At 70.0% G+C, this 57,671-nt stretch carries 45 protein-coding genes, 1 pseudogene and 1 riboswitch (2 of these 47 cut by a window edge); of the genes and pseudogenes, 28 read left to right on the top strand and 18 right to left on the bottom strand.

Features of this window, described 5'->3' with window-relative positions; genetic code table 11:
* Both X946_RS05785 and X946_RS05780 read left to right on the top strand, forming a co-directional pair.
* Window positions 1-784: the 3' portion of a LysR family transcriptional regulator gene (locus X946_RS05785; RefSeq protein WP_038744822.1), read on the top strand. It extends 65 nt beyond the left edge of the window; 784 of the gene's 849 nt are visible here — the last part of the coding sequence; its start codon lies beyond the left edge, outside the window; its stop codon occupies window positions 782-784.
* A gap of 319 nt (window positions 785-1,103) precedes the next feature.
* Window positions 1,104-1,361 carry a DUF4148 domain-containing protein gene (locus X946_RS05780; RefSeq protein WP_038744821.1) on the top strand — a complete coding sequence of 86 codons (258 nt, stop codon included), beginning with the start codon at window positions 1,104-1,106 and terminating at the stop codon, window positions 1,359-1,361.
* Between the two features lie 88 nt (window positions 1,362-1,449).
* On the opposite strand, the gene X946_RS05775 is transcribed toward X946_RS05780, so the two are convergent.
* Both X946_RS05775 and X946_RS05765 read right to left on the bottom strand, forming a co-directional pair.
* Window positions 1,450-2,367 (bottom strand): 3-hydroxyacyl-CoA dehydrogenase NAD-binding domain-containing protein, encoded by a 918-nt coding sequence (locus X946_RS05775; RefSeq protein ID WP_038744820.1) that lies wholly within the window; start codon window positions 2,365-2,367, stop codon window positions 1,450-1,452.
* A 289-nt stretch (window positions 2,368-2,656) separates the two neighbouring features.
* Complete coding sequence (locus tag X946_RS05765; RefSeq protein ID WP_038744818.1) at window positions 2,657-4,522, bottom strand: phosphoenolpyruvate carboxykinase (GTP); 1,866 nt, start codon at window positions 4,520-4,522, stop codon at window positions 2,657-2,659.
* 1,565 nt (window positions 4,523-6,087) lie between these two features.
* Here X946_RS05765 and X946_RS05750 point away from each other — a divergent pair.
* The 4 genes from X946_RS05750 to X946_RS05735 all read left to right on the top strand — a co-directional run bounded on the left by X946_RS05750 (window position 6,088) and on the right by X946_RS05735 (window position 8,999).
* Window positions 6,088-6,525 carry an Hsp20/alpha crystallin family protein gene (locus tag X946_RS05750; protein ID WP_038744815.1) on the top strand — a complete coding sequence of 146 codons (438 nt, stop codon included), beginning with the start codon at window positions 6,088-6,090 and terminating at the stop codon, window positions 6,523-6,525.
* Window positions 6,526-6,556: 31 nt separating this feature from the next.
* Window positions 6,557-6,958, top strand: coding sequence for an Hsp20/alpha crystallin family protein (locus X946_RS05745; RefSeq protein WP_038744814.1), 402 nt, complete (start codon window positions 6,557-6,559; stop codon window positions 6,956-6,958).
* A 311-nt stretch (window positions 6,959-7,269) separates the two neighbouring features.
* A complete protein-coding gene (locus X946_RS33285) occupies window positions 7,270-7,467 on the top strand; it encodes a hypothetical protein (protein ID WP_145986785.1) in 198 nt (65 codons plus the stop codon).
* A gap of 74 nt (window positions 7,468-7,541) precedes the next feature.
* Window positions 7,542-8,999, top strand: coding sequence for an aminotransferase-like domain-containing protein (locus X946_RS05735; RefSeq protein ID WP_038744846.1), 1,458 nt, complete (start codon window positions 7,542-7,544; stop codon window positions 8,997-8,999).
* Between the two features lie 64 nt (window positions 9,000-9,063).
* Here X946_RS05735 and X946_RS05730 read toward each other — a convergent pair whose 3' ends face one another.
* Complete coding sequence (locus X946_RS05730; protein ID WP_038744845.1) at window positions 9,064-9,252, bottom strand: DUF2970 domain-containing protein; 189 nt, start codon at window positions 9,250-9,252, stop codon at window positions 9,064-9,066.
* A 639-nt stretch (window positions 9,253-9,891) separates the two neighbouring features.
* Here X946_RS05730 and X946_RS05725 point away from each other — a divergent pair.
* On the top strand, window positions 9,892-11,295 hold the full coding sequence (locus X946_RS05725) for a DUF2242 domain-containing protein (protein ID WP_038744844.1): 1,404 nt from the start codon (window positions 9,892-9,894) through the stop codon (window positions 11,293-11,295).
* A gap of 295 nt (window positions 11,296-11,590) precedes the next feature.
* On the opposite strand, the gene X946_RS05720 is transcribed toward X946_RS05725, so the two are convergent.
* Entirely contained in the window at window positions 11,591-12,364 is a 774-nt protein-coding gene (locus X946_RS05720; RefSeq protein WP_038744812.1) for an SDR family oxidoreductase, read from the bottom strand.
* A 249-nt stretch (window positions 12,365-12,613) separates the two neighbouring features.
* Here X946_RS05720 and X946_RS05715 point away from each other — a divergent pair, with 249 nt between their 5' ends.
* From X946_RS05715 to X946_RS05695, 4 genes are all read left to right on the top strand, one after another.
* Complete coding sequence (locus X946_RS05715; protein WP_038744811.1) at window positions 12,614-13,513, top strand: LysR family transcriptional regulator; 900 nt, start codon at window positions 12,614-12,616, stop codon at window positions 13,511-13,513.
* Between the two features lie 190 nt (window positions 13,514-13,703).
* Entirely contained in the window at window positions 13,704-14,408 is a 705-nt protein-coding gene (locus X946_RS05710) for a DUF2239 family protein (RefSeq protein ID WP_038744810.1), read from the top strand.
* 17 nt (window positions 14,409-14,425) lie between these two features.
* Window positions 14,426-15,757, top strand: a complete 1,332-nt coding sequence (locus tag X946_RS05705; protein ID WP_038744843.1) for a carotenoid oxygenase family protein — start codon at window positions 14,426-14,428, stop codon at window positions 15,755-15,757.
* A 702-nt stretch (window positions 15,758-16,459) separates the two neighbouring features.
* Window positions 16,460-17,098, top strand: a complete 639-nt coding sequence (locus X946_RS05695) for an FMN-binding negative transcriptional regulator (RefSeq protein WP_038744809.1) — start codon at window positions 16,460-16,462, stop codon at window positions 17,096-17,098.
* 222 nt (window positions 17,099-17,320) lie between these two features.
* Here the strand turns inward: X946_RS05695 and X946_RS05690 are convergent, their stop codons facing one another.
* On the bottom strand, window positions 17,321-18,115 hold the full coding sequence (locus tag X946_RS05690; RefSeq protein WP_038744808.1) for a DUF2182 domain-containing protein: 795 nt from the start codon (window positions 18,113-18,115) through the stop codon (window positions 17,321-17,323).
* A gap of 48 nt (window positions 18,116-18,163) precedes the next feature.
* A complete protein-coding gene (locus X946_RS05685; RefSeq protein ID WP_038744841.1) occupies window positions 18,164-18,766 on the bottom strand; it encodes a DUF1326 domain-containing protein in 603 nt (200 codons plus the stop codon).
* 673 nt (window positions 18,767-19,439) lie between these two features.
* On the opposite strand from X946_RS05685, the gene X946_RS05680 reads away from it, so the two are divergent.
* From X946_RS05680 to X946_RS05650, 7 genes are all read left to right on the top strand, one after another.
* Window positions 19,440-20,840, top strand: coding sequence for a GGDEF domain-containing protein (locus tag X946_RS05680; RefSeq protein ID WP_038744840.1), 1,401 nt, complete (start codon window positions 19,440-19,442; stop codon window positions 20,838-20,840).
* 701 nt (window positions 20,841-21,541) lie between these two features.
* Window positions 21,542-22,669 (top strand): hypothetical protein, encoded by a 1,128-nt coding sequence (locus tag X946_RS34960; RefSeq protein ID WP_038744807.1) that lies wholly within the window; start codon window positions 21,542-21,544, stop codon window positions 22,667-22,669.
* Window positions 22,666-23,244: a hypothetical protein gene (locus tag X946_RS34955; RefSeq protein ID WP_161788640.1), complete on the top strand. Its 579-nt coding sequence runs from the start codon at window positions 22,666-22,668 to the stop codon at window positions 23,242-23,244. The genes X946_RS34960 and X946_RS34955 overlap by 4 nt, the downstream gene beginning before the upstream one ends.
* 66 nt (window positions 23,245-23,310) lie before the next feature.
* Window positions 23,311-23,706, top strand: a complete 396-nt coding sequence (locus X946_RS05665) for a hypothetical protein (protein WP_235363993.1) — start codon at window positions 23,311-23,313, stop codon at window positions 23,704-23,706.
* Window positions 23,707-24,824: 1,118 nt separating this feature from the next.
* Complete coding sequence (locus X946_RS05660; protein WP_038744805.1) at window positions 24,825-25,853, top strand: LacI family DNA-binding transcriptional regulator; 1,029 nt, start codon at window positions 24,825-24,827, stop codon at window positions 25,851-25,853.
* A 221-nt stretch (window positions 25,854-26,074) separates the two neighbouring features.
* Window positions 26,075-27,136, top strand: a complete 1,062-nt coding sequence (locus X946_RS05655) for an ABC transporter substrate-binding protein (RefSeq protein WP_038744804.1) — start codon at window positions 26,075-26,077, stop codon at window positions 27,134-27,136.
* Window positions 27,137-27,188: 52 nt separating this feature from the next.
* Window positions 27,189-28,013, top strand: a complete 825-nt coding sequence (locus X946_RS05650) for an ABC transporter permease (RefSeq protein WP_038744803.1) — start codon at window positions 27,189-27,191, stop codon at window positions 28,011-28,013.
* Window positions 28,014-28,193: 180 nt separating this feature from the next.
* Here X946_RS05650 and X946_RS34950 read toward each other — a convergent pair whose 3' ends face one another.
* Window positions 28,194-28,397 (bottom strand): hypothetical protein, encoded by a 204-nt coding sequence (locus tag X946_RS34950; RefSeq protein ID WP_038744802.1) that lies wholly within the window; start codon window positions 28,395-28,397, stop codon window positions 28,194-28,196.
* Window positions 28,398-29,063: 666 nt separating this feature from the next.
* On the opposite strand from X946_RS34950, the pseudogene X946_RS05635 reads away from it, so the two are divergent.
* The 3 genes and pseudogenes from X946_RS05635 (at window position 29,064) to X946_RS05625 (ending at window position 32,037) form a co-directional block, all read left to right on the top strand.
* Window positions 29,064-30,013, top strand: a pseudogene (locus X946_RS05635) (ABC transporter permease).
* A gap of 111 nt (window positions 30,014-30,124) precedes the next feature.
* A complete protein-coding gene (locus X946_RS05630; protein WP_038744799.1) occupies window positions 30,125-31,153 on the top strand; it encodes an ABC transporter ATP-binding protein in 1,029 nt (342 codons plus the stop codon).
* A gap of 59 nt (window positions 31,154-31,212) precedes the next feature.
* Window positions 31,213-32,037 (top strand): phosphodiesterase, encoded by an 825-nt coding sequence (locus X946_RS05625; protein ID WP_038744798.1) that lies wholly within the window; start codon window positions 31,213-31,215, stop codon window positions 32,035-32,037.
* 607 nt (window positions 32,038-32,644) lie between these two features.
* Here the strand turns inward: X946_RS05625 and X946_RS05620 are convergent.
* Window positions 32,645-33,055: a hypothetical protein gene (locus tag X946_RS05620; protein ID WP_038744838.1), complete on the bottom strand. Its 411-nt coding sequence runs from the start codon at window positions 33,053-33,055 to the stop codon at window positions 32,645-32,647.
* 140 nt (window positions 33,056-33,195) lie between these two features.
* Window positions 33,196-33,954, bottom strand: a complete 759-nt coding sequence (locus tag X946_RS05615) for a COG4705 family protein (RefSeq protein WP_038744797.1) — start codon at window positions 33,952-33,954, stop codon at window positions 33,196-33,198.
* A gap of 325 nt (window positions 33,955-34,279) precedes the next feature.
* On the opposite strand from X946_RS05615, the gene X946_RS05610 reads away from it, so the two are divergent.
* Complete coding sequence (locus X946_RS05610; protein ID WP_038744796.1) at window positions 34,280-35,476, top strand: MFS transporter; 1,197 nt, start codon at window positions 34,280-34,282, stop codon at window positions 35,474-35,476.
* Between the two features lie 194 nt (window positions 35,477-35,670).
* Here the strand turns inward: X946_RS05610 and X946_RS05605 are convergent, their stop codons facing one another.
* The 5 genes from X946_RS05605 to X946_RS05580 form a co-directional block, all read right to left on the bottom strand.
* Window positions 35,671-36,606 (bottom strand): EamA family transporter, encoded by a 936-nt coding sequence (locus X946_RS05605; protein ID WP_038744795.1) that lies wholly within the window; start codon window positions 36,604-36,606, stop codon window positions 35,671-35,673.
* A gap of 400 nt (window positions 36,607-37,006) precedes the next feature.
* A complete protein-coding gene (locus X946_RS05595; protein ID WP_038744793.1) occupies window positions 37,007-37,798 on the bottom strand; it encodes a molybdopterin-dependent oxidoreductase in 792 nt (263 codons plus the stop codon).
* Window positions 37,799-37,813: 15 nt separating this feature from the next.
* Window positions 37,814-38,770 carry a cytochrome b/b6 domain-containing protein gene (locus X946_RS05590; RefSeq protein WP_038744792.1) on the bottom strand — a complete coding sequence of 319 codons (957 nt, stop codon included), beginning with the start codon at window positions 38,768-38,770 and terminating at the stop codon, window positions 37,814-37,816.
* Between the two features lie 43 nt (window positions 38,771-38,813).
* Window positions 38,814-39,653: a DUF1223 domain-containing protein gene (locus X946_RS05585; protein ID WP_038744837.1), complete on the bottom strand. Its 840-nt coding sequence runs from the start codon at window positions 39,651-39,653 to the stop codon at window positions 38,814-38,816.
* Window positions 39,654-39,833: 180 nt separating this feature from the next.
* On the bottom strand, window positions 39,834-40,106 hold the full coding sequence (locus X946_RS05580) for a pentapeptide MXKDX repeat protein (RefSeq protein WP_038744791.1): 273 nt from the start codon (window positions 40,104-40,106) through the stop codon (window positions 39,834-39,836).
* A gap of 319 nt (window positions 40,107-40,425) precedes the next feature.
* Window positions 40,426-40,543, top strand: a riboswitch (TPP riboswitch).
* 122 nt (window positions 40,544-40,665) lie between these two features.
* Here X946_RS05580 and thiC point away from each other — a divergent pair.
* From thiC to X946_RS05555, 5 genes are all read left to right on the top strand, one after another.
* Window positions 40,666-42,597 (top strand): phosphomethylpyrimidine synthase ThiC, encoded by a 1,932-nt coding sequence (gene thiC / locus X946_RS05575; protein ID WP_038744790.1) that lies wholly within the window; start codon window positions 40,666-40,668, stop codon window positions 42,595-42,597.
* Between the two features lie 216 nt (window positions 42,598-42,813).
* Window positions 42,814-43,026, top strand: a complete 213-nt coding sequence (locus X946_RS05570) for a glycine zipper 2TM domain-containing protein (RefSeq protein WP_038744789.1) — start codon at window positions 42,814-42,816, stop codon at window positions 43,024-43,026.
* A gap of 354 nt (window positions 43,027-43,380) precedes the next feature.
* Entirely contained in the window at window positions 43,381-43,599 is a 219-nt protein-coding gene (locus X946_RS05565) for a hypothetical protein (protein ID WP_038744788.1), read from the top strand.
* A 192-nt stretch (window positions 43,600-43,791) separates the two neighbouring features.
* A complete protein-coding gene (locus tag X946_RS05560) occupies window positions 43,792-44,724 on the top strand; it encodes a DMT family transporter (RefSeq protein WP_038744787.1) in 933 nt (310 codons plus the stop codon).
* Between the two features lie 1,052 nt (window positions 44,725-45,776).
* Window positions 45,777-47,087: a sensor domain-containing phosphodiesterase gene (locus tag X946_RS05555; protein WP_038744786.1), complete on the top strand. Its 1,311-nt coding sequence runs from the start codon at window positions 45,777-45,779 to the stop codon at window positions 47,085-47,087.
* Window positions 47,088-47,317: 230 nt separating this feature from the next.
* On the opposite strand, the gene arfB is transcribed toward X946_RS05555, so the two are convergent.
* From arfB to recC, 4 genes are read right to left on the bottom strand one after another with little or no spacing between them, the layout of a single operon-like run.
* Window positions 47,318-47,722 (bottom strand): alternative ribosome rescue aminoacyl-tRNA hydrolase ArfB, encoded by a 405-nt coding sequence (gene arfB / locus X946_RS05550; RefSeq protein ID WP_038744785.1) that lies wholly within the window; start codon window positions 47,720-47,722, stop codon window positions 47,318-47,320.
* A complete protein-coding gene (locus X946_RS05545; protein WP_038744784.1) occupies window positions 47,719-50,370 on the bottom strand; it encodes an AAA family ATPase in 2,652 nt (883 codons plus the stop codon). The genes arfB and X946_RS05545 overlap by 4 nt, the downstream gene beginning before the upstream one ends.
* Window positions 50,367-54,185 carry an exodeoxyribonuclease V subunit beta gene (gene recB / locus X946_RS05540; protein WP_038744783.1) on the bottom strand — a complete coding sequence of 1,273 codons (3,819 nt, stop codon included), beginning with the start codon at window positions 54,183-54,185 and terminating at the stop codon, window positions 50,367-50,369. Before recB ends, X946_RS05545 begins: the two co-directional genes overlap by 4 nt.
* Window positions 54,182-57,532 (bottom strand): exodeoxyribonuclease V subunit gamma, encoded by a 3,351-nt coding sequence (gene recC / locus X946_RS05535; protein WP_038744782.1) that lies wholly within the window; start codon window positions 57,530-57,532, stop codon window positions 54,182-54,184. The genes recB and recC overlap by 4 nt, the downstream gene beginning before the upstream one ends.
* Window positions 57,533-57,554: 22 nt before the next feature.
* Here recC and X946_RS33235 point away from each other — a divergent pair, with 22 nt between their 5' ends.
* Window positions 57,555-57,671, top strand: the start of a protein-coding gene (locus X946_RS33235) for a hypothetical protein (RefSeq protein WP_152611633.1). The gene runs 219 nt beyond the window's last position; 117 of the gene's 336 nt are visible here — the first part of the coding sequence; its start codon is at window positions 57,555-57,557; its stop codon lies beyond the right edge, outside the window.

Below are 57,671 nucleotides of genomic sequence, written 5' to 3'. Positions count from 1 at the left end.
CGCCGCGTCCGAGCGCGTGAACCTGTCGCAATCGACGGTCAGCCAGCACATCCGCCGCCTCGAAGAGCTGCTCGACCGGCCGCTCTTCGAGCGCGACACCCGCAACGTGCGGCTCGCGCCCAACGGCGAGGCCCTGTTCCGCTACGCGGTGCGCATCCTCGAGCTGATGGACGAGGCCGTCGCGTCGGTGTGCGGGCCGCCGCTGTCGGGCAAGGTGCGGCTCGGCTTGTCGGAAGATTTCGCGCTGACGCACCTGACGGCCGCGCTCGCGAGCTTCCTGCAGCGCAACCCGGACGTGGAGCTCGAGATCGCGACGGGCCTGTCCGGCGAGCTGTTCGACGCGCTCGACGCCGGCCGGCACGATCTGGTGTTCGCGAAGCGGATCGCGGGCAGCCGGCGCGGGCGCGTGATCCGCACCGAGCCGCTCTACTGGTGCACGGGCCCCGATTCGCCGCTCACGGGGCGCGAGCCCGTGCTGCCGCTCGCGCTGCATCCGGAGCCGAGCGTGTCGCGCAAGCGCGTGCTCGAGACGCTCGACGCGATCGGCCAGCCGTACCGGATCGCCGTCGCGAGCAGCAGCATCGCGGTGCTGCGCGCGGCGGCGAGCGCGGGGCTCGGCATCAGCGCGTTCGCCGGCTACGTGATTCCGCACGGGCTCGCGAAGCTCGAAGCCGATCTGCCCGCGCTCGGCGATCTCGAATACGTGATCGACCGGCCCGCGAACGCATCGCGCCCGGCGCTCGCGCTCGAGGCGACGCTCGTCGCGGCGGCGCACGAGTTCTGACGGAGGAAAGCGGTCAGCGGCGGCGGCATCGCTGGCCGCGAACGGATCGCGCGGCGCGATTCCGGCGCGCGACGGCTTCGCCGATTCGGACATGCGCGTCGCGCCGCAAGCCTCGCGCACCGCCTCCGCGGCCTGAGCGGCCTGCGCCGCCTACACGGCCTCCATGGTCTCCGCAGCCTGAGCGGCCTCGCCCGCCGCCTGACAAAATCGCCATGATGCGGTCATCGTCCGCTCAGGCGCGCCCGTCCAGAATGCGACTCGACGGAACGCGAAGTCATGGCGCTTCGCTTTCCATCCCGTCACCTTTCTGGAGCTTTCGATGAATACGCTACGCTTTCTCGTCGCGGCCGCCGCCGTCGCGGCGTCCGTGCTGACCGCGACGTCGGCGCTCGCATCGACGTCCGACGCGGCCCAAGGCAAGACCCGCGCGCAGGTGCGCGCCGAGCTGATCCAGGCGTACCGCGACGGCGTGATCCCGACGCCGGACGGCGACTATCCGCCGAGCCAGGCGACGATCGACGCGAACCGCGCCCGCCTCGCGGCGGCCGATCCCGCATGGGCGCGGGAACAGCAGTGATCGCGCGGCGAACCGCTCGCGCCCGCGCATGACGCGACGCGCGCCCCGTCGCCGCCGAAGCACGCGCCGCGCGAACCGCTCGCGGCGATCAGGGCAAGAAGCTGCCGCGCCGCGCGTCGATCAGGTCGACAAGCAGGCGGTCGCGCTCCGCGCCGAGTTCCCGCATCGAGCGCGCGCCCTGAATCTCGCGCAGCGCGTCGATCAGCTTGCGATCGACGTCGGGCGAAAACGACGGCGCGCCGAGATCGTCCCACCAGCTCGCCATCGGGCCCGACAGATGCTCGAGGAAATGCGCGATGCCGCCCTCGCCGCCGCCGAGATGATAGACGAGGCCCTGCCCCATCAACGCCCAGCGCAGGCCGGGCCCCCACGACACGGCCTTGTCCGCGTCCTCGACGCTCACCACGCCTTCGCCGACCAGGTGATACACCTCGCGAAAGAGCGCGGCCGCGAGCCGGTTCGCGACGTGGCCCGCCATCTCCTTGTTGAGCACGATCGTCACCTTGCCGAGACCGTCGTAGAAGCGCTTGGCCTGCGCGATCGCGTCCGCCGACGTCGCGGCGCCGCCGACCAGCTCGACGAGCGGAATCAGATGCGGCGGGTTGAACGGATGCGCGACGAGACAGCGCTCGGGATGCGCGCCGCACGCGCTCTGAATGTCCGACATCCTGAGCCCCGACGAGCTCGACGCGACAAGCACGCGCGCGGGCAGCAACGCGTCGATCCGTCGATACAGGTCGCGCTTGAAATCGAGACGCTCGGGGCCGTTTTCCTGCACGAAATCCGCGCCGTCGAGCGCGGCGTCGAGCGTCGGCTCGAACGCGAGATGCGATGCGAGCGACGCGGCGCGCTCGCCGAGAAAATTCGCGAGCGCGGCATCGAGCCGCGCGCGCGCGTCGGGCGCCGGATCGGTCACGGCGACGTCGAAGCCCTTCGATAGATAAAACGCGGTCCAGCTCGCGCCGATCACGCCGGCGCCGACGACGGCGATCCGTTGAATCTTCATGGGCGGTGTCTCCTGGGTGTTCGAATGCGCGCACGATTGTCGCATCGAACCAAGGTGGCCGCGCGCGGCGCCCGCTCGAATCGCTTGCCGCCGGCTGCGCGCGCGCCGCCGCGTGCGCGCGGTCGGCGAAACAAAAAACCGCACGAACGCTGCTGCGTCATGCGGTTCTTCGCTTTCGCGCGATCGATCGGCGGCGCGCGCGTCGCGCGTGATGCGCCGCGCGTCACCTATCACGCATCACGCATCACGCATCACGCGTCGCGGCTCGCGCCGCGCCCGGCTTCGCCGCTCAGTCGCCGAGCCTCGACTCGATCCTCGCCTTCGTATCGGCGAGCGCGCCCGGCAGCCGCGCGCTCAGCTTGTCGAACAGCTCCGCGTGCAGCGCGAGCTCGTCGCGCCATTCGGCCGGATTCATCGACGTCACCTGCGCGTACTGCGCGGGCGAGAACGCGAGCCCCTCCCAATGCAGATCCTCGTAGCGCGGCGTGAGCCCGAACGCATGCTCGACGCCCGCGCCCTTGCCGTCGATCCGGTCGAGCATCCACTTCAGCACGCGCATGTTCTCGCCGAAGCCCGGCCACACGAAGCGGCCGTCCGCATCCTTGCGGAACCAGTTCACGCAGTAGATCTTCGGCAACGCCGCGCCCGACGCCGCGAGCGTCTCGCCGAGCGACAGCCAGTGCGCGAAGTAGTCGCTCATGTTGTAGCCGCAGAACGGCAGCATCGCGAACGGGTCGCGCCGCACGACGCCCTGTTGCCCCGCCGCCGCCGCGGTCGTCTCCGAGCCCATCGTCGCCGCCATGTAGACGCCCTCGACCCAGTCGCGCGCCTCGGTGACGAGCGGCACCGTCGTCGAACGGCGGCCGCCGAAGATGAACGCGTCGATCGGCACGCCGGCCGGGTTCTGCCAGTCGTCGTCGATCGACGGGCACTGCGACGCGGGCGCCGTGAAGCGCGAGTTCGGATGCGCGGCCTTGCGCCCCGTCTCGCGGCCGATCTCCGGCGTCCATGCGTTGCCCTGCCAGTCGGTGAGCCGCGCGGGCGGCGTGTCGGTGAGCCCCTCCCACCAGACATCGCCGTCCTCCGTCAGCGCGACGTTCGTGAAGATCACGTTCTCCGTGAGCGTCGCGAGCGCATTCGGATTCGTCTTCGCGCCCGTGCCCGGCGCGACGCCGAAATAGCCCGCCTCCGGATTGATCGCGTAGAGGCGCCCGTCGCGGGCGGGCTTGAGCCATGCGATGTCGTCGCCGATCGTCGTCACGCGCCAGCCGTCGAAGCCTTTCGGCGGGATCAGCATCGCGAAGTTCGTCTTGCCGCACGCGGACGGGAACGCCGCGGCGATGTGGTACTTCCGGCCCTCGGGCGAGGTCACGCCGAGAATCAGCATGTGCTCGGCGAGCCAGCCTTCGTCGCGGCCCATCGTCGACGCGATGCGCAGCGCGAAGCACTTCTTGCCGAGGAGCGCGTTGCCGCCGTAGCCGGAGCCGAAGCTCCAGATCTCGCGCGACTCGGGGAAATGCACGATGTACTTGGTCGGATTGCACGGCCATGCGACATCGCTCTCGCCCGCGGCGAGCGGCCGCCCGACGCTGTGCACGCACGGCACGTATTCGCCGTCTTCGCCGAGCGCGCCGAGCACGTCGCGGCCCATGCGCGTCATGATCCGCATGTTGACGACGACGTACGGGCTGTCCGACAGCTCGACGCCGATGTGCGCGATCGGCGAGCCGAGCGGCCCCATCGAGAACGGCACGACGTACAGCGTGCGGCCGCGCATCGCGCCTCGAAAGAGGCCGCCGAGCGTCTCGCGCATGTCGGCGGGCGCGACCCAGTGATTGGTCGGGCCGGCGTCGTCGCGATGCTCGCTGCAGATGAACGTGCGATCCTCGACGCGCGCGACGTCGGACGGATCGGACAGCGCGAGAAACGAGTTCGGCCGCTTCGCCGGATTGAGGCGCACCATCGTGCCTTGCTCGACCATCGCGTCGCAGAGGCGGTCGTATTCCGCTTGCGATCCGTCGCACCAGACGACGCGATCCGGCTCGGTCAGCTCCGCGATACGCGCGACCCAGTCGATCAGGCCGCGGTGCTTTACGTAGTCGGGAACGTCGATCGGAATGGTGCGCGTCGCCGCGACCACGTTGCTTCGGGTCATGAGAATGTCTCCGTGTTGTAGAACCAGAATTCCGTGCGCGCGCCGCGCGACGACGCGCGCGGCGGCTGGCGTAGCGGCGCTACGCGATGGCTGGTGGCGACGCATGCGCATGCGCGCAGCGTGGGCGTCGCACTCCACGTTCCGACTCCGAGAATCGAGGAGCGTTCGTTTTTTTTGGGGGTGGGAACGATTGTATCGCCAAGCTTGCTCATGCACCTGCCGTACGATCAAGGTGAAGGCCAGCATACCATCGCGATGCGCGTGCCGGCGCTGCACCGCAGCAAGCCGCGGGCGCCCGGCGCGACGCGCGATCCGCTCGCGACGAACGCGCGCCGGCCCGCTCGCCGAGCGCAATTGGAGCAATCCAGCATAAGCCCGATGCGCGCCGACGCGGGTTATTACCGACGCGAATGCGCGCTCCGGCCTCCGCGGCGCAAGCGCGGCGACGCGTGTCGGCCGCGCGCGCATGGCCTGTGTGCGCATGGCCTGTGTGCGATGAATGACATTCGCGAGAATTCCCGATACGGCGCGGCGCGCGAACGTTCGCCTTCGTTGCGCGCGCAAGCGACACGTTTCGGCGCGTCGCACGTTGCCGTCGTTCGGCAAGCGTCCGGCCATGTTCGTGCGCTCTGGACGGTGCGCGTCCGGCGCGCCGATCGCGATTCGAATCCGCACGGCGGGAACGCGGCGAACGCGACGCGCGCCCCGTTCCGTCGCCGACATGCTTTTCTTCTACTCGGACGTGCGTCACGCGCGCGCCGCGGACGGACGGAGCCGATGCCGGTTCGATGTTCGATGGAACTGAAACGCGCGCGATGCAGGCGCGTCGGCAACGAATTCGCCTTGGCGGTCGCGAAGCGACGGGACGCGATGGGACGAGACGGCGCGAGGCGGGACGCAACACGACGCGACATGGCACGACATGGCACGACATGGCACGGCACGGCACGCATCCATGATGCGCATGCACGACAGCGAACTCGTTTGCTTCGTAACGCCCGCCGCTGCGTCGCCGACACCGGCGCGCGACGAAGCGCCCGGACACGTGTGCGTGCAACCACGAGTGCGGCGCCCCGCCGCCCCGCCGCCTCGCCACGTCGTCACCTCGCCACGTCGTCACGTCGTCACGTCGTCACGTCGTCACGTCGTCACGTCGTCACGTCGTCACGTCGCCACGTAACCCTCGTCGCTCGGCCGCACCACCGCCGTCGCCATCAACATCAACATCGACCTTCGCGAGCACCGCAATCCGCAACCTCCGCGCCGACTACGCGACACGGCCTCGATGCCGCAAATGCGCGCGAAACCGGTCCCGATCGCGGGCATCAGGCGCAGTCCGCCGCACGTCGTCGAACGCGAGCCGCTACGCCGCACGTCGCCCCGCGCATCGATCGTCGCACCGATCGCCGCGCGCCTCTTGAAATCGCGCTCGCCGCGCCTATCTTCGAGACGCTGACGCAGCCGCACCCGCGCGCTGCCTGTTTCGACCGATATGTCACGGCCACGCGAACGGACCGGCACGCATGCCCTCGCGTTCGCAGGCCGCGTTCCAGGAGGACACGACCATGAGCGATCTCTATTTCGGCGCCGATCTTTTCAACGAGTTCGATCGTCTGCATCGACAGATGGCGAATCTGTTCGGCGGCTCCCCGTCCAGCCTTCGCGCGAGCCGGCTCGGCGCATTCCCGCCGCTCAACGTCGGCACGACCGACGATTCGATCGAGATCGTCGCGTTCGCGCCCGGCATGCGCGCGGCCGACTTCGACGTGTCGATCGACAAGGGGCTGCTCACGATCAGCGGCGAGCGCAAACCCGTCCAGCAAGCAGACGCCGACGCGCGCGCCTATGCGCAGGAACGCTTTCGCGGCGCATTCCGGCGCGTCGTCGAGCTGCCGCAAAACGCCGATCCCGACAAGGTCCGGGCCCGTTACGAAAACGGCTGCCTGCTGATCAGCGTCGGCAAGCGCGAAGCGTCGAAGCCGCGCGCGATCACCGTTCAATGAGCCCCGCCCGCCTCGAATCAAGGAGCCGATCGTGAATACCAGCCATTCAGTTGCAGAACGTCAATCCGCCGCGCCGTCTCGCCGTGACGCGGGCGAAACATCGCGCGCGATCACGGTCGCGCCGGCCGTCGACGTGTACGAAGACAAGCACGGCGTGACGCTGTGGGCCGACCTGCCCGGCGTTGCGAAAGAGGGGCTCGAAGTGAAGATCCACGACGGCCATCTGTCGATCGACGCGCACGCGGCACTGCCGATGCCGGCGGGCTCGCGCACGCAGCACGTCGAAGTGCGCGAGCCGCATTTCGCACGCACGTTCCGGCTGAGCCCGGACTTCGACACGGCGAGGATCGAAGCGAATCTTCAGGATGGCGTATTGAAGCTGACGATTCCGCGGCGCGACGCAGCGCAGCCTCGGCGCGTCGAAGTGAAGTGAAGTGAAGTAACGTCGCGCCGGCGCGCGCGGCCGCACGAGCATGAATGCGGCCGCGTGCGTGCCGCGCGAGCCACGCGCGGCACGCACGATTCTCCGGCGCGTCGAAACCCGGGCGGCCCAGCGAGAAATCCGCTCGATCCGCCGCTCATCGCGCGATGCCGCCGAATGCAAGCGCAGGCGCGGGCCGTCGCGCATAGGCTCAAACGCGCCGCTCAAACGCGGCCGGTCGCGGCCGCTGCACGGAGCGGATCACGGATCGATCGATGTTCCCGGTGTCGCGCGCTCGCGATGCTAGCCGGAAGATGTCCTTCTTGAACATCCATCTCGTCGCGCTCGACCGCGACGCCGTTCGCGAAGCCACTGCCTCGCCGACTGATGAAGCCCGGGTGCCGTACGAACGTGCGCGCCATGCATCTCGATTCGAGACGGCGCGCTGCAACGCGCGCGCCGCGCCGCTCCTCCTTCGCCACGCGGCGACTTTTCTTTTGTCGGCCGGCATAAGACAATGAGCGGCCGCGCCGGCGGCGCCGGCCGCGCCAATCGGCCGCCGCCGGCGCGCCGCCGCTCAACCCGCCATTCATCGATGAAACGTTACGAAACGCTCGCCCGCACGATGGCCGGCGACATCCGGTCCGGCAACATCGCGGCCGGCACGCGCATGCCGTCGCTGCGCCAGTTGATCGCCCAGCATCGCGTCAGTCAGTCGACCGTGTTTCGTGCGTATTACCTGCTCGAGCAGTGGGGCTTGATCCGCGCGCGCGAACGCTCGGGCTACTACGTCGCGCACGGCGCGCAGGCGAGCGCCCGCGCGAACGACGGCCAGCCGGCGCCGGGCGGCCGGATCGCGCGCGCCGCCGCGCCCGCCGAATCGCGCAAGGTCGACATCAGCGATCTCGTGTTCTCCGTGCTCGAAGCCTCGACGCATCCCGGCATCGTGCCGCTCGGCTCCGCGTTTGCGTCTGCGCATCTGTTTCCGCTGCCGCGTCTCGCGAAGTCGCTCGCGCAGGCGACGCGGCTCGTGAGCCCGCGGAGCACCGTCGTCGACCTGCCGCCCGGCAGCGAGCAACTGCGCCGCCAGATCGCGCTGCGCTACCTCGGCATCGGCGTGCCGCAGCCGATCGACGAGATCGTCGTGACCGACGGCGCGCTCGAAGCGCTCAATCTGTGCCTGATGGCCGTCACGCGCCCCGGCGACGTGGTCGCCGTCGAGGCGCCCGGCTTCTATGCGGCGCTGCAGGCGATCGAGCGGCTCGATCTGCGCGCGGTCGAGATTCCCGTCGATCCGCGCACGGGCCTCGACCTCGACGCGCTCGCCGCGGCGCTCGACCGCCATGACGTGCGCGCGTGCTGGTTCATGACGAACTTCCAGAATCCGACGGGCGTCACGCTGTCGGTCGACAAGAAGAAGGCGCTCGTCGAGATGCTCGCCGCGCGCGAAGTGCCGCTCATCGAAGACGACGTCTACGGCGAGCTGCACCACGGGCCGGACTATCCGCTGCCCGCGCGCGCATTCGACAAGCACGGGCTCGTCATGCACTGCAGCTCGTTCTCGAAGACGCTCGCGCCCGGCTACCGGATCGGCTGGGCGTCGGCCGGGCGCTTCGCCGAGAAAGTGCGGCGGCTCAAGCTGATGACGACGCTGTCCGCGAGCACTCCCGCGCAGGTCGGCATCGCCGACTATCTCGAGCACGGCGGCTACGATCGGCACCTGCGCAAGCTGCGCGGCGCGCTGCGCGGCCAGATGGGCCGGATGAACGAGGCGCTGATGCGCCACCTGCCGCCCGACGTGCACTGGACGCTGCCCGACGGCGGCTATTTCCTGTGGCTGGCGTTTCCCGATGCGATCGACGCGATGGCGCTGCATCGCGAGGCGATCGGGCGCGGCGTCAGCGTCGCGCCCGGCCCGCTCTTTTCCGCCGCGCATGCATTCGAGCGCTGCGTGCGGATCAATTTCGGCCATCCGTGGAGCGCGAGCGTCGACGATGCGATCCGCATCGTCGGCGAGCTCGTCGCGCGGCCGTCCGTGCGCAAGCGGCGCTGACCGCTCGCGAGCCGGCGCCGAGCGCCCACGCGGCGTCCGAGCGCGGCGCGAGCCAGCGCCGCGCTCAGCGCATCACGGTGGTCGCGACCTTCGCCATCGCGAACAGGAAGCCGCCGAAGCACGCGGCGAGCAGGATCGCCATCACCGGCACCCACGGCAGCTTCACCGACGCGAGATCGGCCTGATGCTCGGCCCCCTTGCGCACGCCGAAGAAACTCCACAGCACCATCCTTAGCATTCTCGTCAAACCCATCGCCATTCTCCGACATGGCGGCGCACGAGTCGCGCCGCGTTCCATGCGCATCACGGTAACCGCGCGCGGCGAACGATAAAAGCAGCAGTTCGCGACTGATTTTGCGCAGCAGCTTCGTGGTGGCATGAAGCGTCGCGGCATCCGTCGCGTCCGGCGGACGCGCTGCAGGCAAGCGTCCGAGGTTTCCGGAACGTCGGCCCCGCCCCCGAAACCACCGCATCCGGCGCGGCGCGCGTGGCGAAACGGCGGCCCGCCGTGCGCCGAACGACCCGGGAAATTCGCTGGCATGCGGGCGTCGAGCCGCGCCGGCAATTGCGGGGAATCCGCGCGGCCGATGCACGCCGGGCCCGATGATTCGACGTCGCATCTTGCGTGCCGCGGCCCGACCGTTCGCTTCGAAAGGCGTCCGAAAGTACGGCGCGCGTTGCGCCAGATCGCGCGTTCATGCTGCCGCGCACCAAGAAAACTTATAATAGCCGGCTCGCCAAGCCACATCGCGTCAGCCTGATCGGCGCGCGGAAGGCCGCTCGGATCGCCGCCGCGGCTCGCACGCGCGGCCGCGCCGATCGGCAGCGCCCCGTCCGCGCGTGCGCGCGGGCCGCGGCGCGCCGCACGTGGCCGGCCACTTCGAATTACGCCATGCACAACCGATTCCGACCGTTCCTCGTTCCGTCCGCCGTTGCGATCGCGACCGTGCTGTCCGCCTGCTCGTCCGCGCCGAAGCCGCTGTATCAGCAAGAACAATTCGACGCGACCGCGAGCCCTTACGCGCGCACATTCCACGAAAAATCGGCCGCGACGTGCGAAGCCGCGCGCCGCGCGCTGTTGAGCCAGGGCTACATGGCAAGCGCGACGCGCGCGGATGCGATCGAAGGCAGCAAGAACTTCCAGCCGAGCAACGATTCGCACGTCGTCATCGAATTCCACGTCGTCTGCGCGGACGCGGACGCAGACGGCACGTCGAGCATCGCGTACGTGAACGCCGTGCAGGATCGCTACTCGCTGAAGAAGAGCAATACGTCGGCGAGCGTCGGCCTGAGCGTGTTCGGCTCGCTGTCGCTGCCGATCGGCTCGAGCGACGACGCGATGGTCAAGATCGCGAGCGAAACCATTCCGGCCGGCGTGTTCTACGAGCGCTTCTTCAATCTCGTCGACCATTTCCTGAAGATCGACCCGACGCGGCGCGACAAGGCCGCCGTCAAGGCGGCCGAGAAGGAGCGCGTCGCGCCGCTGCCGGAGCCGGAGGAAACGGCCGAAGGCGCGCCGATGAAGATGAAGACCCCCGCCGTGCCGACGCCGCCCGCGCAGCCCGTGCATCCGGCCGAGGCCGACGGCGCTTCGGCGGCTTCGGCGGCTTCGGCGGCTTCGGCGGCTTCGGCGGCTTCGGCGGCGGCATCCGCATCGGCGACACCCGCCGCCGCATCCGCGCCGGCGCAGAAACCCGCGCCGGCGTCCGCTGCGTCAGCGTCTTCGTCTTCGTCGTCTTTGTCTTCGGCATCCGCTTCGGCACCTGCGGCGGCCGCATCTACGCCAACGGCATCGCCCGCGCCGGCATCGGCCCCCGCACCGGCTTCCTCGCCGTCGTCCTCGCCTTCGCCTTCGCCTTCACCTTCGCCGTCGTCCGCGCCAGCGCCGGCATCCGCGCCGGCCTCGACGCCTGAGACGAGCCACCCGTCGTCGATCGCGCCGCCGACGGCGCCGGTCGCGTCCGCGCATCAACCGGCGTATCAACCCGCGCGGCAGCCGGCGACATCGGCATCGCTCGATGCGCCGCTGCCCGTCGCGCCGCCGCCGCTGATGCCGCTGATGCCGCTGATGCCGCTATCGACGCCGTCGCCCGGCGCGCAGCCCCCGGCGAATGCCGCGCAGGCGGCCTCTCCGACAGCCACGCTCGCTCCCACGCCGACAGCGACGGCGGCAACGGCCGCAGCGGCGACAGCAGCGACGACCACTACAGCGTCGGCATCGGCGCCCGCGACGGCGAACGCCGCGACAACCGAAGCCGCAACGCAATCCAACGCAAACGGCGTCGACGCGCGCTGATCGCGCTACCCGTCGGGCCCGCACGCCGCACGCCGCATGTCGCTCACCGCACCTGACGCATCGGCCCCGAGGCGCGTCGCCATCGACCGCCGGCAACCCGGCTCGCAGCCTGCGCCGCGGCGTCGCTCTTGTCGCCCTTGTCGCTCTTGTCGCTCTTGTCGCTCTTGTCGATCTTGTCGCCCTTGTCGCCCTTGTCGCCCTTGTCGCCCTTGTCGCCCTTGTCGCCCTTGTCGCCCTTGTCGCCCTCGTCGCAGGCATGCGGCTTCGGCGCTCCCTTCGCAGCTTACTTCGCCGCTTACTTCACCGCATACCCGCCGTTGATCAGAATCGTCTGCCCCGTGATCCACCACCCGTCGCTGACGAGATGGCGAATGAACGGCACGACGTCCTCGATGTCGGTCAGGCCCGTCCTCGAGAACGGCGACAGCGCCGCGGCCGTCTTGTGATACGCAACCGCATCCGCGCCTTCGGCCGGATAGAAGAACGGCGTGTCCATCGGGCCGGGGCCGACCGCCGTCACCGAGATGCCGCGCGCGCCGAATTCCTTCGCCGCCGCGCGCGTGAAGTGCTCGACGGGCGCCTTCATCCCCGCATAGGCCGCGTAGAACGGCGTGAACGCGCCGAGCAGCGACGTCACGAGCGTCACGATCTTGCCGTTGTCGTTCACGTGCCTGCCCGCTTCCTTCAGGAAGAAGAACGCCGACTTCGCATTGACGGCCGCCATCTCGTCGTATTCGGCCTCGGTGATCTCGACGAGCGGCTTCTTCAGCACCTTGCCGACCGTGTTGATCGCGATGTCCGGACGGCCGAGCGCGGCCACCGCATCGGCGAACAGCTTCTCGACGGCGCCCGCCGTCGTCAGGTCGGCCTGCAGCGCGACCGCCTGCGCGCCCGCCGCCTTCACCGCGGCGACGGTCGCTTCCGCGTCGGCTTTCGTGCGCGCGCTGTTGTAGTGGATCGCGACCGCCTTCGCGCCTTGCGCGGCGAGATCGCGCGCGATCAGCCCGCCGAGATTCTTCGCGCCGCCCGCGATGATGGCGGTTTTGCCCTTGATGCCGTGGTCTGCCATGGTGGCTCTCCGTTTCTTCGCGCGAGGCCGTCCGATACGGCCTCGCATGCCTTCGGATGATATAGTCCAGAAAATCCACATAAAGCCGACACTTCTGACATCACCTGTCAGAAATTCCGACGAATAGTCGGCTCGCGCACATTGATCCCGCGACGATGACCCCGCCCGAATCCACGCCCGTGTCCACACCGGCCGCCGCCTCCGACAAGGAGCACGGGCCGCCCGCCGCGCTTCGCCGCGCCCACGCCGATGGACCGCATTGATCTTTTTCGCGTGTTCGCACGCGTCGTCGAATGCGCGAACTTCACGCGCGCGGCCGATACGCTCGGCATGCCGCGCTCGTCGGTATCGGCGGCGATCCAGGAGCTCGAAGGCCGCGTCGGCGCGCGGCTGCTGAACCGGACGACCCGCAAGGTGACGCCGACGCAGGACGGCGCCGCGCTCTACGAGCGCTGCCTTCGCCTCATCGCCGACGTCGAGGAGACCGAGAATCTGTTCCGCCATTCGATCGTCGGGCCGAGCGGCACGCTGCGCGTCGACATGCCGGGCCGGATCGGGCGCCTGATCGTCGCGCCCGCGCTGCCCGAGTTTCTCGACCGGTATCCGCAGATCAGCGTCGATCTCGGCGTCACCGATCGCGCGGTGAACCTGATCGAGGAGCGCGTCGACTGCGCGCTGCGCGTCGGCGCGCTGAGCGACTCGGGGCTCGTCGCGCGCGCGATCGGCGACTTGCCGCTCATCAACGTCGCGAGCCCCGCGTATCTAGCGCGCCACGGCGAGCCGCGCACGCCCGCCGATCTCGAACGCCATCAGCCGATCAATTACGCGTCGCCCGCGAACGGGCGCATCGCGCCGTGGGAATGGGTCGACGGCGACACCGTCAGGCGGCTCGCGCTGCGGGGACGCGTGACCGTCAACAGCGCGGAGGCCTACATCGCGTGCTGCCTGTCGGGCCTCGGCCTCATCCAGATCCCCGCGTACGACGTCGACGCGCATCTGCGCGCGGGCGAGCTCGTCGAAGTGCTGCCCGATCATCGCGCGGCGCCGATGCCGATGACGCTGCTCTACCCGCATCGGCAACATCTGTCGCGGCGCGTCCAGGTGTTCGCGGACTGGCTGGAGGCGCTGCTGAAGGCGAAGATCCTGTAGGCGAAAGCGCGCGCGCCTTCGATCGGTGCGGCGAACGGCAAGCGGCAAGCGACGCGCTCGACGTCGCTCGGCCGGCTCGGCTCGGCTCGGCTCGGCTCGGCTCGGCCACAAATATTACCCGGATATTATTGACGATCAATTTATATCCGGGTATAAATATCGCATTGCTCGGACAAATGAGACCCATGCGATGACGACTTCCCCCCTTTCTTCCCATATCGCCTTCGACGGCTACCGGCGTCTCGCGGCGGGCCCGTTGTCGACGGTCGCGCTCGCGATCAAGCGGGCCGTCGAGAACGACGCGGTGGCCGGCGCGATCCTGATCTTCGACAACGCGGCCGGACGCTCGATCGACATCGACACGCGCGGCTCGGACGACGAAGTCGCGGCGCGCTACGCGCAGGCCGAGGCATCGGCCGCCCCGGCCGACGCGACACGCGCCGGCACGGCCCGCGACGCCGCCTCAGGCGCCCACGCCGACGGCATGGCCGACGACGCGGCCGATCCCGGCGGCCTCGCGAACGAGCCGCGCGGCCGCGGCCGTCCGAAGCTCGGCGTCGTCGCGCGCGAAGTCACGCTGCTGCCGCGCCATTGGGAATGGCTCGCGACGCAGCCGGGCGGCGCATCCGTCGCGCTGCGCCGCCTCGTCGACGACGCCCGGCGCACGCACGCGCACAAGGACCGCAGCCGCCGCGCGCACGAGCGCGCGTATCACTTCATGTCGGCGATCGCGGGCGACATGCCCGGTTTCGAGGAGGCGACGCGCGCGCTCTTCGCGAACGACGGCGCGCGCCTGCGCGAGCTGATCGCCGCGTGGCCCGCCGACGTGCGCGATCACGCGATCGCGCTCGCGTCGTCGAACGACGACGCGCCGCCACCGCCCGCCGCATGCTGATTCCGCTTCCGGCCCACATGCAGACCCTGGACTTGAATGCGGGCGCACTGGCGCCCGTCGCCGACGAGATCGACGCCTTCGACCTTCGCGTGACGGGCGCGATTCCGCGCGCGCTGAACGGCGCGCTCGTGCGCAACGGCCCCAACCCGCTGCGCGGCCGCTTCGAAGGCAGCGGCGTGCTGTCGTGGTGGCCGGAAGACGCGATGCTGCACGCGGTGGCGTTCCGCGACGGCCGCGCGACGCGCTACCGGAACCGCTGGGCGCGCACGCGGCGCTGGGCACACGCGGTCGCGCCGGAGCGTGCGCCGTCGCTCGTCGACACGAATCCGAACGTCAACGTGCTCGTTCACGCGGGCGAGATCCTCGCGCTCGCCGAAGGCGGCGCGCCGCTCGCGATCACGGCCGGGCTGGAGAGCATCGGCGCGTCGCGCCGTCATTCCGCGCTCGCGCACGGCATGAACGCGCACCCGAAGATCGATCCGCGCACGGGCGAGCTGATCGCGTTTCGCGCCGACTGGAACAGGCCGTGGCTGCGCTACGGCGTCGCAAACGCGGCGGGCGAGCAAACCGTCGACGTCGAAATCGAATTGCCCGCGCCGTCGATGATGCACGACATCGCGATCACCGCGACGCACAGCATCGTCTTCGATCTGAACGTCGCGTACGACTTCTCGATGCTGTCGCGCGGCCACCGGATGCCGCTGCGCTGGCACGACGAGCGCGGCGCGCGCATCGGCGTCGTGCCGCGCCACGGCGGCGACGTGCGCTGGTTCGACGTGACGCCGTGCTTCATCCAGCACGTCGTCAACGCGTACGACCTCGACCGCTCGGCGATCGTGCTCGACGTCGTCCGCTATCCGTGGTTCCTGCGCGTCGCGCGCGGCGGGCGCGCATTCGACGACAATCCGCGCGGCGTGCTGTGGCGCTACGTGATCGACCTCGACACCGGGATCGTCGCCGAGCAGCCGCTCGACGACGCCGGCATCGAGCTGCCGCGGATCAACGAAAGCCGCACCGGCCGCCGCCATCGGTACCTGTATGCGGCGGAGCAGCCGAGCCACGTAGCGCTGCGCGGCGTCGCGCGCTACGACGTCGACGGCGGCTCGATCCAGCGCTACCGCGTGCCGCCGGGCGACCAGAACAGCGAGCCCGTGTTCGTCCCGCGTCCGGGCGCGACCGACGAGGACGACGGCTGGGTGCTCGTCTGCGTGTACCGCCATGCAACGGATACGAGCGACGTCGTGATCCTCGACGGCCGGGCCGTCGACGGCGAACCGGTCGCGACCGTGCATCTGCCGCGGCGCATTCCGGCCGGCTTTCACGGCGCGTGGGTGGCGAGCGACGGCTGAGCAACCGCCCGACCGGTCGAGCGGCGGCGATGCGGCCGCCGCGCGGGCCGTCGCGCGAACGGGGCGCGGGCGGATGCGCGTCGTTCGCACGCGGCTCGATGCCCCATGACGACGGGCGCAGCGCACGCAGCCGGGTGCCGACGCGCGGCCGGGCGGCTCCAGCCTCCCCCTGCGCGACCTGTTGCCCGTATGCGTCGACGACGCCCCGCACGCAAACCGCAGCGAGGACGCGAGCGGCTGCGGCTGCGGCAGCGGCAACGGCAACGGCAACGGCAGCGGCAGCGGCAGCGGCAGCGGTAGCGGTAGCGGTAGCGGTAGCGGTAGCGGCAGTAGCAGTAGCAGTAGCAGTAGCAGTAGCAGTAGCAGTAGCAGTAGCAGTAGCAGTAGCAGTAGCAGTAGCGGCTGCGGCTACGGCTGCCGCTACGCATCGCCCGGCTTCATTCCGCCCCTGCGGATCGCATCCCGCAGCGCCCGCGCCAATTGCCGGCTCGGCTTGCCGGCTCGGCTTGCCGGCGAGCCGGTCGAGCGCGCCGATCGACGGAGCCTCGATGATCCTCGCGACCCTCGAGATTCTCGCCGCCATTCCGGCCCACCCGAAATTCTTCGAACTGGCTCTACAGAATCAATCCGTTTGGCGCGACAATCGCCGCGTCCCCCCAACTTCGACGCGCTGCGCAAACGCAGCCGGACCCTGGAGCCGCCATGTACGTCCCCGACCACTTCGAAGAGCGCCGCACGGAAGTCATGCACGCGCTGATCGCCCAGCACCCGTTCGGCACGTTGATCACGCACGGAACGGGCGGACTCGACGCGAACCATCTTCCGTTCGAGCTCGCGCCCGGCGAAGGAACGCTCGGCACGCTGCGCGCGCACGTCGCGCGCGCGAATCCGCTGTGGCGGGACGTGTCGAGCGGCGACGAGGTTCTCGTCGTGTTCCGGGCGGGCGACGCGTACATCTCGCCGAGCTGGTATCCGAGCAAACACGCATTCCACCGGCAGGTTCCGACGTGGAACTACGTCGTCGTCCACGCGCACGGACGGATCGCCATTCGCGACGACGAACCGTTCGTACGCGGCGTGGTCGCGCGCCTCACGCGCACGCACGAGGCGGCGCAGCCCGAGCCGTGGAAGATGGGCGACGCGCCGAAGGACTACATCGACACGATGCTGCGCTCGATCGTCGGCTTGCAGATCGACATCACGCGGCTCGTCGGCAAATGGAAGCTCGGGCAGAACAAGGAGGTCCGCGACATCCGCGGCGCGGGCGAAGCGCTGAAGGCGCGCGGCAACGATGCGATCGGCGACATGATGCTCGCGCGGGCGGAGGATAAGCCGGAGTAGCGAAATCGGCGTCGGCGCGCGCGGCGCACGGTTCATTCGGTATCCGGAACGTCGCCGCAGCGAGCGGCGCCGCGCTCGCCCTCCGCGCGTCGAGGGCCGGCCGCGCGCCTGCCATTTTCCCGCGCCTCCATTCCGCACTCGCGGAGAATCGCGGCGCATCTCACGCAGCGTTCCTCCGGAATCGACGGCCGCGGCGTTTCGAGCGGCGGCCGCCCCCGCCGCTCAAAGCGGCAGCCACCCCGCCGCCCCGATCCACGCCGCCCACCCGAGCAACGCAACGCCGAGCGGCGCGCTCAAACGCCGGCCGTGCGGCAGGTTCTTCTCGATCGACATCGCCGTGCCGATCGCCAGCATCCAGCCGATGCTGCCCGCGCCCACCGCAAACATCAGACACATCAGCATCCAGCAGCACCCGACGCAGAAAACGCCGTGCCGCACGCCGAGCACGAAGCTCTCGCGCCGCGGATTGCCGCCCCGCCACTGCTCGCTCACGAACATCAGCGGCGAGCGGCACTTGTCGAGACAGCGATACTTGAGCGGACTGAGCTGATACGCGCCCGCGAGCGCGAGCACGGTCGCGCCGACGAGCCATCCATGCCATGCGAGCCACGGCGTGCGTCGCGCGAGCGCGTGCAGGCCGGCGTCGCCTGCATGGACGGCCAGCCCGAACGCGCTCCACGCGGCGAGGTAGCCGAGCACCACGAGCAGCATCAGGCGGTTGCGGTCCGGCCGCGCGGCCGTCAGACGCTCGAACGTGCGCAGCAGCGGCAGCGCGGTCGGCAACATCATCGCGACGATCATCAGCAGCCATGCGGCGACATGCAGCAGCGCGGGCACGACCACGTTCCCCGCCGGAATCAGCCGGCACAACCCGGCGAGATTCGTCTCGGACCAGTCGACGTGATGAAGAAAACGCGCGTACGGGCTGTCATCCCACACCCACAACGTGATCCACGCCGCGGCGATCGACGCGATCGCGAGCGGCACGAACACGCGACGCGACGAGATCGCGCTCATCGCAATGCGCGCCCGGATAGCGCAGGCCGGCGCTCGTGCGCCCGCGTGTCACGAATGGAACGTGAAGAAGCCCTGAATTGCGTTCTGCCCGCTCAGATCGAGTTCGATGCCGAGCTTCTGCGCGTGCATGCGGAACGTGCCCGCCTTGCCGACGAACGCGGGCGATCCGGGAATCGTCGAAAAAATGCTTTCGACGAGCTTCGTCGGCTCGCCGGTGGGCCCGAGGTAGGGCTCGAGCTCCGCGTACGTGGTGTCGCCCACCTTCAGCGTGCCCCTGCCGTCGCGCACGTCGAAATCGATCGCCGCCCGCTCGATCGCGACGACGTCGCCGAAGAGCTTCGAGAAATCGGCGAGCGGCCCGCCGCGTTCGCCGCGATAGACGCTCGCGAGCGCATCGAATTGCGCGTCGGTCGCGCGCGCGTCGATGAAGATGATCACCCGCCAATTGCCCTGCAGAATGTTGCCCGGAACGAACGCGGCGAACGCGACCGTCAGCCCGGACACGTCCACGTCGTCGACCTTGCCCTCGTCGTAGTGGTAGGCGACCGTCGCCCGACACGTGCCGTTGTCGGGGTCCTCTCCGATCCAGCACGGGCAAAGCACCTTGCAATCGCATACCTCCAGTATGCGTCCCTCCAGGCTGTAGCTCATGATGACCTCCACCGCGACGAACACACCGGATTCGAGCCGGTCCAACACTTAACTATATTCACGTTGATTCGATGCGGCGGTCCGCTCGCGACATATGAAAACCCTAGGCAGACGGAATGCCGATGCGCGTCACGCCGGACGCCGAACGCCGAACGCCAAACGCACTTCGTCGAACGCTTCGTCGATGCGATGCGATGCAATGCGATGTGACGCGACCATCGCGACCAATGCCCGCGACGCGCCCCGGATGCGCAATGTCGAGCCCGCTTCGATGCGCGCCGCGCCGGACGCACACGCCCGTTGCCGGCAACGGAACGCCCCATTCGGGCAATGCGGCGCGACGCGCAACCATGCGACGTCCGCACCGATTTCGCGCGGCGGGCATCCCCGTGAACTTCGCGGCCCGCCGCATGCGAATGTTTCATCACCAATTTCGCGGCTCGCGTCTGCGCCACAAAACTGAACAATCCGCCGCTTCGGCTACCCGTGCGAGTGCATGAAACCGGTCCGGCCGTATTGTCAAACGAAAGCCGCCGCCTATACTCTCGTCAGACAAACGAACGACGCATGACGAAACGAGGCAGCGCGAGACCCGACGCGACGGCGATTCGCCGGGCGACGCTCCGTGCTGATTGCCCACTTCGGGATACAGAACAGCATTGCGGAGGCCACCGTGAGCACCGTCTTCACCGCCCATGAATCGTCGCGCGTAATCGGCACGATCGCCCGGATCTACGCCGCGTGCCTGCTGATCGGCTTCGCGCTCGTCCCCGGGGTGCTGATCGTCTATGTGTGGCGCTTCATCGATCCGCATCTCATCTTCGAAAACCATCAGTTTCACGAACTGGCGATCGCCGCCGCGACGCTCGAGGGCCTGTTCGTCACCTATGTGACGTGGCGCTGCTATCTGTCGTCGGGCGAGCCGCTGCTGCGCTGGCTCACGCTCGGCTTCCTCGGCTTCGCGGTGATCTACTCGCTGCACGGCGCGTTCACCGGCATGGCGCATCGGAACATCTGGCTGTTCCTGCTGTACGGGCCCGCGTCGCGCCTCGTGATGTCGATCCTGCTGTTCGTCGGGCAGTTGTCGTACTTCAAGGATACCGAGGCGCCCGAGCAGCGCACCCAGCTATCGGTGTGGCTGCCGTGGGTTGCCGGCTACGTCGCCGTCTGCGTCGTCGTCGCGACGATCGCCTATTCGCCGATCGCGGGCAATCTGTGGACGCGCGTGTCGATGGAAGGCGGCGCGATGATCGTGTCGCTCGTCAATGTGGCGCTCCTGCTCGTGCGGCGCATCCGCACGCCGCTGATGCTCATCTACGGCGTCTCGGTGACGTCGTTCGCGCTGTCGTCGATCGCGTTCATTCTCGGCAAGCCGTGGAACCACATGTGGTGGCTCGCGCACGTCATCTTCGCGACCGGCTTCTTCACGCTGAGCTTCGGCGTCGTCCAGGCGCTCACGACGACCCGCTCGTTCGCGACCGTCTACAGCCAGCAGGACCTGATGGCGCGGCTCGCCGAATCGATGGCGCGCACCGAGGGCGCGCTGCAGGAGCTCAAGCGGACCAATCAGAAACTCGAGCATCTCGCGACCACCGATCCGCTCACAGGCGCGTCGAACCGGCGCAAGTTCATCGAGCAGATGCACGTGGAAATCGCGCGCGCGAAGCGCGACGGCACCGCGTTTTCGCTGCTCGCGCTCGATCTCGACAACTTCAAGAAGATCAACGACAACTACGGCCATCAGGTCGGCGACGTCGTGCTGCGCAATTTTGTCCGCCAATGCCTCGCCGCGATCCGCCCTTACGATCACATCGCGCGCGTCGGCGGCGAGGAGTTCATGGTGCTGCTGCCGCGGATGCTCGCCGACACGGCGAGCGGCATCGCAGAGCGCGTGCGCACGACGATCGCAAACACGCCGTTCGGCATCGACGGCAAGCACACGCCCGTGACCGTGAGCATCGGCGTGTCGCAATACGGGCGCGACGGCGACACCGTCGACGAGATCCTCAGCGCCGCCGACAAGCTGCTCTATCGCGCGAAAAACGAAGGCCGCAATCGCGTCGTCGCTTCGTAGGCGGCGGGACGAAAAGGCCGAGCCGCGCAACGCGATCGCTTCGGCGCGGCGGTGGATGGCGGGCGGTGGATGGTGGATGGTGGATGGTGGATGGTGGATGGTGGATGGTGGGCGGTCGGCGGTGGGCGGTGGGCGGTGGGCGGTGGGCGGTGGGCGGTGGGCGGTGGGCGGTCGGCGGTGGGCGGTCGGCGGTCGGCGGTCGGCGGTCGGCGGTGGATGGTCGGCGATGAGCGACGGCCAGCGGGCGATGGATGGCAAGCGACGGACTCTTCGAGACCACGAATCGCCTGCGGATCGTCGCCGCAACGCGATCCGGTCGAAAGGGCTCATGCCGAAGAGGACGATCGGACATCCGCCCCCAGCCGAAAAACGCTCGCCGCCACGCACGCGACAAGCGATCCGACGCGGCGATCCCCCATCACGCGACACGACGCGGCCCCGCGCCGGCCGGCGTTCGGCCCGCCGCCGGATTCGCGATCGGCGGCTTCGCGGGCATGACCAAGACGAACGGGCGGCCGCATTCGGTTGACGGCGGCATCGAGCCGACGAAGCAAGTCCGAATAGGTTCGCCGGTCCGCGCGGCGCGACGCGCCATTCAGTTCCTGCGCACGGTGCCGATAACCTTGTCGGGCCGCCTGACCGACGACGCGCGGGCGCTTCGCCGCATTCGCCGGCCATCACGACAACAACCGATTCCAACGATGAACCATTCCGACCGACCGACGCAGCGCACCGGACTCTGCGTTTTCATCCGCCGTCATCTGCGAATGCCGCTGCCGAAACTGGAGACGGGCCGATTCGGCTGGGCCAAGCGCTGGTTCGTCGACTGGCTCGTCCCCACGGGTGCATCCGCTTACGCGGCCTATCATCTGACAGGCGCGTTCGTGCGGCATTACCGAGCGCTGCTGCCGGAGCAAGTCGGGCATGGCGTCGCGCTCGACGTGATGTCCGAACTGATGTCGCTCGCCAATTCGAGGCCCTTCGCCTATACCGGCGCGGCGCTCATCGCGACGCTCGTGGCGCTCGTGCTCCATCGCATCCTGAAACGGCCGGCGCGCGGCGTTTGGCTCAACCGCCGCGACCGCCCCGTCGTCTACGCACTGCCCTTCGCGCTCGGCCTGCTCGTCGGCAAATTCCTCGCCTTCGCGGTTCCGGCGCTCGCTGTCGCGATCGCGGCCTATGCGTCCGAAGGCGCGATCGGGGCGGTCGCGCTCTTCGCGGTGCCGATCGCCGCCCTGTCCGCCGCCTACTACTTCCTGCTGTACGACGAGGTGCGCCCGCCCTCGATCGTCACGCTTTCGTTTCATCGCTCCCGGCCGTGCGGCGCGAAATCGAACGGCAACGGCGGCGCGCCGAAGGTCGGCATCGACGCCTGGCGCGAAGCGCATGTCGAATTGCAGGACGACGTGCACGCGATCGCGGACGCGGCGGGCGGCATGTGCGGCCAAAGCATTTTCGTGTCGCACGACATCGACGCCATCGTGATCGCTATCGCATTGAGCGTCGACGAGCGCGATTTGCACACGAATCGAGTACAGGCGCTCGCCGCGCAAATCGACCGCGTGCTGCGCAAATGGCGCGAAAAAGGCTATGCGAGCGGCTCGTTGCACGATGCAAAGGCGACGCCCGCGCCGCTCGAGGCGAAGGTGTCCGACGACGCGTTCTGGCTGCCCGAACCCGGACGCGTCACGCGCCTCGGCTCGTTGCGGCTCGAGCCGCGGAGCGGGCGCGCGGTGCGCGTCGTCGACGATGCTATCGGCGACCTGCGAGCGGGCGAATCGCGCGGGCGCGCCCGGCCACGCCGGGAACGCACGTTCGAGTTCGTTTGACGGACGCCCCGGCGGAATCGTTTGCCGCAGCAAGTGCGCCGCCGTTCGTCTCGATTCGGCGGCGGCGGCGATCGGGGCCCGCCTCCGCGAACGGTCGCCGCTTCACACGACGGGCGATGCGTCCGTCGCCCCGCCCATCGGGCTTCAGCGCCGCCTCCGGCTTCCGGCCACGGCATCGCTCACCGACGCAACGCATCGTCGGCTCGCAGCGTCCGCAGGATCTGGCGCGCCGAACGACGCGTGGCCAAGGCTCGTCTCGCCGTGCGTGTGCTCGCGCCGGCGTGGCGTCCACGAGCGACGCCGCCGCCGAGGCGGCGGTGTCGATTTGCGCGATCGCCGAGCGGATCATCGACATCGAGCTGCGGCCGCACGCACGACGCGCCGCCCGTCCGCATCGCATCTCGCATCTCGCATCTCGCGTGTCTCGTGTCTCGTGTCTCGTGTCTCGCGCATTGAGCATCGAGCTTCAAACTTCGATCTTCGATGCATCGAACATCGTGACGCTCCACGCGGTTTACGCATTTTTTGCGTCGCACCACGAACTCTATACACCGAATCTTCGCGCCGCTTTCTAGAATGCCCTTCATGTTCCAGACGAGATCTCCGCGACTCGAGCCGCACCGCGGCGCGGGGGCCAACGCATGAAGCCGCTCAGATTCCATTCCGATTCGATCGCCCTGCCTGCCTTCCACGCATCGCGCGCGACCGTTCATGATCGATCCGCGCCGATTCGCCCGCGCACCGCGCAGGCGGACTATCGCGTCCTGATGTCGATACGCGTCGGCACCGACAATCTGACCACCGTGCGGCGCGAGCTGCATCGGGTGCTCGGCTCCGCGCTCGACATCTACACGGCGGTCATCGACAACAAAACCGGACAGGCGTGCCTCGAGCTGGAACTGGCGAGCACGCGCGTGCAGGACGCAATGTCGTCGATCATGCGCATCCTGCCCGAAGCCGAGTTCGGCAAGATCCGCCGCTCGGCGCGCGACCCCGCATCCCGCGCGCCCACGGCGCGCATGCGGACGTCGGATTGATCGTCGGCTGCCGGTCCCGCATCGCGACGGGACACCGCATTTTCACGGCAGCGGCGATTCGATACGTGGATTCGACATCGCGCGGCGGCAAGCCGATGCCGATGCCTTCGATCCGATGCGAGCCTTTCGGCCCGCCGGACAGCACCGCCGATTCAGCCGGCTCCGCGGCGACGACGAGAAGCCCCGGGTTGCGCGCCCGCAGCCCATCGGCCACGCCGTGAAGCGAGTGCCCCGTGGAGCGCATCGCCGAGCAGGTCGGCTACGCGGACAGCGTCACGTTGCGCACGCCGCTGCGCTGGCGCTTGGGCAAAGGCGTGCGCGAGCCGCGCGGCGCGTAAGGGAAATGAGGCATCGGGACCTGGGCTGCGCCGCCGCATCCGGTCTCCGGCCGCGAGTCTCGCGCAGAATGGGTTCGATTCGGCCATCGTGCGGCCGCTTGCGCTCGCGGGAACGAAGACGTCCGGCAAACGCTTCTGCGGTTTCGAGGCGCGGCGGGCGAACTCGGTGCCGCCCAAAGGCGGGATGGTGCCGGGGACCGGACTCGAACCGGCAAGCCAATCAAGGCGGCGGATTTTCGTCACACTGCTTCTTTCGAAGCCGGCGCCGCGCGGCGCCGTTCGTGCGCTGGACTATGCCTTCGCCGTCGCGCGCGAGCGTTGCTGCCGCTCGTGCGCCTTAGGCGCCCCCCGTCTAGTCTCTACACCTTCCCCGCCGCCGCTTTCGCGACCGCTTCGGGCTTGGCTCGGCGTTGCCTCGGCGCATCGCGCGCCAGGGGTTTCGCCGAATTTGAAGGGTTCTGCACCGGCCGTTTCCGGCCGGGCACTCAATCGTTTAAGTCCGCTATGTTTACCAATTTCATCACCCCGGCAAGGGCGGACCGCATTCTACCACCGCTGCGCCCTCCCCAATACGCTTTCGCCCCTCGATAGCCTGGCCCGCGGCGGCCCGTCGGCGCACCGCTCATCGCCGCGGTTCGCCTCGAATCCGCCGCCGCCAACGCGTCAACGCCGGCGATCGATCGCTCGACGAACGGCCCTGCCCCTGCGTCATCAGTTCTTCATCGACGCCGCCGATAATCCCGACGACGAAAACGTTTACACGCATCCGCCACACGCTTCATGACGCCGACCATCAAAGACGTCGCCGCGCTCGCCGGCGTGTCGATCGCGACCGTGTCGCGCGCGATCAACGCGCCGCACACGGTCAATCCCGCGACGCTCGAACGCATCCGCGCCGCGATCGGCACGCTGCGCTTTCGCCCGAACCCGCTCGGCCGGCAATTGCGCAGCGACCGCACGCAACTGATCGGCGTCGTGCTGCCGACGCTGTCGAACCCCGTCTTCGCCGAATGCCTGCAAGGCGTCGACGAGCTCGCGACGCGCGCCGGCTTCAAGCTGATCGTGATGTCGACCGAATACGACGCCGCGCGCGAGCGCCACGCGATCGAGACGCTGCGCGCGCAGCGCGTCGAAGGCCTGATGCTGACCGTCGCCGACGCCGACGCGCATCCGCTCCTCGACGAGCTCGACCGCGACGGCCCGCTCTACGTGCTGATGCATAACGACACGCCGCATCGCCCGTCGGTCGCGGTCGACAATCGCCGCGCCGCGTACGACGGCGTGCGGATGCTGATCGAGCGAGGCCATCGGCGCGTGCTGATGCTCGCGGGCTCGCTCGACGCGTCGGACCGCGCGCGGCTGCGCGTGCGCGGCTACGCGCAGGCGCTCGACGAGCACGGGCTCGAGCCGCTGCCCGCGCTCGAAATCGACTTCAACGCGCCGACGCTGCCGCACGCGATGCTCGCGCATCTGAGCGCGCGCGCGACGCGGCCGACCGCGCTTTTTTGCAGCAACGACTGGCTCGCGATGGTCGTGATGCGCGGCCTGCGCGATGCGCGCCTCGCCGTGCCCGACGACATGTCGGTGCTCGGCTTCGACGGCCTCGCGGTCGGCGCGCTGCTCGCGCCGCCGCTCGCGAGCGTCGCGACGCCGAATCGCGAGATCGGCCGCGCCGCGTGGCGGCGTCTTGCCGAGCGCATCGCCGGCGAGCGTCACGCGCAGCCGTGGCTCACGCTGCCGCACACGGTGCGCGAAGGCGCGACCGTCGCGCCGCCGCGCGATGCGCGCATGCCGCGGCGAGCCGTATGAATGCGCGCCGAACGCGCGCCGCGTTCGCGCCCGATTCGCGTCGGATTCGTTCCAGATTTGTTCTGGATTCGTGCCGAGTTCGTGCCCGATTCGCGTCGGGTTCGTTCCCCTCTCGCTTCGGATTCATGCCGGATTCGCGCCGCGTTCGCCTCGCCCCCGCCGTCGATGCGCATCGAGCCCGCCCTGACTTCATTCGTTTCGCCCGCCCAAGGAGACCTGCCGTGACCGTCCGCCGCTCTTTCTTCCCGCGCTCGCCGCTCGCCGCCGTGCGTCGCGCGTGCGCCGCCGCGCTCATCCCGCTCGCGTCGCTCGCGCTGTCGCTCGGCGCGCGCGTCGCGCACGCGCAAGACACCGCGATCTGCTACAACTGCCCGCCCGAATGGGCCGACTGGGCTTCGCAGATCGCCGCGATCAAGCAGAAGACCGGCATCCGCGTGCCGTTCGACAACAAGAACTCGGGCCAGGCGATCGCGCAGCTCATCGCCGAGCAAAAGAGCCCCGTCGCGGACGTCGTCTATCTCGGCGTGTCGTCGGCGTTCCAGGCGAAGGACAAGGGCGTGACCGCGCCGTACCGGCCCGCGCACTGGAACGATATCCCCGCCAACCTGAAGGACCCGCAGGGCTACTGGTTCGCGATCCATTCGGGCACGCTCGGCTTCTTCGTCAACAAGGACGCGCTCGACGGCAAGCCGGTGCCGCGCTCGTGGGCCGATCTGCTGAAGCCCGAGTACAAGGGCATGGTCGGCTATCTCGATCCGTCGAGCGCGTTCGTCGGCTACGCGGGCGCGGTCGCGGTGAACGAGGCGCTCGGCGGCGGCTTCGAGAACTTCCAGCCCGCGCTCGACTGGTTCCGCAAGCTGAAGGCGAACCAGCCGATCGTGCCGAAGCAGACCGCGTACGCGCGCGTGCTGTCGGGCGAAATCCCGATCCTGCTCGACTACGACTTCGACGCGTATCGCGCGAAATACAAGGACCACGCGAACGTCGAATTCGTGATTCCGAAGGAAGGCACGATCGCGGTGCCGTACGTGATGAGCCTCGTGAAAGGCGCGCCGCACGACGCGAACGGCAAGAAGGTGCTCGACTTCGTGCTGTCCGACGAAGGCCAGAAGCTGTGGGCGAACGCATATCTGCGCCCGGTGCGCGCGCCGGCGCTCACGGCCGACGTCGCCGCGAAATTCCTGCCCGCGAGCGAATACGCGCGCGCGAAGAGCGTCGATTTCGGCAAGCTCGCGGCCGGCCAGCAGGCGTTCGGCAAGCAGTATCTGCAAGTGATGCAATGAACGTGCGGCGCGCCGCGCCGCTCTCCCCCTGTCCGCACGAGTCGATATCACGATGTCCGATCTCACGTTCCCGTCGCGTTGGCGCATCGCGCTCGTCGCGCCCGCGCTCGCCGTGTTCGTCGCGTTCTGGCTGCTGCCGATGGTCTCGCTCGTGCGGGTGTCGGCGGACGGCGCGTTCGTCGACGCCTATGTCGCGCTGCTGTCGAACGCGCGCTACATGAAGTCTCTCGCGTCGACGGTCGCGCTGTCCGCCGCCGTCACGCTCGCGACGCTCGCGCTGTCGACGATCTCGGGCCTGCTGCTCGCGCGGCGCGAATTCGCGGGCAAGCGCACGCTGATCGCGCTGCTCACGTTTCCGCTCGCATTTCCGGGCGTCGTCGTCGGCTTCATGGTGATCATGCTCGCCGGACGGCAGGGCTTGATCGGCATGCTGTCGCAACGGTTCATCGGCGATCGCTGGGTGTTCGCGTATTCGGTCGCGGGCCTGTTCGTCGGCTATCTGTACTTCTCGATTCCGCGCGTGATCGTCACCGTGATCGCCGCGGCGTCGAAGCTCGACCCGTCGCTCGAGGAAGCCGCGCGCTCGCTCGGCGCGTCGCCGTGGCACGTGCTGCGCGACATCGTGCTGCCCGCGCTCGCGCCGGGCCTGGTCGCCGCGGGCGCGATCTGCTTCGCGACCGCGATGGGCGCGTTCGGCACCGCGTTCACGCTCGCGACCGATCTCGACGTGCTGCCGATGACGATCTACACCGAGTTCACGCTGAACGCGAACATCGCGACGGCGGCCGGATTGTCGATCTTGCTCGGAATCGTCACGTGGGCGGTGCTTGCGCTCGCGCGCAACCTGACGGGGCAGGCGACGGCGGCTTCCGCGTGAAGCGGGCGCGACGGCGAACGAATCGTCGCTGCAATGGAAAGGAAAGGGAGGGAAAGAAGATCCGACGCCGGACCGCTCGAATCGGGACGCCGGGAAAGCGCGTCCTTGCCGGCCGCGTCGGATCGACGCGCCGCGGCCGCGAGCCCGGATGCGGGCGTCGGCCGCGCGTCGCGCCGGCGCTTACGCCTTCGCCGACGACAATTGCCCCTTCGGGTTGGTCAACCAGTTGTTCGCATTGACGACGAGCGTATTGGCATTGGTGAGCAGCGTGCTCAACGCGCTGCTGTTGATCGTGAACGTGCCGCCCAGCAGATTGAACGTGCCGTTGATCAGGTTATCGCCGCCGTGAATGCGCCGGCATTGCTCCATCGATATCGTTTGCATCGATTACTCCCTCCTCGTAGACAACAAAAAAGAGCGGGGTCGCCACTCTCGTTCCTGGTCATCAACAATCGCCCCGCAACGTGCCGCATGACACGCCGGCCGAAGCATGCCGTCGTACGACGCGCCTGGTGCTCGGCCCGTTTGCCCGGAGTCCTCAACACCATTCGGCGATTCAATATAGCGTAACGGCATGCGCGGCGACATCGGGGGAACCGGCAATTAGACGGATTGCTCGGCGTCGTTCCCGGCGATGCGCGCGGGCGTTGCGGCGGTCGCGCGCGCCTGCGCTTCCCTGTCGCGCTTCGCATGCGCTTCGAAACGGCTCGCGCACGTTTCGCTCGCACTTCGCTCTCGTTTCGCTCGCGTGATTCGACGCGGCGGCGGCACGGCGAAGGCCCAGCCTCGAATCGCCGCGCTCGCCACATTCGACGAATGCGGCACGGGTCGCGCCCCCGCTCTTCGTTCAAACGTTTAAAACTGTCGCGCCGCGATGCGCGTTCAATCGATCGTGCAAGCGGGCATCGTGTGCGCTTGGTCTGCGCTTGGTCTGCTCTCGGCATGCGCTTGGCGTGCGCACAGCGCGCCCATCGTCTGTCCGGCTCGCCGCCCCGCGCGCGCGCCGACGGCTCCCGTCGCGCCGTCATCAGTTCTTCATCGACGCCCTCGATAATCCCCTCGACGAAAACGTTTACATCGCTTCCGCACGCATCATGACGCCGACCTTCAAGGACGCCGCCGCGCTCGCCCGCCCCGCCGCCGCCGTGACCGATTCCGACGAGCCGCCGACGGCCCGCCGCCCGCGCCGCGCCGCGTTCGACTGGCTCGCCGCCGCGCAATGGGCGGTCACGCTCGCGCTCTGCGCGTTCCTCATCGTGCCCGTCGCGATGTCGGTGCTGGCCGGGCTCACGGTCAACTATTTCCGCGGGCCGTCGAGCGGGCTCACGCTGCGCTGGCTCGGCGAAGTGTGGACGCAATATCACGGCTCCGTGTTTCTGTCGCTCGAGGTCGCGGCCGCGACGCTCGCGATCACGCTCGTCGCGGGCGTGCCGGCGGGCTATGCGCTCGCGCGCAGCCGCAGCCGCGTGTCGCGCGTGATCGAAGAGGCGCTCGTGCTGCCCGTCGCGTTGCCGGGCCTCGCGTCCGCGCTCGCGCTCCTCTCGGTCTACGGCGGCTTCGCCGCGTTCCGCACGAGCGTGTGGTTCATCGTCGTCGGCCACGTCGTGTTCACGCTGCCGTTCATGGTCCGCGCGGTCGCGGCCGTCGCCGCGCGCGCCGGCCTGCGCACGCTCGAGGAAGGCGCGGCGAGCCTCGGCGCATCGTTCGTCACGCGCTTCGCGACGATCGTGTTGCCGAACCTGCGCTCCGGCATCGTCGCGGGCGCGCTCGCGGTGCTCACGCTGTCGATCGGCGAATTCAACCTCACGTGGATGCTGCATACGCCCGACACGAAAACGCTGCCCGTCGGCCTCGCCGACACGTACGCGTCGCTGCGCCTCGAGATCGGCAGCGCGTACACGATCCTGTTCCTGCTGATGACGCTGCCGCTGCTCGTCGCGATGCAGCGCCTCGGCGTCGATCCGTCCGGCGCGCGCCGCGATGCGCGCAAGCGCCGCTGATTTGATGCCGTCATCGCGCGGCGCGTTCGCCGCTCAATGTGCCGCTCAATGTGCCGCTCAATTCGTGCTTCATTTCACCGCCTCTTTCTCCGCCTTCTCGCCGCCCCGCCGATGAAACTCGAATCCGTACCGATCACCCTGACCCGTTGCGCGAAGACCTTCCACGGCGCGCGCGTGCTGGAGCCGCTCGACCTCGCGATCGGCGCGGGCGAGACGCTCGTGCTGCTCGGCCCGTCCGGCTGCGGCAAGACGACCACGCTGCGCCTCATCGCGGGGCTCGACGTGCCCGACGCGGGCGGTGCGATCGCGTTCGGCGCCGACGACGTGACCGCGCTGCCGATCGAAAAGCGCGGCGTCGGCATGGTGTTCCAGAACTACGCGCTGTTCCCCAACCTGTCGGTGCGCGGCAACGTCGGCTACGGGCTGCGGATTCGCCGCACCGATCCGCGCGCGCTGCGCGAGCGCGTCGACGAGCTGCTCGCGATGATGCGGCTCACCGCGCACGCGGACAAGCCGATCGACGCGCTGTCGGGCGGCCAGCGGCAGCGCGTCGCGCTCGCGCGCGCACTCGCGGTGCGCCCGCGCGTGCTGCTGCTCGACGAGCCGCTCACCGCGCTCGACGCGCAGCTGCGCGACGCGCTGCGCCGCGAGATGAACGCGCTGCTGCGCGAGCTCGGCGTGACGACGGTCTACGTGACGCACGACCAGGCCGAGGCGATGGAGCTCGGCGACCGGATCGTCGTGATGAGCGCGGGGAAGATCGAGCAGATCGGCGCGCCGCGCGACGTCTACTATCGGCCGGCGACCCGCGCGGTCGCGCGCTTCATCGGCACGCTCAACCGCATCGAAGGCGTGTGGCGCGACGGCGCGCTCGTGACGACGGGCGGCAAGCTCGCCGCCGCGTCGCCGGCAAACGAGCTATTCTTTCGACCGGAGGACGCGCGCCTCGTCGATCCGTCCGGCGCCACGCTGCGCGGAGCGGTCGCGCACTGCGCGTTCCTCGGCGAGCGCACGCGCGTGACGGTCGAGCAGGCGGCGCCCGATGCGCTCGTCATCGACATGCCGGGCCGCGTCGACCTCGCGCGCGGCACCGCGGTCGGCGTCGCGATCGCGGCCGAGGGCCTCATCGCGCTCGCGTGACGGACGCCCCGCGCTCGATTCGAAACATTCAAGCGACGACGAACACAACGAGGAAGACGATGCTGCTTGCCCACATCAGCGATCTGCACATCAAGCGGCCCGGCATGCTCGCGTATCGGCGCGTCGACACGGCCGCGCATCTCGCGCGCTGCGTCGCGCGGCTGAACGCGCTCGAGCCGCGCCCGGACGCGGTGCTCGTCACGGGCGACCTGACCGATTTCGGCGACGACGACGAATACGCGCATCTGAAATCGCTGCTCGCGCCGCTCGCGATTCCGTACTACCTGCTCGTCGGCAATCACGACGACCGCGCGGCGCTGCGACGCGCGTTCCCCGATCGCGCGGAGCTGCAATCGGGCGAGTTCGTCCAGTACGCGCTCGATCTCGGTCCGCTGCGCGTGATCGCGCTCGATTCGCAGATTCCGGGCGCGAGCGGCGGCACGCTGTGCGACGCGCGGCTCGCGTGGCTCGCCGGCCAGCTCGACGCCGCGCGCGAACGCCCGGTGATCGTCGCGCTCCATCATCCGCCGTTCGCGTGCGGCATCGGCCACATGGACGCGATGCGGCTCGAGCCGGCCGCGTCGGGCCGGCTCGATGCGCTGCTGCGGCGCTTTCCGAACGTCGAGCGCGTGCTGTGCGGGCACGTGCACCGGACGATGTTCGCGCGCTTCGGCGGCACGATCGCGTCGGCGGTGCCCGCCCCCGCGCATCAGGTCACGTTCGACCTGCGCGACGACGGGCCGTCGTCGTTCTCGATGGAGCCGCCCGCGTTCGCCGTGCATCGCTATGCGCCGGACGCGGGGCTCGCGTCGCATCACGTGTATGTCGATGCGAGCGACGGGCCGCATCCGTTCTTCGAGACGACGGGGGCGTTGATCGATTGAGCGACCGGGTGGGGGGTGATCCGTTCGGCGGTTTGGCGGTTTGGCGGTTTGGCGGTTGGCGGTTGGCGGTTGGCGGTTGAACGATTCAGCGATTCAGCGATCGACTGGTCGGATCACCGATTGATCGCCTGAGCGATGCCATTACGCGCAGCAAGCGCGTCGCCGCGCATGTGCGCGCTTCTGCCGGGCCGCGCAGAACGGTGCCGCGACATCGGGCCGCATAGGCCGCCGTACATCCCGTCCAGCAACCCACATCGCACACATCGCACTTCGCATAGCGTGCGGCATACGGTTTGCGACATGCTCATACGGAATGCGAAATGCGATGTGCGATGTGCGATGTGCGATGTGCGATGTGCGGTCTGCGGTCTGCGGCGTGCGGCGTGCGGCGTGCGGCGTGCGGCGGCATCATGATCACCCACGCGACAAACACCGGGAGCACGCACGCTCACGTGTAGGCTGACGTGTACGCCGTCGTCCACGCGGCGAACATCCGGGCAATACCGTCTACCGCTCATCGCTCAGCGCTCTTCACCCACCGCCCTTCACTCCAGCCGGCCGGCATCGCGCCCCCGCACGAGCCGGCCGTTTCATGCCGAAGCCGCTATCAGCGCGCCCCGCTCGTCCGGTCGATGACGGCGAGCAATTCGGCGAGCGCCTGCTTGCACGCGCCGGCCTGCGGCCGGTCGGCGCGCAGCGCGGCGAGCGCGCGATCGATCGCCTTGTCGACCGCGTGCCAATCCGCCGCCGCGCGCGGCTTGAGCGACGGCTCCGCGTCGTCCCACGACGTTTCCAGATCCTTGATGCGCGCCTTCGCGCCGGCGAGATCGCCCTTGTCGACGAGCTTCGCGGTGTCGACGGCGATCGCGCGGAACGGCGACAGATCGCCGAGCTTCGAGACGGTCGCGGCTTCGGCCGCGCTCGGCGCGACGCCTGCGGGCGACACGGCGCCGATGCCGAATGCGGCGGCCGCCAGCGCGGGCGCGACGGCGAATGCGATGAGCTTGCGCTTGATCATGTTCAATCTCCTGGTGGTGAATGTGAACGAAACGGATGAATGCGACGCCGGCCTCGGTTGCGAAAGCGACATCGACATCGACATCGACATCGACATCGACAACGACAACGACTGCGACGGCGACGACGACAGCAACAACATCACCGTCCGCGCGCCGGCGCCCCGAGCCGATCCGCGCGCGCCGCGGCGACGCTCAGCCCCGCGACGAGCACGACGATCACCGCGAGAAACACGGCGCTCGTCTTGATCGTGCCGAGCCCGAGGCCGCCGTACGCTTGCGCCTGCGACAGGAAATCGCCGAGCGACGCGCCGAGCGGGCGCGTGAGGATGTACGCGAGCCAGAACGCGAGCACGCGGTTCATCCCGCCGAGGGCGGCCGCCGCGACGAGCGCGATCGCGCCGCCGAACGCGACGATCCCGAGCCGGAATCCGAGGCCGAGCGCCTCGGTCGCGAGATCGCCCGCCGCCGTGCCGAGCGCGAACGTCAGCAGGATCGCGGCCCAGTAGAACCCTTCGCGGCGCGGCGTGACGATCGTATGGATCGACAGCGTCCGCTCGCTGCGATACCAGAGCGCGAACGTCGCCGCGAGCGCGGCCGCGAACAGCGGCGTGCTGACGTAGAGGCTGACGCCGAGGCCGTCGGTCAGCGCGTCGGTGATCTGCGTGCCGACGACGCTGACGAGCACGATGGTCAGCCAGTAGATCCACGGCACGTAAGCGCGCGCGCGCCATTGCAGCGCGAGCGCGCAGATCAGCAGGCCGGACATCAGCGCGCCCGTGACGGCGGCGCCGAGCCCGACGTGCACGGCGAGATAGTCGGCGCCGGTCTCCCCGACCGTCGTCGACATGATCTTGACGATCCAGAACGCGAGCGTGACTTCCGGGACTTTGTTGAGCATGCCTGCGGCTGCAGGCGGACGGGCTGGCTGGTTCAATCGGATTCTCCTGGTCGCGCCGGTTGCGCAGAGCGAGCCGGATTCCGGCAACGGCGGCGCGGCGAATGACGAACGCTCCCACGGCTCGCTCGGACGCCACTATGCAGGCCGGCCGCTTAAGGCGACATTAACGAGGCGGCGGGCGGCCGCCGGGCCGCGAACGCGCCGCCCGCCAGCAGAGTTTCGGGACGTCCGGTATGATCGGCGCTCGCGGCATTTCGCCTCCCCTGTTTCGATCGACGACGCGGTCCGCGCGCGCCGTGCGCGCCGCGTTTCGCCCACACGCACCATGCCCTCGCAGCCCCGCCCTCGCGCCGACGCGCCCGACCGCTATTCGCGCAGCCTGTTGCTGCTGCTCGCGACGATCGCGGGCGTGTCCGTCGCCAACATCTATTACAACCAGCCGCTCCTCGACGCGTTCCGCGCGTCGTTTCCGGGCAGCGCGTCGTGGATCGGCGTCGTGCCGACCGCGACGCAGCTCGGCTACGCAACCGGCATGTTCTTGCTCGCGCCGCTCGGCGACCGCTTCGACCGGCGCAAGCTGATCCTGCTGCAGATCGCCGGGCTCTCGGCCGCGCTCGTGATCGCCGCGGCCGCGCCGACGCTCGCCGTGCTCGCCGCCGCGAGCCTCGCGATCGGCATCCTCGCGACGATCGCGCAGCAGGCGGTGCCGTTCGCCGCCGAGATCGCGCCGCCCGCCGCGCGCGGGCAGGCGGTCGGCACCGTGATGAGCGGGCTCCTGCTCGGCATCCTGCTCGCGCGCACGGCGGCGGGCTTCGTCGCCGAATATTTCGGCTGGCGCGCGGTGTTCGCCGCGTCGGTCGCGGCGCTCGCCGCGCTCGCGGCCGTGATCGTCGCGCGCCTGCCGCGCAGTTCGCCGACGTCGACGCTGCCGTACGGCAAGCTGCTCGCGTCGATGTGGCAACTCGCGCGCGAGTTGCGCGGACTGCGCGACGCGTCGATGACGGGCGCGGCGATCTTCGCGGCGTTCAGCGCGTTCTGGCCCGTGCTCACGCTGCTGCTCGCGGGCGAGCCGTTCCATCTGGGGCCGCAGGCGGCGGGCCTGTTCGGAATCGTCGGCGCGGCGGGCGCGCTCGCCGCGCCGTATGCGGGCCGCTTCGCCGACAAGCGCGGGCCGCGCGCGATCATCACGCTCGCGATCGCGCTGATGGCCGTGGCGTTCGTGATCTTCGCGATGTCGGGCCGCAGCCTCGTCGGCCTCGTGATCGGCGTGATCGTGCTCGACGTCGGCGTGCAGGCCGCGCAGATCTCGAACCAGTCGCGCATCTACGCGCTGAAGCCCGATGCGCGCAGCCGCGTGAACACGGTCTACATGGCCTGCTATTTCATCGGCGGCGCGATCGGCTCGTCGGCGGGCGTCGCCGCATGGCGCGCGATGGGCTGGATCGGCATGTGCGCGGTCGGCCTGCTGTTCTCGGCCGTCGCGGCGATCGTGCATTACCGCGGCCGCGCGAGCGGGCAGTAACCGCCCGGCGCGGCGGCGCACGGCCGCCGCATGCCGCACGACTCAGGGATTCACGGATTCACGGATTCACGGATTCACGAGTTCACGAGTTCACGGGTTCACGATGCACGCCACACGAAGCATGACGCACGACGCCTCGCGCCGCTTTCGCCTCGTGCTCCGCGCCGCGCATCGTCGCGACGCTACCCGCGGCGTTATTGCATCCGCTTGCGCGCCGGATCGAACGCGAACGACAACCCGACGCTGCCGAGAATCGCGACGGTCGCGATCACGGTCGCGAGCGTGACGGGCTCGCCGAGCAGCAGCGCGCCGAGCGCGACCGCGACGACCGGATTCACGTACATGCAGCTGCTCGCGATGATCGGGCTCGTGTGGCGGATCAGGTAGCCGTACGCGACGTACGCGGCCATCGTGCCCGCGAGCATCAGGTAGACGAACGCGACGCCGGGCACAAACGCGACGTGCTCGATGCGCTCGCCGAGCACCCATGCGATGCAGGTGGACGCCGCGCCGCCGAGGCCGATCTGCAGCGCGGTCGACAGGAACAGGTCGTGCGGCAGCGCGAGCCGCGCGGCGAGATGCGCGCCGCCCGCCCAGAAGAGCGCGCCCGCGAGCACGGTGATGCTGCCGAGCGTCGAGCCGGGCGACGACGGCCCGCCCGAATTCAGCACGACGATCCCGACCATCCCGAGCGCGACGGCCGCCCATTCGCCGCCCGTCACGCGCCGCCCCGCGACCGATGCGATCACCGTCGCGAAGAGCGGCACGGTCGCGACCATCACGGCGGCCGAGCCGCTGCTGACCGTGCGCATCCCGAGCGCGATGAGGCCGGACGACATCGTGACGAGCATCGTGCCGACGAGCGCCGCGTTGCGGATCTCGACGAGCGTCGGCCGCACCGGGCGCCGCCGCATCGCGAAGATGAAGAGCCCGATTCCCGCGAGCAGGTTGCGCAAGCCGGACAGCAGCAGCGGCGGAAACGATTCGAGCGCGACGTGCAGCGCGAGATACGTCGAGCCCCACGCGAAATAGATGAACGTGAGCGCGAGCGCGACGCGGCCGCCGCGGCTTTGCGGCAAACGGAGCGGACGGCGTGCGAGGAACGCGAGGGGGCGATCGAACGGCGTCATCGGTCAGCGTGCCCGCACGGAGTGACGCGTGCCGTGCCGCGCGTTCGCGCGCAAAGCGGCGCGACTGCCGGCGAGCGGCCCCGATATATCCGGAATGACGAGAGACGGCGGCGTGCGAAACGACGAATCGGAGCGTGCGGCGGCGAACATGACCGAAGAAGGCGAACGGACTCGAATGAATATGTGCGCGGCCGGACGGCCGCATACCGCCAGCATTATGCATTAAGGAATGGAAAACGAATGCCGGCGCGAATCGAACGCGCGCTCGGTGACGCGTCGGCGCGACATTTCATTCGCGGCACACCGGCGTTTTCGTTTTTCGACCGTCGAGACGAAGCCGCAAAAACACGAGCGGCGCGAGCCACGCATCGCCCCGCCCGCGCGGCGTCGCCCGAGCGCGTCACGACCCGCCGAACCAGTTGTAGCCCTGGTCGACCCAATATCCGCCCGGATACGTATTGGTGACGAATATCTCCATGATGTGCTTCGGATTCTTGTAGCCGAGCTTGGTCGGCATGCGCAGCTTCATCGGAAAACCGTATTCGGGCGGCAGGCGCTTGCCGTCGTATTCGAACGTCAGCAGCGTTTGCGGATGCAATGCGGTCGGCATGTCGATGCTCTCGTAATAATCGTCCGCGCATTTGAAGCCGACGTATTTCGCGGTCGTGTCCGCGCCGGCGCGGCGCAGGAATTCGCGAAACGGCGTGCCGCCCCAGCGCCCGATCGCGCTCCAGCCCTCGACGCAGATGTGCCGCGTGATCTGCTCCGCGTGCGGCAGCGCGTACAGCTCCGGCAGCGTCCAGCTGCGCTTGCCCGTGACGAGCCCCGACACGGCGAGCCGAAAATCGTCGGCGCTGACGCGCGGCACGTCGTCGATGCCGTAGAACGCGTTGAACGGAAACGGGCGCGTGATGTCGGCTTCGGCGTACGTCGGCGCGAGCCGCGTCGGGCCGAACAGCCACGCCTGCACGCGATCGTTCGCGCGCGACACCTTCTCGAGAAAATCGTCGACCGACGCGTCGTCGCGCAGCGTGCAGCCCGTGAGCATCGCGAGGCCGCCGAGCGTCAGCACGCGCTTGCCGAAGAGGCGCCGCGACGGCAGCGCGAGCTCCTTGCGCACGTCGATCAAGAGCGACGCGCGATCGATCCGCGCAAGGTCGCCCGCCGGCTTTTTCCTGTCGCTTTCGGACATGATGAGTGACTCCTTTTAGTGTCCGCGCAGCATCGCGACGAGCGAGCGCGGAACGAGCGCCGCCATCGCGACATGCACGACGAAGAACGCGACGAGAAACGCCATCGCCCAGAAGTGCACGACGCGGGCGTTGTCGTAGCCGCCGAGCAGCTCGCGCAGCAGCGGAAACTGCACCGATTTCCAGATCACGAGCCCGGACAGCACGAGCAGCACGAGATCGGCGATCGCCGCGACGTACGCCGCGCGCTGGACCGCGTTGTAGACGGACAGATCGTCGTGCGACAGCCGGCCGCGCAGCGCATCGCGCAGATCGCGCGCGACGCCCGTCGCGCTGAGCGGCAGGAACTTGCGCTTGAAGCGCCCGGTCGCCGCGCTCATCGTCAGATAGAACACGCCGTTGAAGAACAGCAGCCACATCGCGGCGAAGTGCCATTGCAGCGCGCCGCCGAGCCAGCCGCCGAGCGTCGCGCCGCGCGGGAACGTGAAGCCCGCATAGATCGGCGACGCGTCGTAGATCCGCCAGCCCGACAGCGCCAACGTCACGGCCGCGACCGCGTTGAGCCAGTGGCTCGCGCGCACCCACAGCGGATGGATCGGGCGGCGCGGGCGGGAAGCGGACGTTGCCGCGTCCGTCGCTTGCGCGTCCGTCGGTGCCGGGTTCGCCGCGCGGGGCGGCGCGTGGTGCATGGCGTGTGGCATTGCGCCGGCCGCTCCGCGGGCCATCGCGGGGGCCGCGGCATCGGTCATTGCGCCGGGCGTCGCGCCGGTCGTTGCATCGGCCTTCGCGTCGCCGGTTGCGCCGGCCACCGCGCGCACCTTCCCGCACACCTTCCCGCGCACCTCCGCGTCAGCCGCCGCGCTCGTCGACGCGCCGGTCGACTCACCCGCCCCCGCGTCCGCCCGCGCGCCGGTCGCGGCCCTGGTCCACGCGCCCTTCGCGCCCTTCGCGCCCTTCGTCGTTATTGCGTTCATTGGCGATGCCCTCCTTCGTTGATCGATGGCGCGCGCACGTCGCTCACCCGCACAGCGGCAGATCGAGCGCCTGCAGCACGTCGCCCGTCGCGTGATCCTCGACGAACGCGGCGACGCCGTAGCGCGCGGCGTCCTGCGCGCGCAGGTTCGCGGGCAGCGGCAGCGTGCGCCGCACGTCGAGCGGCGCGACCGCGCCGGCCGTCGACGCGAGCGGCCCGAATGAGAGCGGCCCGATCCACTGCCGCACGACGCGCTCGTGGCGCAGCGTCGCGCCGCGGTTCTCGCCCGCGCGCACCGGCGATTCGATGCCGTTCTCGTACAGCGCGAGATACGCGTCGAGCGCGCGCGGCGCGCCGGCGCGCGGCGTCACCGACAGCTCGACGTCGAGCGCGTCCGCGCGCCGCGCGGCGGACAGCGCGATGCCGACGCGCGCGGGCTCGCCCGCCGTCGCGACGACGCGCCGCTCGAACGCGCTCGCATCGCGCCAGTCGCGCAGCTCGCGGCCCGCGACCGCGACTTCCGGCGTATAGACGAAGCGGCCGCCGCCGCGCGATGCGAGCGCGTGCTGCCGTTCGGTGAAGCGATGCTGCGCGAAGCGGTCGGTCCAGCCGAGGCCGTCCCAGTAATCGACGTGCAGCGCGAGCGGCACGACCCGCAGCGCGGCGCGATGCGGGGCAAGCCGCGCGAGCCAGTCGTCGGCGCTCGGGCAGCTGCTGCAGCCCTCGCTCGTATAAAGCTCGACGAGCGCCTGCCGGCCGTCGGGGCTGCGGGCGACGCAGGCGCCGCCCGCGGCCGCCTGCGCGATGCCTGCGGCGGCAAGCGCGAGCGCCGCCGCAACGGCGCGCATCGAAACGGAAAATGAATTCGACATGGGAAAGCTCATCGTTCGGCGCCGGAGCGCGGGCGCGGTGCGCCGCGCGCGCCGGCATGCGCGACGCGAACTGCGCGACGCGATCCGGCATCGCGCGACGCACCGCGCCGCGAAACACGGGCCGCCCGCACGGCGAGCGAGCGGGCGGGCCGAGCCGGATCGCGCGTTCAAGCGCGCGTTCGACGACGCCGCTCAGTTCGACATCGGGCTCATCTTGTCGGACGACATCGGCTTTTTCATCGCGTCCTTCGGCGTGTGGCCCTTCTTCATGCCGCCCTTCGCCATGTGATCTTGCTTCTTCATGCCCATCTCGTCCTTCGACATCGCGCCCTTCGACATCTCGCCCTTCGACATCGCATCCTTCGACATCGCATCTTTCGACATCGCGTCGTTCTGCGCATGGGCGAGCGGCGCGGCGAGCGCGAGACCGGCGACACAGGCGAAAGCAAACAGATTCCTTTTCATGGGATAGCTCCATCGTTATTGATTGAGGAGCCGAATAGTCGGGATGCAACGGCGAATATGACAACGGCCGCAAAATTTTTTTTCGGCACCGGCGCTTGCGCGGGCGACGGGCGCTCGCGCGGCGCACCATCGCGCCGCCGCGCACGCCGACCGGGGCCCCGCGCCCCAAGAAGCGGCGCCCGCGCGGCCCGGATGCCTGCGCGCCGGCCCGATCCGCACCCGCCGCGCCGCGCCGCAGCATGCGCGCCCGACCGCGCATTCGCGCGCAACCGATCTGTCCCCTGTTGAAACCTCGGCCGACCCGGTGTATCTTCTGCGCTTGCTAACGCGGGGGTCCTGCATTGCGCTCGGTCAAGCGATCGTGCGGCGCGGGTGAGAAATACCCTTTGAACCTGATCTGGGTAATGCCAGCGCAGGGAAGCGTCCGGGTTTCGCCGCCGTTCCACGTCAGAATCCCGTCGCGTCGCGAATCTCGTCTCCTGCTTAGCGCCCCACACCCGCTTTGCATGGGACCCGAGTCAGCGCTCAAGCGCCAGCTCGAGTCGACACAGGAGATCGCATGAACGCCAATCCCAAATTCCTGTCGGCCGACGCCCGCGTCGACGCCGCCGCCGTCGCCCCGCTGCCGAACTCGCGCAAGATCTACGTGACGGGCTCGCAGCCCGACATTCGCGTGCCGATGCGCGAGATCACGCAGTCGGACACGCCGACGAGCTTCGGCGGCGAACGGAATCCGCCGATCTACGTGTACGACACGTCGGGCCCGTACACGGACCCCGACGCGAAAATCGACATCCGCGCCGGCCTGCCCGCGCTGCGCCAGCGCTGGATCGACGCGCGCGGCGACACCGAGACGCTCGAGGGCCTCACGAGCGAGTACGGCCGCGAGCGCGCGGCCGATGCGGCGACGGCCGAGCTGCGCTTCCCCGACCTGCACCGCCATCCGCGCCGCGCGAAGGCGGGCAAGAACGTCACGCAAATGCACTATGCGCGTCAGGGCATCATCACGCCCGAGATGGAATTCATCGCGATCCGCGAGAACCAGCGCCGCGCCGAGTATCTCGAAAGCCTGAAGGCGAGCGGCCCGAACGGCGCGAAGCTCGCCGCGATGATGGGCCGCCAGCACGCGGGCCAGGCGTTCGGCGCCGCGGCCTTCGGCGCGAGCGCGCTTGCGCAGATCACGCCGGAGTTCGTGCGCGACGAAGTCGCGCGCGGCCGCGCGATCATCCCCGCGAACATCAATCACCCGGAAACCGAGCCGATGATCATCGGCCGCAACTTCCTCGTGAAGATCAACGCGAACATCGGCAACTCGGCCGTCACGTCGTCGATCGGCGAGGAAGTCGACAAGATGACGTGGGCGATCCGCTGGGGCGGCGACACGGTGATGGACCTGTCGACCGGCAAGCACATCCATGAAACGCGCGAGTGGATCATCCGCAACAGCCCGGTGCCGATCGGCACGGTGCCGATCTACCAGGCGCTCGAAAAGGTCAACGGCAAGGCCGAGGACCTGACCTGGGAAATCTTCCGCGACACGCTGATCGAGCAGGCCGAGCAAGGCGTCGACTACTTCACGATCCACGCGGGCGTGCGCCTGCAGTACGTGCCGCTCACCGCGAACCGGATGACGGGCATCGTGTCGCGCGGCGGCTCGATCATGGCGAAGTGGTGCCTCGCGCATCACAAGGAAAGCTTCCTGTACGAGCATTTCGAAGAGATCTGCGAAATCATGAAGGCGTACGACGTGAGCTTCTCGCTCGGCGACGGCCTGCGCCCCGGCTCGATCTACGATGCGAACGACGAAGCGCAGCTCGGCGAGCTGAAGACGCTCGGCGAGCTCACGCAGATCGCGTGGAAGCACGACGTGCAGGTGATGATCGAAGGCCCCGGCCACGTGCCGATGCAGCTGATCAAGGAAAACATGGATCTGCAGCTCGACTGGTGCAAGGAAGCGCCGTTCTACACGCTCGGGCCGCTCACCACCGACATCGCGCCGGGCTACGACCACATCACGTCGGGCATCGGCGCGGCGATGATCGGCTGGTTCGGCACCGCGATGCTGTGCTACGTGACGCCGAAGGAGCACCTCGGCCTGCCGAACAAGGACGACGTGAAGGAAGGCATCATCACGTACAAGCTCGCCGCGCACGCGGCCGACCTCGCGAAAGGCCACCCGGGCGCGCAGGTGCGCGACAACGCGCTGTCGAAGGCGCGCTTCGAGTTCCGCTGGGAAGACCAGTTCAACATCGGTCTCGATCCGGACAAGGCGCGCGAATTCCACGACGAAACGCTGCCGAAGGATTCGGCGAAGGTCGCGCACTTCTGCTCGATGTGCGGCCCGCACTTCTGCTCGATGAAGATCACGCAGGACGTGCGCGAGTTCGCCGCGCAGCAGGGCATGTCGGAAAACGACGCGCTGAAGAAAGGCATGGAAGTGAAGGCCGTCGAGTTCGTGAAGAGCGGCTCGGAGATCTATCACCGGCAGTAATGCCGGCGTACGCTCCGCCGCGCCCCGAAAGCCCGCCTCGCGCGGGCTTTTTTGCGTCCGCGCAACGGCGCTTCGGGGGACGAAACAATTGATTACGAAAGCCGCGGCGCTCTAACAAGTCCTTACAGCGCATAACGGACCGCCCGCGTAGATTTTGAATGTGGGCTGCATCGAAGCATGCGTGCCCACGCGTCTCTTTCATCCGAGGAATGAACAATGAAATCGATTCGGCGTATTGGGGTATGCGCAATGCTCATCGCGGCAGCCGCCAGTCTGTCGGCTTGCGACACGATGACCCATCAGCAACGTAACGCAGCAATCGGCGCGGGCATCGGCGGCGTCGCCGGCGCGGCGATCGGCGGCAACGCCCTGTCGACGATCGGCGGCGCGGCCGCGGGCGGCCTGATCGGCAGCCAAGTCGGCAAGTAAGCCCGCGAATCGGGCGCACCGTGCAGACGGGCCGCGCCCTTGAATGCGGACGGCGTGCGCCGCCTTCGTCGCGGCGCGCACCGTCCGGCCGTTTCGCGCAGCCGGTTCACGCAACCGTTTCACCCGGCCGTTTTACCCGGTCGTTGCCCGGTCGTTGCCCGGTCGTTGCCCGGTCGTTGCCCGGTCGTTGCCCGGTCGCGCCGCATAGCGTCGCGAGCATGGCGATGCACGCGACGCCCGCGCCGCGCCCGCGGCGGAAATGATCCGTTACCGTTTCACACAGCGTTTCACACGAGAGCGGTCTAAGCTCGCAAGCATCGAATCCTGCCCCGCACGCACGACTGCGGAACCATCATGAACAAGACACTTGTCGCCGCCGCGCTCGCGAGCGTCGCGCTCGCCGGCTGCTATTACCCGTACGGCTACTACCCGGCGGGCGGCTATTACGCGACGCCGGTGGAAACCGCGCCCGTGTACGTCGCGCCCGCGTATCCGTCGTACTACTATCCAGCGCCGTCCCTGTCGCTGAACTTCGGCTACTGGGGCGGCGGCCGCGGCTGGCACCGCCACTGACCCCGCGCCGCGCGCGAACTTCCCGCGCGCGGCGCGACGGCCCCGCTTTCGCATCCGCCGCGCGCCGTCGATGCGCGGCTCGGGCGTTCGTTCTCGAATCTTGCTGTTTCATCTCAGCCTGAAACATCGCGTAACAGCGCGGTGTAAGATGCTTGGCCAGCCCTCCGTCGACAGCCAAGTGCCCGATCCTCGATGAACCTCAAGAACGCCTTCCTGCTGATCATCCTCGCCGCGCTCTGGGGCGCATCGTTCCTCTTCATTCGCGTCGGCGTCACCGAATTCGGCGTCGCGCCGCTGATGGCGCTGCGCGTCGGCATCGGCGCGCTCTTTCTCGTCGCGCTGATGCTCGCGCGCCATTCGCCGCGCGAGCTGGCCACGCTGCTGCGCAAGCACGCATGGCCGCTCTTCGTCGTCGGGCTGCTCAACTCCGCCGCGCCGTTCTGCCTGTTCGCGTTCGCCGAGCTGACGCTGTCGGCGGGCGTGACGTCGGTCATCAACGCGACGACGCCGCTCTGGGGCGCGCTCGTCGCGTATCTGTGGCTCAAGGATTCGCTGTCGCTGCCGCGCGCGCTCGGCCTCGTGGTCGGCTTCGCGGGCGTGCTGACGCTCGTCTGGGATCAGGTGTTCTCGCCGCACGGCGCGAATCCGGGCTCGCCCGCGACGGCCGCGCTCGCCGCCGCCGCCGCGCTCGGCGCGACGTTGCTGTACGGAATCGCCGCGAACTTCACGAAGCGCAAGCTCACGGGCGTCGATCCGCTCGTCAACGCGACGGGCAGCATGATCGGCGCGACGATCCTGCTTCTGCCGTTCGCGCTCGCGACGTGGCCCGCCGCGCCCGTCTCCGCGCACGCGTGGGGATCGGTGCTCGCGCTCGGCATCGCGTGCACGGGCATCGCGTACCTCATCTTCTTCTACCTGATCGCGCACATCGGGCCGGCCCGCGCGATCACCGTCACGTTCGTGATCCCGGTGTTCGGCATTCTGTGGGGCGCGCTCTTCCTCGGCGAACACGTGTCGCTCGCGATGCTCGAAGGCTGCGCGATCGTGCTGCTCGGCACCGCGCTCGCGACCGGTGTGATCAAGCGGATTCCCGGCGTTCGGACTCGGCGGAACGAGGCGGCCTGACGGTCGTGCGGGAACCGGGCGGCACGCCGCATCGCGTCGCGTCGTCGGCGGATGGCGCGGAGGTCGTTCGCGAAGCTCGAAGACCGGTCGAGCACGCTGCTCGGCGCTGCACTCGCGATCGGCGTGATCGAGCAGGTTCCCGGCGTTCAGGTTCGACGAAACGGCGTGGCGTGCCGCGTCGTCAGTGGATGGCGCGGAGGTCGTTCGCGAAACTTGAAGGCCGGTCGAGCACGCTGCTCGGCGCTGCGCTCGCGATCGGCGTGATCGAGCAGGTTCCCGGCGTTCAGGTTCGACGAAACGGCGTGGCCTGACAGTCGAACGAAAGTCGGATGCCGCGCGGCAACGCCGGCCGGCGTTGCGCCGTTGCGGCGGTACGGCGGTACGGCCGGGCGTGCGACGCGACACAGCGCGTGCGGCGGGCCGGACGGCCGGCGAGTCGCGGATGTCGTCCGCACGCGACGATCTCTCATGTTTCAGACGCCATGGTTCGCCCGACAAGCGAATGATCGGGCGCTGCCGCCCGGCACCGGTAGCAAACGCGCGCTGCAAGCAGTGAATGCGCCGACCCGCGGCGCACGCGCAACCGTTTGTCCGCCGGCCGAAGGCGCGCGGCCCGATCCGCAGTGCGCGGCCGACGTGCGTCCGGCGTCGCCCGTCTGAACCGACTGGTGAGTCGGATTCGCCTCGATCGGCGCGCAGCCTCGCCCGTCGCCACGGAAAATCCGCGAATACCCCCGTTCCGGCGACGCCGCACGGATGTCGGAATCCCCCGCCCCGCCGGCCTCCGTCGGCTCGCCGCCGCTTCGTGCGCGCGCCTCGTCGGCCGCCGCGAGCCGGCGCTCGCCCGGCCCGCGACGCGACATTGCGACGCCGGGTTAAGCGTATCCCCGATGCGCAAGACCCACCGACATTCGTTACACTCGATTCAATTCCCCGCCGGACAGCAGAAATGACGCGTATCGTCTTTCGCCGCGTGGCCTTCCCCAGCGCTCGCGCGCACGTCCGCCGCGCGATGCGCGCCGTTTTCCGCTCATAGCGGCGAAGCTGACAACATGCCGAAAACGCAGGGGCTCTCACTCGAAAGCCTGCTCTCGCAGCTCGCCCGCTGCGACGATGGCTGGTGCGCGCAATATCACGATGTCGCCCTTGCAAGCGCCTTTCAGCCGGTGATTTCGATCACGCACAAGCGCGTCGTCGGCTACGAGGCGCTTGTGCGCGCGACCGACGCGAACGGCGCGCCGATCTCGCCCGACACGCTGTTCGCGCGCGCGCAGGCGCGCGGCGAGACGATGCTGCTCGACCGGATGACACGTTGCCTGCATGCCGCGAACTTCGCCGCGCAGGATACGGGCACGTGCTGGCTGTTCCTGAACGTGCTGCCGCAGATGTTCGACGCCGGCGTCGCGCCGCGCGAATTCATCGAGGCGCTCTGCGCGCACTTCAAGCTGCCGCCGACGCGCGTGGTGCTCGAGGTGATCGAGCAGCCGTCGCGCAACGAGGCCGCGCTCGCCTGCACGCTCGACATGATCCAGCACGGCGACTTCCTGATCGCGATCGACGATTTCGGCACCGGCTTCTCGAACTTCGATCGCATCTGGCAAATGAAGCCCGACATCGTGAAGCTCGACCGCTCGATTCTCGAGCGATCGCTCGCGGCAAGCGACGCGCACCGGATCGTCCATCATCTCGTCACGATGCTGCACCATGCGGGCACGATGGTGCTCGCGGAAGGCGTCGAGAACGAAGACGCGCTGCAGATCCTGATGGACGCCGACGTCGATTTCGTCCAGGGCTTCTGCTTCGGCCAGCCGGATCAGTCGATCGAGCGCGCGCGCAGCGACGCGCCGGCGCGCATCGAGGCCGCGTGGAAGCGTTTCGCCGAGCGCGCGAAGGAGCGGCGCAGCGACGCCGTGCACCCCGGCTTCGACACGATCGAGCGGATCGTGCTCACAGGCGCCGCCGACTATACGCAGACCCGCAATTTGCGCGGCACCGCGCAGCGGCTGCTCACGAATTCGATCGTGCGGCGCGTGTTCATCGTGGAGGCGAACGGCGAGCAGATCGAGCCGTCCGTCACGGCCGAGACGCCGGATACGCCGGACGCGACGACGCGCCGGCTCGCGCCGCTGCTGCCGGACTTGCACAGCAACTGGTCGCGGCGCGCGTACTTCCAGCGCGCGATCGCGGTGCCCGGACGCGTCGCGCTGATGGGGCCGCACTTCTCGCTGACGGACGGCCGCGACTGCTACACGGCTGCCGTCGCGATCCATCTCGAAACGACGCTGAAGGTGTTCTGCGTCGACTTCGATTTCTCGTCGTCGGGCGAGGACGAGGGCTACGGCGAGGGCGAGGGCGAGGGCTAGGGCTGGGGCGAGGGCCAGGCACGGCGACACGGTCGCGCATCGCGTTCGGCGCACGGGACGAGGGTCTTCGGGATGCACGGGATGCAAACGCCGCCGCTCGAGGCATGCGGCGACATCGGCGAAACGGCGGTTGCGCGAATTTGCCCGCCGCCATCGCGCCGAGCATGACCGCTAACGGCCGGCGCATGCCGACCGCAAACGGCGCACCGCACCCGGAAGGCCGAACGCGTTCATTCGATGACCCTGCCGCGCCCGGACTTCACCTCGCCGCGCCGGCTCTTCTCCGCAAGCCGGCGTTCCTTCGACGCGCGCGTCGGCCGCGTCGCGACCCGCTTGCGCGGCGCGACGCCCGCGCCGCGGACGAGCGTGTCGAGCCGCGCGAGCGCGGCCGCGCGGTTCTTTTCCTGCGTGCGGTACTCCTGCGCCTTGATGACGACGACGCCCTCGCGCGTGATCCGCTGATCGGAACGCGCAAGCAGCCGCGCCTTCACTTCATCGGGCAGCGACGATGCGCGAATGTCGAAGCGCAGGTGAATCGCGCTCGACACCTTGTTGACGTTCTGCCCGCCCGCGCCTTGCGCGCGCACCGCGCTCAGCTCGACTTCGTCCGGCGAGAATGCGTAATGCAGCGTCATCGCGCCGCCTCCTGTCGGGCACGCAGCGCGTCGGCGATCCGCGCGGCGAGGCCGGAGTCGCGCGCCGTACGCGTCGCGATCGCGAGTGCGAGCACGGCGCGCGAGCCGATCACCTGCACGCGCGAACGCGCGCGCGTGATCGCCGTATAGACGAGCTCGCGCGACAGCACACGGTTGAACGACGCCGGGAGAATCAGCGCCGCGTCGTCGAACTCCGAGCCCTGAGATTTGTGGACGGTCAGCGCGAACGCCGTGTCGTGCGGCGGCAGCGCGGCGGGCGACACCGCGCGCGCGCGGCCGTCCGCGCCGCGGAACCAGACGCGCAGCGCACCGCGCGCGTCGGGCAGCGCAATGCCGATGTCGCCGTTGAACAGCCCGAGCGCGTAATCATTGCGCGTCACCATCACGGGCCGCCCCGCGAACCAGTGCGCGCCGATCGCGAGCGGCACGCGCACCGCGCGGCGCACCTCGGCCGCGATGAGCGCGTTGACCTCGTCCGCGCCGCGCCCGCCCCTGCGCGTCGCGCAAAGCACGCGAAAGCGGTTGAGCACGTCGAAGAGCGGCAGCGGATCGGGCTCGGCCGTCGCGAGCGCGTCGCGCAGCGCGGCCGCGTAGCCGGCGAACCCCTGCGCGAGCCGCTCGATCGTCGCGGCCGACAGCGTCGCGCCGCCATCGTCGAAAAAGCGCGCGGCCGCGTCGTCTTCCGTCGACAGCGCATCGAGCGCGTCCTGCACCGCGCCGCTGCGAATCGCCAGCGACAGTCTGCCGATCGGCGAGTCGAGGCCGAAACGATAATTGCGTTCGAGCCAGACGACGCAGTCGGTCAACGGCGCGACGGCGGGCAGCGCCGACGATGCGGGCCCGGCGGGCATCGTCGATATCGCTTCTTCCGGTTCGGCGTCAGGCTTGACGCTCGCGGCCGTCAGTCGACCGGCACGCGTGCGCTCGCCTGCATCGGCGGCCGCTGCGGTTCGCCGCGCATCGGATGCGGTATTCGTCGATGCGGGTTCGGGCGCCGGAAAATCCGCGTCGTCGAGCCACGCGAGTTCGCCCGCGTCGATCCACGCGGCCGGCTCGCCAAAGGATGCGCCCCACGGCAAGCCGTCGGGGAATCCTTCCTCGGCCTTCGCCTGCGCGCCCTTTGCGTGCTCGACGCGATGAACGCGTTGCGGGCCCGACGGCGAGTGCGACTGCGGCGTGTTGCGCCGATTTCGCGGATCGTCGACGAATGCGGATGCACCGCCGCCCGGCTGATCGGTGCCCGGCGTGTCGCCGCCCGGCACGTCTTCGTCGTCGAATGCGAACAGCGATCCCTGCGCGTCGTCGACGGCCTGTTTGGTTCCGCGCATGCCGCCGCGCCGGCCCGCGCGTGGCGACGCCGCGCTCGGCGCGGATACCGAAACGGCTTTGGCCGACGCAGCGGCGGCCGCCGCTCGCGCAGCCCGAGCGGCGTCGCCAGCCGACGCGAAAGCCGTTGCGTCCGCATCGACCGAAGCCGCGCGCGTATCGGCGCCCGTTTCCGCGTGCGTCGTCCCGGCCGCGCCGCGAGCGAACCCGTCCGGCAGCGCCGCCGCGAACTCGGCCTCGCCGATGCCGAGCGCGCGCGCGATCGTCGCACACGCCGTCGCGCTGAACGCGGGCTGCGCGCTCAGCTCCGCGAACACCGCGCCCGCCTCGACGGCCGCGAGCTGATCCTTGTCACCGAGCAGCACGAGGCGCGTGTTCGGCGCGAGCGCGTCGAGCAAGTGCGCGGCGAGCGCGACGTCGATCATCGACGCCTCGTCGACGACGACGAGATCGTACGGCAACGGGTTGTCGCGGTGATGCGCGAAGCGCCCGTTCGGGCCGCCGCCCAGCAGCCGGTGCAACGTATAGGACGTCTGCGGCAGGCGCGTCGCGAGCTCGGCCGGCAGGCTGCCGGCGCGCGCGTGCAGCGCCTCCTGCATCCGCTGCGCCGCCTTGCCGGTCGGTGCGGCGAGCGCGATTCGCAAGTCCGGATGCGCATCGAGCAGGCATGCGATCACGCCGACGACGGTCGTCGTCTTGCCGGTGCCCGGCCCGCCGCTCACGATCGTCACGCGGCCCGTGAGCGCGACGAGCGCCGCGACGCGCTGCCAGTCGACGCCCCGCTCCTTCTGCGGCCCGAAATAGCGGGCGAGCCGCTCGCCGAGCGCATCGGGCGCGTCGGATGCGAGCCCGCCGGCGCCGCCCGACGATGCGTCGCCGGCGAGACGGCTGCGCGCGACGAGCGCGCTCGCAAGGCGCGTCTCGTATTCGAAGTAGCGCGCGAGATAGAGGCGCGCGTCGCGATCGACGACGAGCGGGCACTCGCCGCCGCGCGCGATCGCGTCGAACGCGGTCACGCCGCTCGCGGCGAGCGCGTCGCGCACGTCGTCGAACGGCTCGTCGTAGCGCTGCGCGAGCGCGCGCAACGACACGCACACGTGCCCCGCCGCCGTCGCGCGGCTCGCGGCGAACGCCGCGCGCGCCGCCCAGCGCGCCGCCGCCGCGGGCGCGCCCAGGCGGCGCGACAGCATCCCGATGCGGCGCGCGAAGCCCTCGGCGAGCGCGAGCCCGAAATCGGCCGGCTCGGGCAAGCGGTCGGCGAGGCCGCCCGTCCATGCGAAGCGATCGTCGACCGTGGTCATGCAGCCCCCTCGCGCATCAGCGCGTCGAGCGCCTCCACCAGCGCGCGCGCCGGCCGGCGCACATGCACGCCGGCCGGCGCGCCGCCGCTGCGCCAGTCGGGCCGCACGCCGCGCACGAACAGGTACAGGTAGCCGGCGATGTGCGTGTCGTAGTCGTAATCGCGCACGCACACGCGCAAATAGCGATGCAGCGCGACCGTATAGAGCAGCGCCTGCAGGTGATACGCGTGGTGCGCCATTGCGGCGTCGAGCGCGCGCTCACCATACGCGTCGGGCGTCGTGCCGAGATGGTTCGATTTCCAGTCGACGATCCAGAAGCGGCCGTCGTGCTCCACGATCATGTCGATGAACCCCTTGACGAATCCGGCGAGCGTGCCCGCTTCGAGCGCGACGTCCGGATAGCCGTGTACGGCGAGCAATCGCCGCAACGCGTTGAAATCGAGCGCGGGCGCCGGAAACAGGAACTCCATTTCCGTCAGGCGCCGCGCCGGATCGAGCGCCGCCAGGCGCATGCCCGGCACGAGCTCGGCGGCGGCGAGATCGGCGACGAGCCGCGTCATCATCGCGGGCAGCCGCTCGGCAAGCGCGAGCTCGGCTTCGACCGGACGCTCGTGCAGCGCGCGCAGCGCGGCCGCCGGCCATGTCGACGCGTCGGAAAAATCGCTCAGCTCGAAAAGCCGGTGCAGGCATTCGCCCGCCGCCGCGCCGCGCGGAAACGCGAGGATGTCGTCTTCCGCGGGCTCGGGTGCGGCCGCGGCCGCCGCTCGCGCGACGGCATCGGGCGCGCCCGCGTCGACCGCCGCATCGGGCGCGTCGGCGAGCGCGTCGTGATCGGGCCGCATCTCTTCGTCGGCGACGCTCGCGACGCCGCTTTCCTCGCGCGCGATCGCCGACGTCAGCGAGCTGAAGCTCGCGATCCGCCATGCGTCTCTCAGCCCGCGCGTCGCGCGCCGCGCCGCTTGCGTCGCGCTCGCGTCGTGCCCGGCCGCGAGCGGCTCGCGATGCGCGGGCACGGGCAGCGGGCCGAGCGTCACCGGACCGCTCGCGAGCGCCTGCCAGCGCTCGGCGAGCTCCGCGTCTTCGGGCGGCTCCTTCAGCCACGCATCGAAATCGCGTCCCGCGCCCGCGACGAGCCAGTTCAGCACGCTGCGCCGCGCCTCCTTCGTCGAACGCGACGATACGTAGGTGCCCGCGACCAGATAGCACCGATAGACGGCGCGCGTGAGCGCGACGTAGACGAGCCGCGCGCGTTCCGCCGCCTGCTCGCGGATCGCCTCGCGCGACGCGCGCTCGGCCGCCTCGTCGTCGCAACCGTAATGCAGCACCGCGCCGCCCGCTTCGTCGTGATACTCGCGCGCGTCCGGCAAGCCCGAGCCGCCGGGCTCGCGCAGCCCGCCGTCGTTCAGGAAAGGGCAGAACACGATCGCGTATTCGAGCCCCTTCGACTTGTGCACGGTGACGATCTGCACGAGGTTGCGATCGGATTCGAGCCGCAGTTGCGCGTCGTCTCCGCCGCCTTCGAGGCGCTGCGCGGCGAGCCAGCGCAGTGTCGGCGCGATGCCCGGCTGCGCGGACGCGCGCGCCTGCGTGAGCTCGGCCAGATGATTGATGTCGGTCACGCGCCGCTCGCCGTCGGGGCCCGCCATCAGGCGCTCGGCGATCCGCAGCTCGTTGGCGAGCGTGCGCCACATCACCGCGAAGCCGCGCTCGCGCCACAGCAGCCGGTAGCGCGAGAAGCGCTCGACCCAGCCCATCGCGTCGGCGTCCGCCGAAGGCTTCGCGGATGCGCCCGCCGATGCGCGCGCGCGGCCGTCGCTTTGTCGTGCGTCACCCGCCTTCGCGTCGCGCTCGGCCCCTTCGGCATCGCCCTGCGCCGCATCGCCCTGCTCGAGGCGCCAGAGCGCCGCCGCGTCGAGCCCGAACCAGTCGGACGCGAGCGCCGAGCGCAGGCGCCGCAAGTCGCCGGGCGCGTCGATCGCGGCGAGCACGCGTTCGAGCTGCTCGGCGTCGATCGTCGCGAACACCGACGCCTGCGCGAGCTCGACGCTGCCGATGCCCCACGCGGCCAGCACGCGCTTCACGAGGCTGCCCTGCTTGTGAGTCTGCACGAGCACCGCGATATCGGACGCCGCGATCGGCTCGCCGCCGAGCGTCGCCTCGCGCGCGCGCGCGCCGCGCATCAATCGCGCGATCTCCGCCGCGCACGCATGCGCGGCGCGCCGCTGCGCGTCGCGCTTCGTCAGCGCGTCGTCGCCGGCGGGCAGCGTCCACACGCGGAAATCGCCCGCGCCCGCGAGCGGATCGGTCGCGTCGGCGAGCGGCGCGCGCACGCGCGAGCCGGCGCGCACCGGCTCGTAATCGAGCCCGTCGAGCACGAACGCACGCGGGTTCGCGCTGAACACGCGGTTGCACGCGTCGACGATCGCGGGCGTCGAGCGCTGGTTCACCGCGAGCGTGTAGCGTGCGGATGCCCGTGCGCGCGCGGCGAGATACGTATGCAGGTCCGCCGCGCGGAAGCTGTAGATCGCCTGCTTCGGATCGCCGACGAGAAAGAGCGGGCCGACGGGCGCGAAGATCGTGTCGAAGATCGCGAACTGCAGCGGATCGGTATCCTGAAACTCGTCGATGAGCGCGGCCGGATAGCGCGCGCGCAGCGTCTCGCGCAACCACGGATGCGCTTCGAGCGCGCGATACAGGTTCGTGAGCAGATCGTCGAACGACACGACGCGGCGCGTGCGCTTGCGCTGCGCGAGCTCGGCGGGCGCCGTGTCGAGCCATTGCGCGACGAGCGCCAGCCAGCGCCCGCGCTGCGCGGCCTCGACCGCCGCGACGGCCGCCTCGAGCGCCTGCGCGACGTCGAAGAACGCGTGGCGCGGCGTCGCGCCGCCCTTCTTCGTCGCCTTCTCGAGCGCGGCCTGCGTGAGCTTGAGCGCCGCGCGCGGCAATGCGGCCACCGCGCTCGCCTGCTCGAAATAGCGCGCCCACGCGTCGAGCGCCTCGGCCACCGCTTCCGGCTTGTGCGAGCGCTGGTTCAGCGACGGCTGCGCGTCGGCGAGCAGCGCGTCGAGCGCGCCGCGTTCGTCGCGCCAGATGCCCGCCGCCGTGTCGAAGTGCGCGCGCGCGGCGGCGGGCGCGTCGTCGTCGGCCGTGTGCAAGCCGTCCCAGCGCAGCTCGGCGAGCGGCTTCTTCAGCCGCCGCGCGAGCTGCGCGTCGAGCGCCGCGGGCCCCGCGCCGTATTCGACGAGCCATTCGGCGAACGCCGGATGCTCGGCCGCGACCGGCTCGACGCGCGTGCGCCAGAAGTCGGCGGCAAGCTCGAAGCGCAGCGCGCCGTCGTCCGCCTCCATCTCGAACGCGAACGGCATCGCCGCCGCGAACGGCGCTTCCTGCAGCGCGCGCTGGCAGAACGCGTGGATCGTGTGGATCGCCGCCTGATCGAACGCGCGCAGCGCACGACGCACGCGCTTGGCGGCCGTCTGCGGATCGAGGCCGCATTCGGGCGATAGCGTCGTCTCGAACAGGCGCGCGACGAACGGATCGCCGCCGTCGTCGCCGGTGTCGAGCGCATGCGCGAGCTGCGCGAGGCGAGCGCGAATCCGCTCGTGCAGCTCGGCCGTCGCCGCCTTCGTGAAGGTGACGACGAGAATCTCGTCCGCGCCGAGATCCTTTTCGAGCAACAGGCGCACGTACAGCGCGCAAATGTTCCACGTCTTGCCGGTGCCCGCGGACGCCTCGATCTGGTTCACGCCGTCGAGCCGGCACGCGAAGACGTCGAGCTCGCGCGGCAACGCGGCGGCCGGTGCGGCGCGGCTCATGACGCCCTCCGCAGATGCTCGACGAGCGGATCGAACACGAGGTGCGCGAGCGCGCCGAACGGCTCGTCGAGCGACGGATTCGCGCCGCGCCATGCGAGCGCGAGCGCCGCGTCGTCGGCCTCGCCCGCGACGCGATCGTTGATCCATACGCCCGCCGCCTTCGATTCGCTCTCCGACACGAGCGCCCAGGCGCTTCTCGGAAAAAACGCGAGCGGCATCCGGCGGCCCGCGCGGAACAGCGCGGCGAGCGGCGCGAGCCGATCGAGCGGCGCGGCGACGGGCGCGAATTCGAACGTATCGCCGCTGCCGAACCACAGCGTGCGGCGCGGCCCGTCGGGATCGATCGTGCAGTAGACGAGATGCGCGAGCCACGCGGACAGATAGTCGCGCGCGCCCGGCCGCGCATAGCGGTAGATCACCTGCCCCGCCGGCGTGAGCCGCGCGAGCGCGCCGTGCAGCCGCAGCGGCTCGCGCGTCGCGGAGGGCGCGAGCTCCGCATCGTGTGCGCCGAACCACGGCGCGTCGCCCGCCGCGGGCCACACGGGCGCGATCTCGAACGCGAACGGCACCCGCATCGCGCCGTCGGCGAGCGCGCGTCGCACGTTGCCCGCGAGCTGCGCGAGCGCGTCGAGCTCGTGGTCGCGCCGCACCGCGCCCGTCGCGCCGCCCGGCACCTCGGGGCTCGCGTCGGCGACGCGCAGCGCGTGCTCGAACGCCGCCGCGTCGGCCGTCTCGACCAGAAGCGGCAGCACGCGTTCGGCGAGCGCGTCGCTGCCCGCGTAATCGAGCTCGAACGGCTCGATATCGACGAGCTCCGCCTGCGCGTCCGCGAGCACGATGCCGAGCCGCGCGCGCAGCAGCGAGCGCGCCGGATGGCGCCAGAAGCGCTCGAAATCGGCGAATGCGACGGGCTCCGCAGGCTCGGCCGGCAGCGGCGCCGAGAAAAACGGCCGCGCCGCGGCCTGCGCGCCTTCGGCAAGCAGGCGCGCGAGCGTCGCGCGCGACGCGTCGTACGTGAACAGCGCGCCGCCCGGCGCGAAGTATTCGGCCGAGAACGGCTGCAGCGGATGCTCGATCACGTAGGCGCGGCGAGCATCTTCGATCGCATCGGGCGATGCGTCCGGGCCGGCGGACACGGTCGCCAGATGGTCGAGCAGCTCGTCGACGAGCGCCGCGGGCGGCAGCGGCGCATTGTCGCGAATGCTGCGGCCCGTGTACGCGATCAGCAGACGGTCGCGCGCGGCGAGCAGCAGATCGAGGAACAGGTTGCGTTCGTCGTCGCGGCGCTGCCGATCGCCGAGCTTCGCGAACACGGCCATCAAGTCGAATTCGTCCGCGCGCGTGAGGCTCGGCAGCACGCCGTCGTCCATCCCGATCAGGCACACGACGCGATACGGCAGCCCGCGCAGGCTCGTGAGCGACGAGAACGTGACGCCGCCCCACGGCACGCCGCCGCGCGCCGGATCGTCGAGCGCGGCGGCAAGGCCCGCGCGCACGACGGCGGCCGGCATTTCGACGTCGCCCGCCCCTTCCGCCATCGCGGCGAGCATCGCATCGAGCGCGTCGCGCACGCCGGACAACGCATCGGCGAACGCCGGGCCCGAATCGAAGAAGCGCGCGAGCGCATCGGCGAACGCGTCGCCCCAGCCTTGCGGCGTCAGATCGGCGGCGATCCGCTTCGCGAAACCGTCGAGGTCGTCGGTGAAGCGCGCGAGCCGGCCGAGCAGCTCGGCCTCGCCGCCTTCCGCGCCGGAGATCGGCAGCCACGCGGCAACGGGCGCCGCGCCGTCGGGCATCGCGTAGCCGAGGAAGAGCCGCGTGAGCGCATCGGCGAATGTGTGGCGCGGCGCGGGCACGGCGGCGTCCGCGCCCGCCTGTTGCGCCGCGTCGGGCGCGAGCCCGCGCCGCGCGCCCGACGCGGCAAGCCATGTCTGCACGGTCTCGAGCGCCGCCGCGTCGATGCCGTAGCGCGCGGCGATCGCATCCACGCGCAGCCATTCGACCAGCTCCGGCGCGCCGACGTTGCGCTCGGGCAGCGCCAGCCAATCGAGCAGCACGCGCGCGACGGGATTCGCCTGCGACGGCGGCAAGCCGGTAATCCGATACGGGATGCGCGCGGCGTCCGAGCCCGACGAGGTGCCGAACGCCGCGTCGACGAGCGGCCCCGCCGCCGCGAGATCCGGCATCGCGACGAGCACGTCCGACGGCGCGAGGCTCGGGTCCGCGTCGAACCACGCAAGCAGCCGATCGTGCACCACCTCGAGCTGGCGCGCGAGGCTGTGGCACACGTGCACTTCGATGCCGCGCTCGGCGGGGCGCGCGCCGAGCGCGTCCTCCGGCTGCAGGTCGAGGATCGCGTTCTGCACGCGCGCGAGCCACGTCGGCGCGGGATTCTCCGCGTAGCGCGACGCGTCGCTCGCCGCCGCGCTCTCGGTCAGCTCGTGCAGCATGTGCAGTTGCGCCTGCGTCTGCCGCCCCCATTCGGCGAGGAGCGGATGGCCGACTTCCTGATAGTCGAGCTGCCCGGCCGCGTCGAGCGACTCGGCGCGCGCGGCGGTGACGATGTCGAACCAGAATTCGCGGCACGGATTGAGCGCGTAGATGCGCACGTCGATCCAGCGCGACAGCTCGCGCAACAGCGCGACGTGCAGCGGCGGCATCGTCGGCAGCGCGAACACGCTGACCGACTCGGGCCACTTCGCTCGGGCCTGCGCGATCACGTCGGAACCGAGCGCGCCGACGTCGCGCAAGAACCGGTGCGCGGGCGGCATCCCGCTGTCGGACAGCTCGGCGAGAAGCGCGCGCCAAAGCGCCGCCTGCCACCCCTCGTCGTCGCGCGCGGCCTCGCCGCCCTGACGCGGCGCGCCTTCGAGCGCGAAGATCGATTCGCCGTCCTGCCATTGCGCGAGCCACTCCGGACGATACGTCAGATAGTGGTCGAACACGGTCGCGACCCGGTGCGCGAGCTCGTGGCGCATCGGCGCGTCGGCCGCGGCCAGATAGGCGGCAAGCCGCGGCGACGCGCGCCAGGGCTGCGCGCCGTCGCCGGACAGCAGCCGGTAGCAGCGCCACACGAGGCGATCGGGCGCGAACGGAGAATGCACGGGAACCGTCAGCACTTCGCCGATCTGCGCCCACAGCCATTGCGCGAGATAGCTGAAGCGGAGGTTCGCGCACACGCCGTGGCGCTTCGCGATGTCGAGCTCGAGCCGCCGGCGCAGCGCCGCGCTCGGCACGATCACCTGCTGCGCGGCCCACGGCCCCGCGCCGTCCGACGCGACGGCGAGATCGTCGAGCAGCGCGTCGGCAAGCGTCTCGTGGCGGTTCGAGTAGAAGAGATGGAGCATGAAACGGAGCAAAGGACGCCGGATGGACGGCCGGCCAGTCGAGGAGCCAAGGATAGCAAAGCGCGAAGCGCGCGAGAACCTGGCCGATCGGCCGATCCTCGCTTTGATCCAGCTTCGATCGCGCTTCGATCCCGCTTCG

Origin of the sequence: Burkholderia sp. ABCPW 111, assembly GCF_000773065.1 — a bacterium.
GTDB classification, from domain to species: Bacteria; Pseudomonadota; Gammaproteobacteria; order Burkholderiales; family Burkholderiaceae; genus Burkholderia; species Burkholderia savannae.
Note: the sequence above shows the minus strand (reverse complement) of the source record. Positions and strands in the feature narration are given on the sequence as shown.

Excerpts from the sequence above, each read along its gene's own strand:
- X946_RS05780 (WP_038744821.1), top strand. The coding sequence starts at position 1,104 with ATGAATACGCTACGCTTTCTCGTCGCGGCCGCCGCCGTCGCGGCGTCC.
- X946_RS05775 (WP_038744820.1), bottom strand. The coding sequence starts at position 2,367 with ATGAAGATTCAACGGATCGCCGTCGTCGGCGCCGGCGTGATCGGCGCG.
- X946_RS05765 (WP_038744818.1), bottom strand. The coding sequence starts at position 4,522 with ATGACCCGAAGCAACGTGGTCGCGGCGACGCGCACCATTCCGATCGAC.
- X946_RS05750 (WP_038744815.1), top strand. The coding sequence starts at position 6,088 with ATGAGCGATCTCTATTTCGGCGCCGATCTTTTCAACGAGTTCGATCGT.
- X946_RS05735 (WP_038744846.1), top strand. The coding sequence starts at position 7,542 with ATGAAACGTTACGAAACGCTCGCCCGCACGATGGCCGGCGACATCCGG.
- X946_RS05730 (WP_038744845.1), bottom strand. The coding sequence starts at position 9,252 with ATGGGTTTGACGAGAATGCTAAGGATGGTGCTGTGGAGTTTCTTCGGC.
- X946_RS05725 (WP_038744844.1), top strand. The coding sequence starts at position 9,892 with ATGCACAACCGATTCCGACCGTTCCTCGTTCCGTCCGCCGTTGCGATC.
- X946_RS05720 (WP_038744812.1), bottom strand. The coding sequence starts at position 12,364 with ATGGCAGACCACGGCATCAAGGGCAAAACCGCCATCATCGCGGGCGGC.
- X946_RS05715 (WP_038744811.1), top strand. The coding sequence starts at position 12,614 with ATGGACCGCATTGATCTTTTTCGCGTGTTCGCACGCGTCGTCGAATGC.
- X946_RS05710 (WP_038744810.1), top strand. The coding sequence starts at position 13,704 with ATGACGACTTCCCCCCTTTCTTCCCATATCGCCTTCGACGGCTACCGG.
- X946_RS05705 (WP_038744843.1), top strand. The coding sequence starts at position 14,426 with ATGCAGACCCTGGACTTGAATGCGGGCGCACTGGCGCCCGTCGCCGAC.
- X946_RS05695 (WP_038744809.1), top strand. The coding sequence starts at position 16,460 with ATGTACGTCCCCGACCACTTCGAAGAGCGCCGCACGGAAGTCATGCAC.
- X946_RS05690 (WP_038744808.1), bottom strand. The coding sequence starts at position 18,115 with ATGAGCGCGATCTCGTCGCGTCGCGTGTTCGTGCCGCTCGCGATCGCG.
- X946_RS05685 (WP_038744841.1), bottom strand. The coding sequence starts at position 18,766 with ATGAGCTACAGCCTGGAGGGACGCATACTGGAGGTATGCGATTGCAAG.
- X946_RS34960 (WP_038744807.1), top strand. The coding sequence starts at position 21,542 with ATGAACCATTCCGACCGACCGACGCAGCGCACCGGACTCTGCGTTTTC.
- X946_RS05665 (WP_235363993.1), top strand. The coding sequence starts at position 23,311 with ATGAAGCCGCTCAGATTCCATTCCGATTCGATCGCCCTGCCTGCCTTC.
- X946_RS05660 (WP_038744805.1), top strand. The coding sequence starts at position 24,825 with ATGACGCCGACCATCAAAGACGTCGCCGCGCTCGCCGGCGTGTCGATC.
- X946_RS05650 (WP_038744803.1), top strand. The coding sequence starts at position 27,189 with ATGTCCGATCTCACGTTCCCGTCGCGTTGGCGCATCGCGCTCGTCGCG.
- X946_RS34950 (WP_038744802.1), bottom strand. The coding sequence starts at position 28,397 with ATGCAAACGATATCGATGGAGCAATGCCGGCGCATTCACGGCGGCGAT.
- X946_RS05630 (WP_038744799.1), top strand. The coding sequence starts at position 30,125 with ATGAAACTCGAATCCGTACCGATCACCCTGACCCGTTGCGCGAAGACC.
- X946_RS05625 (WP_038744798.1), top strand. The coding sequence starts at position 31,213 with ATGCTGCTTGCCCACATCAGCGATCTGCACATCAAGCGGCCCGGCATG.
- X946_RS05620 (WP_038744838.1), bottom strand. The coding sequence starts at position 33,055 with ATGATCAAGCGCAAGCTCATCGCATTCGCCGTCGCGCCCGCGCTGGCG.
- X946_RS05615 (WP_038744797.1), bottom strand. The coding sequence starts at position 33,954 with ATGCTCAACAAAGTCCCGGAAGTCACGCTCGCGTTCTGGATCGTCAAG.
- X946_RS05610 (WP_038744796.1), top strand. The coding sequence starts at position 34,280 with ATGCCCTCGCAGCCCCGCCCTCGCGCCGACGCGCCCGACCGCTATTCG.
- X946_RS05605 (WP_038744795.1), bottom strand. The coding sequence starts at position 36,606 with ATGACGCCGTTCGATCGCCCCCTCGCGTTCCTCGCACGCCGTCCGCTC.
- X946_RS05595 (WP_038744793.1), bottom strand. The coding sequence starts at position 37,798 with ATGTCCGAAAGCGACAGGAAAAAGCCGGCGGGCGACCTTGCGCGGATC.
- X946_RS05590 (WP_038744792.1), bottom strand. The coding sequence starts at position 38,770 with ATGAACGCAATAACGACGAAGGGCGCGAAGGGCGCGAAGGGCGCGTGG.
- X946_RS05585 (WP_038744837.1), bottom strand. The coding sequence starts at position 39,653 with ATGAGCTTTCCCATGTCGAATTCATTTTCCGTTTCGATGCGCGCCGTT.
- X946_RS05580 (WP_038744791.1), bottom strand. The coding sequence starts at position 40,106 with ATGAAAAGGAATCTGTTTGCTTTCGCCTGTGTCGCCGGTCTCGCGCTC.
- thiC (WP_038744790.1), top strand. The coding sequence starts at position 40,666 with ATGAACGCCAATCCCAAATTCCTGTCGGCCGACGCCCGCGTCGACGCC.
- X946_RS05570 (WP_038744789.1), top strand. The coding sequence starts at position 42,814 with ATGAAATCGATTCGGCGTATTGGGGTATGCGCAATGCTCATCGCGGCA.
- X946_RS05565 (WP_038744788.1), top strand. The coding sequence starts at position 43,381 with ATGAACAAGACACTTGTCGCCGCCGCGCTCGCGAGCGTCGCGCTCGCC.
- X946_RS05560 (WP_038744787.1), top strand. The coding sequence starts at position 43,792 with ATGAACCTCAAGAACGCCTTCCTGCTGATCATCCTCGCCGCGCTCTGG.
- X946_RS05555 (WP_038744786.1), top strand. The coding sequence starts at position 45,777 with ATGCCGAAAACGCAGGGGCTCTCACTCGAAAGCCTGCTCTCGCAGCTC.
- arfB (WP_038744785.1), bottom strand. The coding sequence starts at position 47,722 with ATGACGCTGCATTACGCATTCTCGCCGGACGAAGTCGAGCTGAGCGCG.
- X946_RS05545 (WP_038744784.1), bottom strand. The coding sequence starts at position 50,370 with ATGACCACGGTCGACGATCGCTTCGCATGGACGGGCGGCCTCGCCGAC.
- recB (WP_038744783.1), bottom strand. The coding sequence starts at position 54,185 with ATGAGCCGCGCCGCACCGGCCGCCGCGTTGCCGCGCGAGCTCGACGTC.
- recC (WP_038744782.1), bottom strand. The coding sequence starts at position 57,532 with ATGCTCCATCTCTTCTACTCGAACCGCCACGAGACGCTTGCCGACGCG.